40 protein-coding genes (1 of these 40 running past the window's edge) are annotated in these 57,671 nt (G+C 39.9%); 27 read left to right on the top strand and 13 right to left on the bottom strand.

The features are described 5' to 3' along the window. Positions 1-111: 111 nt before the first annotated feature. The gene (gene mdh, locus FDK13_RS03615; RefSeq protein ID WP_137338601.1) at positions 112-1,038 is read left to right on the top strand and encodes a malate dehydrogenase; all 927 of its coding nucleotides are present in this window, start codon (positions 112-114) and stop codon (positions 1,036-1,038) included. 64 nt (positions 1,039-1,102) lie between these two features. Here the strand turns inward: mdh and FDK13_RS03610 are convergent, their stop codons facing one another. Beyond that, positions 1,103-2,485, bottom strand: coding sequence for a hypothetical protein (locus FDK13_RS03610; RefSeq protein ID WP_229215882.1), 1,383 nt, complete (start codon positions 2,483-2,485; stop codon positions 1,103-1,105). Positions 2,486-2,577: 92 nt separating this feature from the next. On the opposite strand from FDK13_RS03610, the gene FDK13_RS03605 reads away from it, so the two are divergent. The 7 genes from FDK13_RS03605 to FDK13_RS03575 all read left to right on the top strand — a co-directional run bounded on the left by FDK13_RS03605 (position 2,578) and on the right by FDK13_RS03575 (position 15,852). Then, on the top strand, positions 2,578-5,424 hold the full coding sequence (locus tag FDK13_RS03605; protein WP_137338600.1) for a triple tyrosine motif-containing protein: 2,847 nt from the start codon (positions 2,578-2,580) through the stop codon (positions 5,422-5,424). A 168-nt stretch (positions 5,425-5,592) separates the two neighbouring features. Further along, on the top strand, positions 5,593-8,628 hold the full coding sequence (locus FDK13_RS03600) for a SusC/RagA family TonB-linked outer membrane protein (protein ID WP_137338599.1): 3,036 nt from the start codon (positions 5,593-5,595) through the stop codon (positions 8,626-8,628). A 12-nt stretch (positions 8,629-8,640) separates the two neighbouring features. Continuing rightward, positions 8,641-10,134 (top strand): RagB/SusD family nutrient uptake outer membrane protein, encoded by a 1,494-nt coding sequence (locus FDK13_RS03595; protein ID WP_137338598.1) that lies wholly within the window; start codon positions 8,641-8,643, stop codon positions 10,132-10,134. Positions 10,135-10,269: 135 nt separating this feature from the next. Continuing rightward, positions 10,270-11,622, top strand: a complete 1,353-nt coding sequence (locus FDK13_RS03590) for a glucoamylase family protein (RefSeq protein WP_137338597.1) — start codon at positions 10,270-10,272, stop codon at positions 11,620-11,622. A gap of 60 nt (positions 11,623-11,682) precedes the next feature. Then, positions 11,683-13,056, top strand: a complete 1,374-nt coding sequence (locus tag FDK13_RS03585) for a glucoamylase family protein (protein ID WP_137338596.1) — start codon at positions 11,683-11,685, stop codon at positions 13,054-13,056. A gap of 141 nt (positions 13,057-13,197) precedes the next feature. Further along, on the top strand, positions 13,198-14,178 hold the full coding sequence (locus FDK13_RS03580; protein ID WP_137338595.1) for a Kelch repeat-containing protein: 981 nt from the start codon (positions 13,198-13,200) through the stop codon (positions 14,176-14,178). Positions 14,179-14,220: 42 nt separating this feature from the next. Next, positions 14,221-15,852 (top strand): M1 family metallopeptidase, encoded by a 1,632-nt coding sequence (locus FDK13_RS03575; protein WP_137338594.1) that lies wholly within the window; start codon positions 14,221-14,223, stop codon positions 15,850-15,852. 3 nt (positions 15,853-15,855) lie between these two features. Here the strand turns inward: FDK13_RS03575 and FDK13_RS03570 are convergent, their stop codons facing one another. The 3 genes from FDK13_RS03570 to FDK13_RS03560 form a co-directional block, all read right to left on the bottom strand. Further along, positions 15,856-16,518: a thiamine diphosphokinase gene (locus FDK13_RS03570; RefSeq protein WP_137338593.1), complete on the bottom strand. Its 663-nt coding sequence runs from the start codon at positions 16,516-16,518 to the stop codon at positions 15,856-15,858. A 92-nt stretch (positions 16,519-16,610) separates the two neighbouring features. Beyond that, positions 16,611-17,219 (bottom strand): IMPACT family protein, encoded by a 609-nt coding sequence (locus FDK13_RS03565; protein ID WP_137338592.1) that lies wholly within the window; start codon positions 17,217-17,219, stop codon positions 16,611-16,613. Further along, a complete protein-coding gene (locus FDK13_RS03560; RefSeq protein WP_137338591.1) occupies positions 17,209-18,396 on the bottom strand; it encodes an MFS transporter in 1,188 nt (395 codons plus the stop codon). Before FDK13_RS03560 ends, FDK13_RS03565 begins: the two co-directional genes overlap by 11 nt. A gap of 67 nt (positions 18,397-18,463) precedes the next feature. On the opposite strand from FDK13_RS03560, the gene corA reads away from it, so the two are divergent. The 3 genes from corA (at position 18,464) to FDK13_RS03545 (ending at position 21,592) form a co-directional block, all read left to right on the top strand. Next, positions 18,464-19,408, top strand: a complete 945-nt coding sequence (gene corA / locus FDK13_RS03555) for a magnesium/cobalt transporter CorA (RefSeq protein WP_137338590.1) — start codon at positions 18,464-18,466, stop codon at positions 19,406-19,408. Positions 19,409-19,437: 29 nt separating this feature from the next. Next, positions 19,438-20,025 carry a GNAT family N-acetyltransferase gene (locus tag FDK13_RS03550; protein ID WP_137338589.1) on the top strand — a complete coding sequence of 196 codons (588 nt, stop codon included), beginning with the start codon at positions 19,438-19,440 and terminating at the stop codon, positions 20,023-20,025. A gap of 583 nt (positions 20,026-20,608) precedes the next feature. Beyond that, on the top strand, positions 20,609-21,592 hold the full coding sequence (locus tag FDK13_RS03545; protein ID WP_137338588.1) for a glycosyltransferase family 2 protein: 984 nt from the start codon (positions 20,609-20,611) through the stop codon (positions 21,590-21,592). An 88-nt stretch (positions 21,593-21,680) separates the two neighbouring features. Here the strand turns inward: FDK13_RS03545 and FDK13_RS03540 are convergent, their stop codons facing one another. Next, the gene (locus FDK13_RS03540) at positions 21,681-22,565 is read right to left on the bottom strand and encodes a glycosyltransferase family protein (protein WP_137338587.1); all 885 of its coding nucleotides are present in this window, start codon (positions 22,563-22,565) and stop codon (positions 21,681-21,683) included. A gap of 242 nt (positions 22,566-22,807) precedes the next feature. On the opposite strand from FDK13_RS03540, the gene FDK13_RS03535 reads away from it, so the two are divergent. Beyond that, positions 22,808-23,803 carry a ribonucleoside-diphosphate reductase small subunit gene (locus FDK13_RS03535; protein ID WP_137338586.1) on the top strand — a complete coding sequence of 332 codons (996 nt, stop codon included), beginning with the start codon at positions 22,808-22,810 and terminating at the stop codon, positions 23,801-23,803. Between the two features lie 89 nt (positions 23,804-23,892). Here the strand turns inward: FDK13_RS03535 and FDK13_RS03530 are convergent, their stop codons facing one another. Next, a complete protein-coding gene (locus tag FDK13_RS03530) occupies positions 23,893-24,933 on the bottom strand; it encodes a glycosyltransferase family 9 protein (protein ID WP_137338585.1) in 1,041 nt (346 codons plus the stop codon). Between the two features lie 138 nt (positions 24,934-25,071). Then, entirely contained in the window at positions 25,072-25,527 is a 456-nt protein-coding gene (locus FDK13_RS03525) for a regulatory protein RecX (RefSeq protein WP_137338584.1), read from the bottom strand. Between the two features lie 132 nt (positions 25,528-25,659). On the opposite strand from FDK13_RS03525, the gene FDK13_RS03520 reads away from it, so the two are divergent. The 3 genes from FDK13_RS03520 to FDK13_RS03510 all read left to right on the top strand — a co-directional run bounded on the left by FDK13_RS03520 (position 25,660) and on the right by FDK13_RS03510 (position 30,966). Continuing rightward, positions 25,660-26,475, top strand: coding sequence for a metallophosphoesterase family protein (locus FDK13_RS03520; RefSeq protein WP_137338583.1), 816 nt, complete (start codon positions 25,660-25,662; stop codon positions 26,473-26,475). Positions 26,476-26,581: 106 nt separating this feature from the next. Further along, entirely contained in the window at positions 26,582-29,959 is a 3,378-nt protein-coding gene (locus tag FDK13_RS03515; protein ID WP_137338582.1) for a PKD domain-containing protein, read from the top strand. Continuing rightward, a complete protein-coding gene (locus FDK13_RS03510) occupies positions 29,959-30,966 on the top strand; it encodes a PorP/SprF family type IX secretion system membrane protein (protein ID WP_137338581.1) in 1,008 nt (335 codons plus the stop codon). The genes FDK13_RS03515 and FDK13_RS03510 overlap by 1 nt, the downstream gene beginning before the upstream one ends. A 116-nt stretch (positions 30,967-31,082) precedes the next feature. Here FDK13_RS03510 and FDK13_RS03505 read toward each other — a convergent pair whose 3' ends face one another. Beyond that, complete coding sequence (locus FDK13_RS03505; RefSeq protein ID WP_137338580.1) at positions 31,083-31,559, bottom strand: hypothetical protein; 477 nt, start codon at positions 31,557-31,559, stop codon at positions 31,083-31,085. Positions 31,560-31,754: 195 nt separating this feature from the next. Beyond that, positions 31,755-33,056: a tyrosine--tRNA ligase gene (tyrS, locus tag FDK13_RS03500; RefSeq protein WP_137338579.1), complete on the bottom strand. Its 1,302-nt coding sequence runs from the start codon at positions 33,054-33,056 to the stop codon at positions 31,755-31,757. A gap of 189 nt (positions 33,057-33,245) precedes the next feature. On the opposite strand from tyrS, the gene FDK13_RS03495 reads away from it, so the two are divergent. Beyond that, positions 33,246-35,012 carry a discoidin domain-containing protein gene (locus FDK13_RS03495; RefSeq protein ID WP_137338578.1) on the top strand — a complete coding sequence of 589 codons (1,767 nt, stop codon included), beginning with the start codon at positions 33,246-33,248 and terminating at the stop codon, positions 35,010-35,012. 138 nt (positions 35,013-35,150) lie between these two features. Then, a complete protein-coding gene (locus FDK13_RS03490; protein ID WP_137338577.1) occupies positions 35,151-35,987 on the top strand; it encodes a BRO family protein in 837 nt (278 codons plus the stop codon). Here the strand turns inward: FDK13_RS03490 and FDK13_RS03485 are convergent. From FDK13_RS03485 to FDK13_RS03475, 3 genes are all read right to left on the bottom strand, one after another. Then, a complete protein-coding gene (locus FDK13_RS03485) occupies positions 35,984-36,586 on the bottom strand; it encodes a Uma2 family endonuclease (protein WP_137338576.1) in 603 nt (200 codons plus the stop codon). The two genes, FDK13_RS03490 and FDK13_RS03485, sit on opposite strands and share 4 nt — an antisense overlap. Positions 36,587-36,649: 63 nt before the next feature. Continuing rightward, positions 36,650-37,885 (bottom strand): S-adenosylmethionine:tRNA ribosyltransferase-isomerase, encoded by a 1,236-nt coding sequence (locus FDK13_RS03480; RefSeq protein WP_137338575.1) that lies wholly within the window; start codon positions 37,883-37,885, stop codon positions 36,650-36,652. A gap of 6 nt (positions 37,886-37,891) precedes the next feature. After that, positions 37,892-38,416: a hypothetical protein gene (locus tag FDK13_RS03475; RefSeq protein WP_137338574.1), complete on the bottom strand. Its 525-nt coding sequence runs from the start codon at positions 38,414-38,416 to the stop codon at positions 37,892-37,894. Positions 38,417-38,662: 246 nt separating this feature from the next. Between FDK13_RS03475 and FDK13_RS03470 the strand changes: the two genes are divergently transcribed. The 8 genes from FDK13_RS03470 to FDK13_RS03435 all read left to right on the top strand — a co-directional run bounded on the left by FDK13_RS03470 (position 38,663) and on the right by FDK13_RS03435 (position 51,446). After that, positions 38,663-39,223, top strand: a complete 561-nt coding sequence (locus FDK13_RS03470) for a cob(I)yrinic acid a,c-diamide adenosyltransferase (RefSeq protein ID WP_137338573.1) — start codon at positions 38,663-38,665, stop codon at positions 39,221-39,223. Between the two features lie 103 nt (positions 39,224-39,326). Continuing rightward, positions 39,327-40,394: a branched-chain amino acid aminotransferase gene (locus tag FDK13_RS03465; protein ID WP_137338572.1), complete on the top strand. Its 1,068-nt coding sequence runs from the start codon at positions 39,327-39,329 to the stop codon at positions 40,392-40,394. 582 nt (positions 40,395-40,976) lie between these two features. Continuing rightward, positions 40,977-44,027: a SusC/RagA family TonB-linked outer membrane protein gene (locus tag FDK13_RS03460; RefSeq protein WP_137338571.1), complete on the top strand. Its 3,051-nt coding sequence runs from the start codon at positions 40,977-40,979 to the stop codon at positions 44,025-44,027. Between the two features lie 72 nt (positions 44,028-44,099). Continuing rightward, positions 44,100-45,695, top strand: coding sequence for a RagB/SusD family nutrient uptake outer membrane protein (locus FDK13_RS03455; RefSeq protein WP_137338570.1), 1,596 nt, complete (start codon positions 44,100-44,102; stop codon positions 45,693-45,695). Positions 45,696-46,015: 320 nt separating this feature from the next. Continuing rightward, on the top strand, positions 46,016-47,164 hold the full coding sequence (locus FDK13_RS03450) for a glycoside hydrolase family 26 protein (protein ID WP_137338569.1): 1,149 nt from the start codon (positions 46,016-46,018) through the stop codon (positions 47,162-47,164). Positions 47,165-47,191: 27 nt separating this feature from the next. After that, the gene (locus FDK13_RS03445; protein WP_137338568.1) at positions 47,192-49,027 is read left to right on the top strand and encodes a sodium:solute symporter family protein; all 1,836 of its coding nucleotides are present in this window, start codon (positions 47,192-47,194) and stop codon (positions 49,025-49,027) included. A 41-nt stretch (positions 49,028-49,068) separates the two neighbouring features. Continuing rightward, the gene (locus FDK13_RS03440; protein WP_137338567.1) at positions 49,069-50,259 is read left to right on the top strand and encodes a glycoside hydrolase family 130 protein; all 1,191 of its coding nucleotides are present in this window, start codon (positions 49,069-49,071) and stop codon (positions 50,257-50,259) included. Beyond that, the gene (locus FDK13_RS03435; protein WP_137338566.1) at positions 50,259-51,446 is read left to right on the top strand and encodes an AGE family epimerase/isomerase; all 1,188 of its coding nucleotides are present in this window, start codon (positions 50,259-50,261) and stop codon (positions 51,444-51,446) included. The genes FDK13_RS03440 and FDK13_RS03435 overlap by 1 nt, the downstream gene beginning before the upstream one ends. A gap of 47 nt (positions 51,447-51,493) precedes the next feature. Here FDK13_RS03435 and FDK13_RS03430 read toward each other — a convergent pair whose 3' ends face one another. After that, positions 51,494-52,693: a porin family protein gene (locus FDK13_RS03430; RefSeq protein ID WP_137338565.1), complete on the bottom strand. Its 1,200-nt coding sequence runs from the start codon at positions 52,691-52,693 to the stop codon at positions 51,494-51,496. 855 nt (positions 52,694-53,548) lie between these two features. Between FDK13_RS03430 and FDK13_RS03425 the strand changes: the two genes are divergently transcribed. Together FDK13_RS03425 and FDK13_RS03420 are read left to right on the top strand one after the other, a co-directional pair. Next, positions 53,549-56,635 carry a SusC/RagA family TonB-linked outer membrane protein gene (locus FDK13_RS03425; protein WP_137338564.1) on the top strand — a complete coding sequence of 1,029 codons (3,087 nt, stop codon included), beginning with the start codon at positions 53,549-53,551 and terminating at the stop codon, positions 56,633-56,635. Positions 56,636-56,687: 52 nt separating this feature from the next. After that, on the top strand, positions 56,688-57,671 hold the 5' portion of the coding sequence (locus tag FDK13_RS03420; RefSeq protein WP_137338563.1) for a SusD/RagB family nutrient-binding outer membrane lipoprotein. The gene runs 555 nt beyond the window's last position; the window shows 984 of its 1,539 coding nt (coding positions 1-984); it begins with the start codon at positions 56,688-56,690; the stop codon falls past the right edge of the window.

The following is a 57,671-nucleotide window of genomic DNA, read 5'->3' as shown; positions in this document are numbered from 1 at the left end:
ACTACTTTTCTTACAAAAATCAAATCAGCTTGTGGTTTTAACAAATTAAGTACCCTATTTTTAGGTTATATTTCAAAACATTAATTTTTATACAATTAACTATATTTTTTTATGAAGATTACAGTCGTAGGCGCAGGTGCTGTGGGTGCAACCACAGCTGATAATATTATTCGTCGCGAATTGGCGGAAGAGTTGGTGCTGCTGGATATAAAAGAAGGTGTAAGTGAAGGAAAATCATTGGATATGTACCAAACCGCTGCATTGCTTGGTTTTAACACAAAGCCAATCGGTTCAACAAATGACTATGAAAAAACAAAAGGATCTGATGTAGTGGTGATCACTTCCGGTATTCCACGCAAACCCGGCATGACTCGTGAAGAGCTTATCGGTATTAATGCAGGCATCGTAAAATCAGTAACTGAAAATATTTTAAAATATTCTCCAAAGGCAATTATCATCGTTGTTTCCAATCCTATGGATACCATGACTTACCTTGCTTTAAAAGAATCAGGTATTCCTAAAAAACGTCTTATCGGAATGGGCGGCGCTTTGGACAGTGCCCGTTTTAAAACATATCTTGCACTTGCCATGGATGTTTCTCCAAGTGACATACATGCCATGGTAATTGGCGGACACGGCGATACAACCATGATACCCTTGACACGCCTGGCTACTTATAATGGTATTCCTGTGAGCCGTTTCCTTTCAGCTGAAAAACTGGAACAGGTTGCTGCTGATACCATGGTGGGCGGTGCAACACTTACGAAACTTATCGGAACTTCGGCCTGGTACGCGCCGGGTGCTGCTGCTGCGATGATGGTTGAAAGTATCGTTCGCAACCAGAAACGTATCGTTCCATGTGGTGTTTATTTGAATGGTGAATATGGCCAAAAGGATATTTGTATGGGTGTTCCCGTGGTTCTGGGCCGTAATGGCTGGGAGAAAATCATCAACCTTCGCCTGAGCGATGCAGAAAAAGCGGCATACGAAAAATCCGCAGAAGCAGTAAGAGCAATGAATGGTGCGCTTACTTTCTAAAAACAAAAAAAGAAGTCAACCTTTTAAAGGTTGGCTTCTTTAATTATTACGCTAATGTTATTTATCAGATAGAAACCTGATATTGCAGGATCCAGGATCCCTTCCTTAAATCTTTTTGAAGTTCATTTGCAATCGTACTGTTTTTATAAATCGGGCGGTTTTCATAGTTAAGCGTCAGCTTTCCATTATTCCCCTTCATCAGCCAGTTGACACCAACATTATAAAGAATCATCGGATCCCGTAATCGTTCATAATCCGACTTCTGTAAAGATGCGTACGGCATCAGTGTCCCATGACTTCGTAACAATCCATCTTTAAGTTTATAACCAAACTGTGAATAAATCACGTTACCGGTTCCAAACATCGGATACGCATTTCCCTGTGTTCCGCTAACACCTGTTATAGGCAACGTGGTTCCTGTTGCCGGGTTCATACTTCCGTTATAGCGCAGGTAACCCTTGCCATAACCCATATGAAAATAACCCAGATAAGCCGAAACAGCTGTTCCTTTATCTTTATTCAAAGGCATATCAAGGTAAGACGCCACGGACCAAAGATTCATGTTACTATATAATGTATCCACGCTTTCTTTTCGCCAGGTTGCATTTTTCTGCGCGATAAAACCTGCCTCAATGTTCCAGATTTTACGTTTACCAAAATAAGTTCCCGTCATATATCCCGGCGTGGTGTTGTCTTCGGTCTCAAAAATGTTGTAAATTAATAATCCGTCAAATTGCTTTTTATGTTTTTTCTGGGCGAAGACTGAATTGGCATTCAACGAAGGCGGAACCGCTCCGTTTGTTTCAATCGGGAAAGGATCTGCTACGCTGATGCGATAATTAATCTTACCGACTTGTCCGCGACTATAAATGGCAAGTTTACGGGCGAACTGGTCCGTTTGATCCACCGTAGCCTGTGCAAATATGGGAACATCCAGCGTCATGATCGTTGAAATACTGGGTTGCGAAAAACGGGAAAGTCCGTTTACAATTGTCAAACCACCTCCAAAACGAATGAAGTTATTCCCTTTTCTCTGTACTTCATATTCCCCGAGCGCATCATGAAAAAAAGCTCCAACTTTGCGGTTGCTCGGTGTCCCGACCGTATTATATCCAGGGAAACCATTTGTCTTGTTAAAGTTGTTCAACCCAAACTGCGTATAGAAAAATATTCGGTCGGTAATTTGACCAAACAGTTGTATTCGTGTACGGCGCAGACCTATATCAAAAGTCTGAGAGGCAGGATCAGTCAGAACAGTCGTTCCGGGATTATTATCATTAAGCCTGAACCAGGCCTGATTGATAAAAGTAAATTTAACATAATGAGAACCAGAAGGATTCAAACTGTATCTTATGTCACTTTTGTTATTATCGTCCGTCGGTTTGACTTGCGACATAACCGCAGAGGAAGTCAGTAAAATTAAACAAAGTACTTTTTTTATTACCATATACGTTGGTCTGTTTTAGAATTTACTAGTATTAGCACCCTATAATAAACAGGTAAAACGACATTAAAAACAAATTAAAAATGATTTTTTTAATGATAAAAGAGTGTTTTTTTGACATTTTGTTTTTCAATCAACCAGGTAAAAACAAACTGTTCGAGCGTTACACTTTACTTATCCTCTTTATATTTCCTTTCCTGGCGACCGCGCAGGAAACACCTCAGCTTATAAATTATCCTAATACCGTTTACAAAGCGCACAACCAAAACTGGGAAATAGCGCAAAGCAGAGACCACATTATTTATGTTGCCAATTCTGACGGTTTGCTGGAATATGACGGCGCAGTATGGAAATTATATCAGCTCCCGAACCGGCAAATAATCCGTACCGTTTTATGTGATACTACCGCAAACGGAGATTCCCGCGTTTATGTCGGAGGATTTTCGGAATTTGGTTACTGGCAAAAAACCGGAAAAGGACAGCTGATTTATCACTCACTCAGTCAAGGTACTAATTTCAAAAGTCTGAAAACGGAAGAAATCTGGCACATCACAAAAACCACCGATGCCATTTATTTTCAATCCTTCGCGAGGATATATAAATACGATGGCAAAAAGATAACAGAACTGAAATCGTCAGGAAATTTCATGTTCATACGCAACGTCCGGAACCGGTTGTTTTTTAATATGCTGACAAATGGTTTATATGAATTGAAGGATGATAAGTTTTTATCGCTTCCCGGCACTTCATCCCTCGCCAATGCAGTAGTTTCCAGCATTCTACCTTTTTCAAATAATCGACTTTTGATTACAACCACAAAACATGGTTTATTCATTTATGACTTTGAAAAACTGACCGAATGGAAAATTCCGATTGCGGAAGAATTAAAGAAGAATATTATTAATAAAGCTCTCATACTGAGTACGGATAGTAGTCTTGCCTTAGGGACAATATTAAAAGGACTTTATATTCTTGATAAAAACGGGAATCTGAAATATCACTTCAATAAAGAAAATGGTTTGCAGAATAATACAGTTTTAGCGCTCAGCGAAGATAGCAGAAAGCATATTTGGCTAGGTATGGATCAGGGAATTGACCTGATAAAGTTATCCTCTCCCATCATTTCCTACCAAAAAAATGATAATCCGCTTGGCTCTACATACGCGGCAGCTATCTGGAAGAATAAACTTTATGTTGGGTCCAATAATGGCGTTTTTGTAAAAAAATGGCCGTCGGCAGAATCTTTTCGCGCAATTCCAGGGCTGGAAGGACAAACCTGGAATCTTAAAGTAGTTGATGATCAGCTTCTCTGTGGGCATAATGACGCGACTTTTCGAATTGAAGAAAATGGCATTAAAAGAATTTCATCCGTAACAGGAGGCTGGGTCTTCCTTCCGGTTGAAACAAAGAAAGAGAAACTTTTATTGCAAGGATCATACACGGGCCTTCATGCTTACAGGAAAGATGACAATGGAAACTGGGTATATGCTTTTGAAATAAAAGGAATACCACCTATCCCTATCAAACAGATTGTCATGACAAAAGATGGCTCGCTTTGGCTCGCTCATGCTTATAAAGGACTATTCCGGACTATTTTGAATGAAAATATGGATTCTGTAAAAGTCTGGCAGGAATACAAATCTCCGGTTGATATCCCCAGCGAGTTTGCAGTCGAAATCACGCCATGGAAACAAAATCTTCTTGTTCGTTCAGGAAATGGCTTTTTTAAGCCAAACGATCAAAATAAATTGATGCCTTACATGGATTTGAACAGGAATGACAACGATGCTTTCAAAATTCGGTCAGGAATAGATGGAGACTGGTTTAAAGTTTATTTAAGCAAAATAATTTATACAAATAAAAGCGGTTCACGTTCACTGGATTTGTCTCTATTAAGAAATAATGAAACGATTATCCCTTTATCAAATCAATATTATTTTTTCGGATTAGATAATGGATATGCGCTGTATGACAGGACTATTGCTGAAAAACCGATAACAGCTGCAATGACTCCTATTATTCGTAAGGTTGTGAATTTGAGAAATCTTGCAGACATGTTTGAAACGAAAAGCAATACAGTTTTGCCAAAAAACGTCCGGTCTATCCGGATTATGTATGCTTTACCAGTTTTTGGACAAAATCTTCAATATAAATATCGTTTGAAAGGACTTTCGGAACAGTGGTCCGAATGGACGGATCAGAGTTATGTTGAATATACCAATCTGGAATCCAAAGAATACACTTTCGAAGTAAAAAGCAATTTGAATGAGCAAATTACCACGTACAGTTTCTCAGTAAATCCGTATTGGTATGAAACCGTTTGGGCGAAACTATTATTTGTATTGATAGCCGCCGCAGCGCTAACGGGAATTATTTTCTATCAGGAGAAAAGATTAATCTCTCATCGAAAAAAGCTATTGCAGGAGCAGGAAGAAAAACTACGGCAGCAAACATTGGTTAATGAAAGAAGAATCATCGAGATCAGAAATGAAAATCTTCAGAGCGAAATCAAAAACAAAAGCCAGCAGCTTAGTAATGTTGCGATCAATGTCGTTCGTAAGAATGAAATTTTACAGGAAATACGTGACGAACTTCAACAGGTAAAACAGGAATTAGGCCAGCAATTACCCAACATTCATTATCAAAAACTGCTTCATAGTATTGAAAGAAACGTCGCCGGGAAAGACGACTGGGTTTTGTTTGAAGAAAATTTCAATGAGGTCCATGATGAATTTTTCAAACGTTTGAAGAAAGCCTGTCCTGAAATCTCCCCGTCGGAACTTCGTTTGGCAGCTTGTCTAAGAATGAATCTTTCCAGCAAAGAGATGGCTCCCGTGTTGGGAATTTCTCTTCGTGGTATCGAAATCAAACGATACAGATTAAGAAAAAAACTTCAACTGGCTAATGATTTCAATCTCAATGAGTATATGATGGAGGTCTAAGTCATATAGACAAAACCAATATTTTCTTCTTTAAACACCAAAATTCATTGCATTATTCTTATTGATGTAGTGGTGATGTAGTGCTATTTTTGACAATGGCTATTATTCCTTCTTAGTTTTGAAGACAATTTAATCTTTGTAAAGTTCAAAATACCTAACTAGAAACCAATGAAAGCAAATGTACGATCACTGTACTTGTTGATCATTTTTGCGTGTATGACCACACTATCGTTCGCGCAGGGAGTTAACATAACAGGTAAGGTCACTTCATCAACAGATGGCTCCGCACTTCCTGGTGCGAGCGTTTTGATAAAAGGAAGCACAACAGGAGTGCCAACCGATATTGACGGAAATTTCACCATTAACGTTCCGTCTACTACATCAATCCTGGTCGTTTCCATGATCGGAATGACACCTCAGGAAATCACCGTAGGTTCCAATTCCGTAATTAACGTTTCGCTATTGGAAGATGCACGTGCATTGAATGAGGTTGTCATTGTAGGTTACGGAACACAAAAGAAACTTGACATAACAGGTTCTGTGGTTTCCATAAAAGGCAGTGAGATTTCAAAACAATCTTCGATTAACCCTGTCAGTGGTTTACAAGGAAAAGTAGCCGGTGTTCAAATCAACAATTCAGGAAAACCAGGTGAAGCACCTCAGATTCGTATCCGCGGTGTCGGCACTGCTTATGGTAGTCCTAACCCGCTTTATGTGGTCGACGGAGTTTGGTTTGACGATATCAGCTTTCTTAACTCCAATGATATTGAGAGCATGAACATCCTGAAAGATGCTTCAAGCCAGTCGATTTATGGTGTGCGTGCAGCAAATGGTGTTGTGTTGATTACTACTAAAAAAGGAAAATCAGGAAAAGCGATTGTTGATTACAATGGTTATGTGGGTGTTCAGAAAGTGACCAACCAGATTAAAATGGCTAATGCGAATCAGTATTCTACCATGATCAATGAGCTGAGCGCTATCAACGGAGGAAAACAACTTCTGGACCCATCCCAATATGGAGAAGGAACGGATTGGTACAAACAAATCCTTCGCGATGCATTCATTACAAACCATCAGATCTCTGTCAGCGGCGGTGGTGAAAAATCAACTTATGGTCTTTCTCTTGGTTTTCTGAAACAAGATGGTATTGTTGACAGAAATAATTTCAAACGTTACACTGCCCGTTTCCAAAACGATTTCCAGATATCTAAAAACCTGAAAGTCGGATATACTGCAACAGGTGCATTCAGTAAATCGAATGACGAAGCAGGCGGAATTTTCCGTCAATTGTACGCCGCAGCTCCGGTTGTCCCGGTTTATAATGCGGATGGCTCATACGGAGATCCTTCCAAATTATTTCTGGGAGACGCAGTTAGTTTTAACCCACAGGTAACGGTTGATGTTTTCAACCAGGTTACGAAGAAGACATTATTGACAGCGAATGCGTATGCCGAATTGTCGTTTTTGAAAGACTTCAAGTTCCGTACCAGTCTGGGTGGACGTTATGGACAAGATGAAACAAGAACTTACACACCAGTTTATGCGGCGACCTTAGCACAACGTAATACCAACAGTTTACTAAAATTTGTTCGCCCGCAAGCACGTTATTGGATTTTTGAAAATACACTGACTTATACCAAAGAAATCGGTAAACACAGTTTCACTGCACTTCTTGGTCAATCGGCTCAGCACGATCAGTCTTATCAGCTTACCGCTACTGCACGTGATGTTCCTTACAAAAGTGAAGGTGACTTGTATCTTGCTTTGGGAGATGCTGATACCAGAAGCGTAACAGATGAGGGTGATTTAGCAACCTATTCATCTTATTTTGGTCGTGTTAATTATTCGTTTTCTGACCGTTATCTGATCAATGCATCGTTAAGAGCAGATGGTTCATCCAAATTTTACCAAGGTGGAAATGGCTGGGGTTATTTCCCTTCTGTGGGTGCGGGCTGGGTTATCAGCAATGAGCCTTTCCTGAAAGACCAGAAAGTATTTGACAACCTAAAACTTCGCGGTAGCTGGGGTAAAATCGGAAATGCTTCCGTTCCTTCAAACCTATCCACTTTAACGGTTGCAACGGGTGGATCTCTTGCTGCAATTTATGGCGGTACTGTAAACACAGGTGCAAGTATCAACTCTATTATTCCGCCGGTTACTTACTGGGAACGCGGTGTAGGTACGGATATCGGTTTAGAAGCATCGATGATGAAAAATCGTCTTTCAATTGAACTGGACTACTATACCAAGAAAACAGAAAGAGCCATTTTTGATATTCCTGTTTTAGCTTCTATCGGAACTCAGTCCGGTAGTATCCTTGGAAACCAGGCTGATTTCCAAAATAAAGGATTTGAAGCGTCGATCAGCTGGAGAGACGAAATTGGCAAAGATTTGTCATACAGCATTGGGATTAATGGTAGTATGAATACCAATAAAGTTTTGTCGGTATCCACAGGTGCTAACCCGATTTACGCTGGTGGTGTAGGACTTACAGGTGGTGCATTGGCTACAAGAACCCGCGTTGGTGATCCTATCGGTTCATTCTACGGATATATTGTAGACGGTATTTTCCAAAACCAGGCAGAAATTGATAAATCAGCTCAGAAAACAGCTAAACCAGGTGATTTCAAATACCGCGATATCAGCGGAACTAATGGAACGCCTGACGGTACTATTACCGGCTTGGACAGACAGGTAATTGGTAACCCAAACCCAAAATACACTTACGGTATCAATACAACCTGGAACTATAAATGGCTTGATTTAACACTGGATTTCCAGGGTGTTGCTAAAATTGATATTTACAATGCAAATCTGGGCTGGCGTTATGGAAATGAAAATTTCACAAAAGATTTTTACGAAAACCGCTGGCACGGAGAAGGGACTTCAAATACGTACCCTTCTACAAATATCGGAGGCGGTAGCAATTATCTTCCCAACTCATTCTTTGTACAAAGCGGAAGTTATTTCCGGGTTAGAAATGCGCAGTTAGGATTTACCCTGCCGACAAAAATTACAGAACGTTTGAAGTTGAAAAAACTAAGAGTTTATGCAAACGCGCAGAATGCACTTAACTTTTTCAAATACAAAGGACTTTCGCCAGAAGTTAGAGCAACTGACAATAAACCAACAACGGCTGGAATTGATGCCAACGTTTATCCGTTGTCTGCAACTTACAATTTTGGAGTAAATATTACTTTCTAAGATTTCACGACTATGAACAATATAGATTTTAAAACAAATTTTAAACGGATTGGGCTTTACGCCGGACTTACTTCCATGTTGCTTTTTCCGGTAGCATGTCAGGACAGCTTCCTGGATACCGATCCGCAAGGCAAGCAGGCTGGTGATGTTTTCTGGGTAAATGAAAGCGATGCAACCAAGGCTGTTAATGCCATGTATGCAAATTTGCGCAGTTTCGACAACATCGCTTTTGGATCAGTTGCCGTTGAAAGCTTAGGTTCTGATGAAACAGAAAAAGGAAGCTCTGCGTCGGATGCAACTTTTTTGAATACCTATGACAACTTTTCAGTTGGTTCTACGGATGGACAGCTAGGTGCATTCTGGTCTGCTCAGTATAAAAATATTAACTATGCCAATCAGGTTTTAGATAATATCCCAGCGATCACGATGACTGCTGCGCTGAAAGACAGATATCTGGCGGAAGCAAAATTCATCCGTGCGTATTCTTATTTCAGATTGGTACGTGCTTTTGGTGACGTTCCTTTAAGACTGAAAGTGCCTGCCGGAACAGCAGAATACAACATTGCTAAAACTGCAAAAGCAGAAATTTATACAGCTATTGAAAAAGATTTAACAGAAGCAGAAGCTGTGTTACCAACGAGCTACGGAACTGCCGATTTAGGTCGTGTTACAAAAGGAGCCGCTTTGTCTTTACATGCAAAAGTATCGATGTATGAGAAAAAATGGCAGCAAGTGTATGACTTGACTACACAGGTTATTGGTTTAGGTCAATATAAACTGGTTGCCAATTATGAGCAGTTATTTAGAATTATCAACGAAAATTCCACGGAATCCGTTTTTGAAATACAAAATGCGCTTGTACTTGAAAATGCCGATGCGTCTAATTCTCAATATTCACAGGTTCAGGGTGTAAGAGGTGTTGTAGGCGGCGGCTGGGGTTTTAATGTTCCAACGCAGGCACTGGCCGATGCATACGAAACGGGAGATCCAAGGAGAGATGCAACGATTATTTTCCGTGGTGAAACAACGCCTGAAGGTGATTTCATTCCAACCGTTGGTGACAATCCCATGTACAATCAAAAATCTTACGTGCCTTTCAGCCTTTATGTCTCAGGATTTAATGAAGGTGCGCAGCAAAATGTACGTGTGATCCGTTATGCTGATGTTTTGCTGATGAACGCAGAAGCAGCTAATGAATTGGGAAAATCAACGGAAGCATTAGCTTCTTTGGAAATTGTTCGTGCAAGAGCAAGAGGCACAAGTGCTACGATCTTGCCAAAAGTTACCACAACGGAACAAGTTGCTTTGAGAACCGCTATCTGGCACGAACGTCAGGTTGAATTGGCTATGGAATTTGACCGTTATTTTGATGTGATCCGCCAGGGAAGAGGGACGACTGTTTTTGGACCAAAAGGATGGATTGCAGGTAAAAATGAAGTATGGCCAATTCCTCAAACTGAAATTGATTTGAGCGGTGGTGTATTGACACAAAATTCAGGATATTAACCCATAAGATTTCTAAAAAACACCGGTCTGAAAGTGCTAACAAATCAGGATTCTGATTATTAAAACTTCGGACCGGTGTTTTCTTTTTTCTTCCAAAGGGAAAATTTCTTCCTAATTCCTACTAACAGCCATACGGTGAAAAATTGTTTTCAAATAGTCCTTTTACTTCTTATTGTTTTTGCATTTGGGTGTAAAAGTGATGATGTAAAGCAACCGGAAATTATTACACCGGTAACTTTTCAGATTGACTCGACAAACAAATTCCCTATTATCTCAGATGATGCACTTTTGACATTGGTACAAAAGCAAACCTTCAAATATTTCTGGGATTTTGGACATCCGGTTAGCGGCTTGGCGAGAGAAAGAAATACATCTGGCGATGTCGTTACATCAGGCGGCAGCGGTTTTGGTATCATGACCATTCCGATTGCTATTGAAAGGGAATTTATAACCAGAGGCCAGGGATTGGAAAGAATGCAGAAAATTGTCGCATTTCTAAAAACCAATACACTAAAATTTCACGGCGCATTTCCACACTGGATTAATGGAGCAACCGGAGCGGCAGTTCCATTTAGCGCAAAAGATGACGGCGCGGATCTTGTTGAAACTTCTTATTTAATTCAGGGATTGTTAACGGCACGACAATATTTTAATGGAAACGACGCTATCGAAACCGCTTTAAGAAATGATATTAATACCATTTGGAATGGTGTAGAATGGGACTGGTTCAGGAAAAATAATGAAAACGTACTTTATTGGCATTGGAGCCCAAATTATAACTGGGATATGAATTTGCCAATTAAAGGCTGGAATGAATGTCTTATCACTTATGCACTGGCAGCATCTTCACCAACACATGCTATTCCAAATAGTGTTTATGAAAATGGCTGGACGGGAAACGGTTCGTTTAAAAATGGTAACAGTTATTATGGAATAACATTACCCTTGGGAAGTGCTTATGGCGGCCCATTATTTTTCTCTCAATATTCCTTTCTGGGTATTAATCCAACCAATCTTACGGACCAATACACAAATTATCTGACACAAAATCAGAATCACACATTAATCAATTACAATTACTGCAAGACCAATCCTCTAAAATATAACGGATATAGTGAACTCTGCTGGGGATTAACGGCCAGCGATATTCAGGATGGATACAATGCCAATTCTCCCACAAGCGACAAAGGCGTGATCGCCCCTACCGCGGCTTTATCGGCTTTTCCATACACGCCAATAGAATCGATGAAAGCTTTAAAATTTTTCTATTACAAACTGGGTAATAGGCTTTGGGGAGACTATGGATTTTACGATTCGTTTTCTTTACAGACAACTTGGTATGCGAATTCATACTTAGCCATTGACCAGGGACCGATCATCATTATGATTGAAAACCACCGTAGCGGCTTGCCATGGAAATTATTCATGAGCTCACCGGAAATAAAAACAGGAATGAAAAACCTGGGATTCCAGAGTCCGAATTTATAATCGACTAACGAAAAGTCGAGTTAGTAACTATTCACGTCCTCAACAAAAGAATTAATTAACATGAAATCATTACTCTTATCATTAAGTATTATATGCAGTCTGCTTGTATCCGAAAACAGTATTGCTCAAAAAAAGAAAACAGCAGCCGTTCCGACAGTTTTTAATCCTGCAAATCGTCCAAAAAATTTATCCGATACTGCTTTACTTGAATTGGTACAAAAACAAACTTTCCGCTATTTCTGGGAATTCGGTCACCCTGTAAGTGGTATGTCGCGAGAAAGAAGCAACGTTGCTTTCGATTATGGCGACGAAGTGGTTACCACAGGCGGTACCGGATTTGGTATTATGGCAATGATCGTAGCTGCGGAACGTGGCTGGGTGCCGAGAGATTCCGTTTCAAAAAGACTTTTGAAAATGGTCAAATTTCTTTCCAAAGCGGATCATTATCATGGAATTTTTCCACATTGGCTAAATGGCGGAACTGGTAAAATTATTCCATTTGGACGAAAAGATGACGGTGGGGATCTGGTAGAATCGTCATTTTTGTTTCAGGGATTAATTTGTGCAAAACAGTATTTCAAAGGAGAGAATGATACCGAAAGAGATTTAAGAAACCGCATTTCCGGAATTTGGGAAGAGGCAGAATGGGATTGGTACACAAGAGGAAACCCGGATCAGCTATTCTGGCATTGGAGCCCGAATAATGGCTGGGCCATGAATTTCGAATTGCGTGGATATAATGAAACGCTGATCACTTACATTATGGCAGCATCGTCGCCACGGTATCCAATTACAGCGCAGGTTTACAATAAATGTTGGGCGCAAAGTGACCATTTCAAAAATGGCAAAGAATTTTATGGTGTGAAACTGCCGTTGGGTTTTGATTTTGGTGGTCCGTTGTTTTTTGCACATTATTCATTCTTAGGATTGGACCCACGTAAACTAAAAGATCAGTATGCAGATTATTGGGAGCAAAATGTGAATCACACAATGATTAACTACAAACATTGCGTTGCCAATCCCGGTAAATTTAAAGGTTACGGTGAAAACAGCTGGGGATTAACCGCAAGTGATACCTATGATGGATACAATGCATTTTCACCAACAAATGATTTCGGAACCATCACACCTACCGCCGCATTATCTTCTTTCCCTTATGCGCCACAACAATCGATGAAAGCGTTGAGACACTTTTACGATGATTTGGGTGATAAGATTTGGAGTGAATATGGATTTACCGATGCCTTTAATGAATCACAAAACTGGTATGCAAAGTCACATCTGGCAATTGATCAGGGACCGATCATTGTCATGATTGAAAACTACCGGACAGGATTATTATGGAAATTATTCATGAGTAACCCGGATGTTCAGAACGGATTGAAAAAACTAAATTTTGAAAGTCCGGCTTTGAAAACAATCAGCGCAAATTAACCAGTCATTTGCCAAAATTCACAAGAATTATAAGCCACTGACGGCTTTTCGAAATAATAAAATAAATTGTACCTTGATGGCATTTAACAGCGTTCATGAAATTAAATTTCATGAACGCTTCCATACCAGATACAATTTATCATGAACATACTTCACAGAATTGTAATACTTTTTGCAGCCATTAATACATTGGCCCTCCCGGTTTCAGCACAAATGTGGAAGGCTGTCGAGCCGGAAAATCTTCCTGTCAAAAGACTGGAAAATGCTATGGCCGAAGCTAACGGAAAACTTTATCTGGTTGGCGGCCGCGAAATTAAATCCGTAGATGAATATGACCCGAAAAAAAATACCTGGGTTAGCCTAAGCCAGACTCCTATTGAAATGAGTCATTTTCAGGCAATTTCTTTTCATGGAGAAGTGTATGTTGTTGGGGCATTTACTGGCGGATATCCTCATGAAACTCCAATTCCTAATATTTATATTTTCAACCCCGTCAAAAATCAATGGCGCAAGGGTCCGGAAATCCCTGAAAACAGACGACGCGGCGCAGCTGGCGCTTTTGTTTTGAATGATAAGATCTATGTGATCTGTGGTATTCAGGACGGTCACTGGGACGGACAGGTTGCCTGGTTTGATGAATTTGATCCTGCGACAAATACATGGAAACAACTGGCCGAAGCGCCAAGAAAACGCGATCATATACAGGTCGCCGTTGTTGATAACAAACTTTATGTAGCAGGCGGACGACTTTCCACCGCAAGAATTAACCAGGTACTTAATACCACAATTGCCGAAGTGGATGTATATGATTTTAAAACCAGCAAATGGGAAACATTAGATCCCTCCAATAATATTCCAACCAAACGTGCCGGAAATACCACGGTAGTTTTGGGACACAAGGTTTTGTTTATCGGAGGAGAAAGTGATGCACATGTAGAAGCTCATAACGAAGTTGAAGCATTTAACACGCACACCCAAAAGTGGGAAAAATATCCTTCCCTGCTTCAAGGCAGACATGGGACTCAGGCCGTGTCCATGCATAAAAAAGTTTATATAGCAGCTGGTTCGGGAAATCGTGGCGGCGGTCCGGAATTAAACACGCTGGAAGTTTTAGAAAATTGATCAATAAAAGCTCCTACCTATTTCTTAAAATCATAAAAATTAATGTTAAAGAAACTCATTTCTTTCTGTCTGGTAGTCAGTCCGTTTTTTACTTTTGCCCAAAAACAAACCGTTTTTACCCACGCCGATACTTTGCGTGGCTCCATAACGCCTGAACGTGCGTGGTGGGATTTGACCTACTACCATTTGAATGTAAAACCAAATGCAAAAGACAGCACACTTACTGGCAGTACCGTTGTCAATTATAAAGTTTTGAAACCAAATCAGGTTATACAAATTGATTTGCAGGAACCATTGAAGATTGATAAAGTGGTACAGGATGGCCAGACATTAACCTACAAAAGAGATGGAAATGCATTTTTCATCACGTTGATAAAAAAACAGGAAAAAGGAAAATCTGAATCGATTGAGGTTTTCTATTCAGGAAAACCACGTTTGGCAAAACGTCCGCCATGGGACGGTGGCGTGCAATGGGTGCCTGATGGAAACGGGAATACGATTATTTCTACATCATGCCAGGGACTTGGTTCCAGTGTATGGTGGCCTTGCAAGGATCATATGTATGATGAGCCGGATAGCATGATGGTCAGCATTACGGTGCCAAAAGGTTTGACGGATGTTTCAAATGGAAAACTCCGCAGTGTGGTTGAAAATAATGATGAAACACATACGTTCAACTGGGCTGTTATCAATCCGATCAACAATTATGGCGTTAACATGAATGTAGCGAATTATGTAAGCTGGTCGGAGACATTCAAAGGTGAAAAAGGAGATTTGCCGTTAAGCTTTTATGTATTACCTCAAAATCTGGAAAAGGCAAAAATCCAGTTTAAGCAGGCAAATCAAATGTTAAAAGCCTTTGAGCACTGGTTTGGGCCGTATCCTTTTTATGAAGATGGATACAAATTAGTTGAAGTTCCGTATCTGGGTATGGAACATCAAAGTTCTGTAACCTACGGAAATGGATATAAAATGGGTTACCTGGGCCGCGATTTGTCAAAAACAGGCTGGGGTTTAAAATGGGATTTCATCATCATTCATGAAAGCGGTCACGAATGGTTTGCCAATAACATTACTTACAAAGACGCAGCTGATATGTGGGTTCATGAAGGATTTACAAATTACTCGGAAAATCTTTACACGGAATATTACTTCGGCAAAGAAGCCGGGGCTGATTATGTCATTGGAACTCGCGCTATTATTGCCAATGATATTCCAATTATCGGACCTTATGGTGTGAATGAATCAGGATCCCGTGATATGTATTACAAAGGCGGAAACTTGCTGCATACGATTCGTCAGGTTGTAAATGATGATGAAAAATGGAGACAGATTTTGCGCGGACTGAACAAAACATTTTACCATCAAACAGTCGAAACTGCACAGATTGAAGGCTATATCTCAAAACATGCCGGAAGAAATCTTAGCAAAGTTTTTGATCAGTATTTAAGAGATACAAAAATTCCCGTTTTGGAATATGCCTTTAAAGACAACAGCGTACAATATCGCTGGTCAAATGTTGTAAGTGGATTTGATATGCCGGTCAAAATAAAACTTGGCGATTCAAAAGAACAATTTGTTTACCCAACCGGCGAGTGGAAAACTTTAAAAACTAAGGGAGAGAAAACATTGGTTGTTGACCGCAATTTCTATGTAGAATCTAAAAGTATTTAAGCTTTAATCCCAACATTCCATAATTAACAAGTCACCTTTTGAGGCGGAAATCCGAACCATTCCATCGGCTTCCGCCTCATTGCTATTTCCGGTTCGATGGCCGAGCGTCAGCGTTTCATCATTAAGATTATACTTCAGTCCGGAGGTTTTGATTCCTTCCACCACACCAACCGGAATAAGAGAAACCGGAGTTTTGGCAACATACCATTTTTCAAAAACTCCCGACAAAGGAAAGATCTTCGAATAATCATCCAGCAAAACCAGACGGATTGTTTCTTTATACCGAACCAGATTTGTAATGTTTGTGATCGAATGATCCGCACGACGGCCGGTTGCCCAAATGATATTAGCCGCCGGAAAACCTTCACTTATTAAATAATCAATCGCTTTTTCAAGATCTGTTTTTTCCTGATCTGGTGTATGAACGATTTTCAAAGGATACTGACGCGCTCTTATTTCTTCAAAATCATGGTTATGATCAAAATCTCCAAGCCATACATCCACCTTTATACCTAATTCCAAAACTCTGTAAATGGCGTGATCCAGGACAACAACCAACGGACTCCATTCCAACAATTGCCCCAGTAATTCTTCGCTGCAAGCTTCTCCGTTGGCAATAATAAGTGCGGGTTCCTGTTTATCCCTGATAATATGGTGTGATGACATAAGCTTGGTATTTCCGATAATCCTCGATTCCAGCGAAGTTACGAAGTAATAAATAATTTGGGAGACTGAAATATCAGGAGAAAGTTTTCGGGTTATTCCACCGGCTTTATAACCAATCCTTCCACATTTTCGCAACGGCTAATAAATCGTTCAACGAGCGTGGTTCTGATTTCAACAATCATACGGCATTCCATTTCAAAGTTTTGTTCAAGTACCGGCAATTCCATTTCTTTAATGATCCGCATCACATCGTTCATCTGGATATACGAAAATTTGAGCTCGTAAATCACAATCAAATGTTTCACAACAATTTCAGCATTCTCCAATGCATCCTCCGTTGCAGATCGATATGCGTTTATAAGTCCCGGAATCCCTAATAACGTTCCGCCAAAATAACGCACAACGACAACCAGAATGTTGGTTATTTCTTTGGAATAAAGCGTATTCAGTATCGGTCTTCCCGAAGAACCTGACGGTTCCCCGTCATCACTCAAACGATAATGCATTCTATCCAGACCAAAGCGGTAAGCATACACATGATGATTGGCTTTAGGATGCAATTCTTTTAATTTTAGCAGATGAACTTTCGCTTCATTTTCTGATGTAACCGGAAAAACGAAAGAAATAAATTTGCTTCCCTTGTCCTTATAAAAACCTTCAACAGGTTCAGCAATTGTCTTGTAAGTATCTTCAAATAACACGGCTCGCTCTCCTTTTATATCTGTAAAGCAGAATGGTATAAATCAAAGCTGCCGCGGCAAAACCTGCCATTATCATAAAAACCAGTGGTAGGTTTTCTATTTTGTTTGCAAAAACAGCGGCTGAAAGAAAGGCGCCCAACCCTATCCCTGCTTCCAGGGAAATGTACATGGAAGCAATCGCCCGTCCCCTGTTATGGTCATTGCTCAAATCCACCGTCCAGGCAGAAAGCACCGGAGATAATATCCCCATCGAAATTCCGAAAAATGCTGCTCCTGTTACAAAAAGGAATACAGAATCTGCGTATCCGGTGATGATCATTGATATAATTAAAATGCTGCATCCGGCAATGGTTACCGGTATCCGGCCTTTCCGGTCAGAAAGTTTTCCGGCTACAAAACGGATTAATATGGAAAACAAAGTGAATACCATGAAATAAATCCCACGGTTTGTGAGCCCTAAATGTTCACTGAAATCAGGGCTAAGTGTCGCTACTGCACCAAAACCAAAATAAGCCAGAAAAGTTACAAAAGCAGGACTGAAAACATCGGGCTCGAATATATCCCGCCAGGTTATTTGAAATGCTTTTACAGAAAGTCGTTCTTTTACAACAAGGGTTTCTTTCATGTTGAAAAGTATCACGATGGACATCAACGCGAAAAGAGAGGATGTATAAAAAAGTGCATTTATTGAAAAAGACTGGCTGATCATACTTCCAATGGCCGGCCCGAAAGCAGAGCCTACACCCATGCACATGCCGTGAATTCCCATGGCTTCCCCTCTTCGATGTGCCGGAATAATGTCCGCGATATAGGCTGCGGTGCCTGTTGGTTTAAAACCTGTTGAGAAACCATGAACCAATCGTAATAATAAAAACGGCATTACGGTAGTGAAAACGGGATACAAAAATCCACAAATAAAACACACTAACGAGCCAAATGCCATTACCGGAACACGACCGACACGATCTGTTAATCTACCACTAAAAGGCCTTGATATTCCGGCTGTTAACGTAAATAATCCAATGATAAAACCCTTGTATTCCGCACCTCCCATGGCAGACAAATAACTGGGAAGCTCGGGGATAAGCATGTTGAAACTTGAAGAGAAAAGAAAGGAACTTGTACCAAGCAACCAAAATTGCAGTGTAAATATTCCGGGAGAAGCCGTATTTTGCATCCCGTAAATTTACAACTATCTTGGGGAAATTGTTGAAAATTTTCAACTCTCAACTTTCAACTGAAAAATGGTCAGAATATTTTATAAGGAGGGGCGGTTAATAAAGCGCGAAAACGATATTCGTGAACTTGGAAAGGTACAAAACCTTGTCTGGGTGGATTTGCAGTCCCCTTCGGCCGAAGAAGAAGAATGGGTTGAAAACAAATGTGATATCAGTTTTCAAACACCTCAGGAAATTGTAGAAATCGAAAGCAGTTCGCGGTTTTTTGAACAAAATGAAACGATCAATGCTAACTCGAACTTTTTAAGCATTGACAGGGACGGTTATAAAACTTATCCTGTTTCATTTATTCTCCATAAGAATATTCTTTTCACATACCGGCGCGGTGATTCCAAAACCTTTGCTGATACGGTTAAGAAAATGAAGGTAAGCCCGGATACGTTTCAGACGGGCGTTGACTTTATGCTGATGCTGCTTGAAACCAGGATCGAAGCCGATGCCGATTCACTTGAAGCAATATCCCGGGATATTTCACAGATCAGTAAGGATCTGGCGCACGAGCAAAAAGCGAGACAGGAAGTGCTGATCCGGATCAGTGCATTGCAGGAAACGACGATGATGCTTCGGGAAACCAGTATTGACAAACAGCGCGTACTTTCCGGAATTTTACGCAGTCAGTATTTCCCGGAAGACCGGAAAGAGCATTTGCGTATTATATTAAAAGATATCAGCTCACTGCTTGAATATACCACTTTCAACTTTGAGCGGCTGGAATATCTGCAAAATACTTTTATGGGTCTGATTAATCTTGAACAAAGTCAGGTAATCAAGATTTTCACCGTTGTGACTATCATTTTTATGCCTCCGACCCTGATCGCAGGGATTTTTGGTATGAATTATACCCACATTCCCTCCACCGAAGACCCCTGGGGTTTCTGGGTGTCTTTACTTTTGATGGTACTTTCCTCACTGGTTGTGCTTTGGTTTTTCAGAAGAAAAAGATGGATTTAATTTTTTGAGATTTCATTATTTATATTTTCATGACAAATAACACGTCTGCTTTCATTGAGCTAACCTTTGCAGAAACACAAAAAGATATTGAAGAAATTCTGTCCCTTCAGCAACTTAATTTAAAAACCAACGTCTCAGAAGAAGTAAAAAAGGAACAAGGTTTTGTAACTGTCTGCCACAGCAAGGAACAGCTCGAAATCATGGGCAGTTTAACACCGCAGATCATAGCAAAAGCGGACGGAAAAGTGATAGCGTTTGCCCTGGCCATGCTACCTTCTATGGCAAAACTGATTCCTGACCTCCAGCCTATGTTTGACATTGTGGACGATATTAACTGGAAAGGGAACATGATCCGGGATTATAAATACTACATGATGGGGCAAATATGTGTAGCGGCGGAATTTCGGGGACAGGGAATTTTCGAGAAATTATATCACACACATAAAAATTTTTATGAAAAAAAATTCGACTTATGTATCACAGAGATTTCTACATCCAATAAAAGATCGCAGCGGGCGCATGAACGGGTAGGTTTTGAAACAATTCATCTGCACAAAGATCATGTTGACGAATGGAATGTAGTGGCCTGGGAACTAAAACAGAACGCGATGCCTTAAACAGATAACAGGTTATAATACAATTAATAATAATTCTCTTTTTAGCCACCAGCAATTGTAATATTGTGGGTTACTATATCTTTCTTAACCCGGACTGAAATCTCAGAAAAAATAATTTTTATTTTTTTTCCACCTGTAATATTCAGTAAATCAATTACTCAGCCAATTAAAAAAGTACAATTAATGTTTAGAATATCAATGAAAAGTCATCCTAAATGTCATTTGTACACATTTCCTTCTTCCAACCCTTTTTCCTGAATCAGTGTCATAATTGTAATGGCATAAAACTTGCAACAGATTACGTTAATATCAGGTATAGTCTATTAAGGGAGACAAAAATTATTTACCTGACGCGAATCAAGGTTTATATGCGATGGGCAGTGGCAGTATCGAACAATACTCTGAATTAATATCGGGGCGAGTTTGAAAATGAACAATGAATCTTATAAAAAGGCGTTTCAATTCCAACTTGTGAGAATCATCTGCCATAGGCTGATTTAGTAAAACCGCTATACCGATCTTAGAATAATGTATTTTAAATGGTATTAGGTTATTCAATTCATTTAACTAAATAACCGACTGAATGAAAAGTATCTCAGTAATAATTCCTAATTATAATGGGAAACATTTATTTGAAAAGTATTTTGGACATAATTTCCATGTGCTGATGTCCATCAAAACAGAAGTTGAAATCATAGTTATTGACGATGCCTCAACCGACGACTCTGTGGAATATTTGCAACAGAATTATGGAGACACGATCACACTTCTGAAAAAAGAAACTAATTCCGGGTTTTCTGAAACATGTAATCTGGGAATTAAGCAGGCAAACAACGATTTAATTTTCTTACTCAATACTGATGTTACGCTGGAAGAAGGTTATCTAGAGAAACTCTACAAATATTTTGAGAAGAATGATACTTTCGGAGTTATGGGACGCATTATCGGAATGGATGATGACCTGATCCGTGAGGCAGCGAGAGAGCCTAGAATTATGGGTCGCAAAATAAAATCATCTGATTTATTTCATCTTAAAAATATTAATGCTTTAACCCCTACTTTTTACCTCTCCGGTGCCAATGCTTTGATGGATACAAAGAAATTGAAAACCATTAATGGTTTCAACGAAATGTTCAATCCATATTACGGAGAAGATCAGGAACTATCGATTCGCGCATGGAGAATGGGCTGGAAATGTTACTATGAACACAATGCGGTCTGTCGCCACGAAGTAATGGCAAGTACCAAAAACCACAATCCTAAAAAAGCGATCAAGAGAATCCATTTCAGAAATCGTTACTACGTACATTATCTGCATTTACAAGGTATTGACCTTACGCTTTGGCATATGCAAATCTTACTTTGTGATGTTCTATTAGGTATTTTGTCTTGTCAGTTTTACAAAGCAGAAGCTTACATGGATTTCCGGAGAAACCGTCAGGGACTTATCATTAAGAAAAGTGCTTTCACAAGGCAAATGAAGAGAAACCACTCCAATATTGGCATTATTGAAGTAATTGAGAATATTAAGATGATGCTAAAATATCAACACGTTATCAAGTTGTAATTATTTGATTAATACAGAAAAGCAGAAGTTAAAATCTTTTTAAGCTGGCTTTGAGCTTCCGTTTTTCTGTTAAGCAACAACAAGGATATTAAATCAAACGGTAATTTCTAAATTCAAAAAGACGCTTGCCCGTATTCTTTTCAATCCAATAAAGTAAAGCGTCTTTAAATTTAAATTTTTTCCGGGAAAGATCAAGTTCTATATTCCAGTCCTGGCGTTCAATCCGAACTTTCATCACAGATGGATGCGAATCATCAAAAGGTACCAGCGAATCAAAAGCGTTATAGTCAAAGAAATCTTCAGATTTCAATATTTTCTCCCATTCCTCATCTTCATTCCAAAAGCGGGTTACATTTTTCATTTTCTTTTTCATCTGAACAGGACTCTTTACCCAGCCATAGTGATAAATTGCCGCGCCACAATGCTTCACATTAAGCTTGGTAACGCCCTTTCTGAATCCCTGAGCATCACGATAAGCAAAAATGGCCGGATCAGATTTCATACTTTCATTTCTGATAATCCGTATCTCCCGACGATACCATTTCCGGCTGTCGCCAACGTAATTGTAAGTACCATAAAAGTGCAGATAATCAAACAACAGCCCCTCTACTTCCGGATTGTCCACATGCAACTCACACGCTTTGCGAATATTGTCGTGGTATTTTTCATGAACCACTTCGTCTCCTTGTATATAAAACGCCCAATCGCTATCCGGCGACAACTGGCGAAGCGCTTTATCCGTTTCAACCGCAAGTACTTTACCACCCTCACGCAAGGTCATATCCCATTCTGATTCTACGATCCGTATTTTATCTGATTGAATAGAACGGATAAGTTCAAGCGTATTATCTTCACTTTTACCTACACTAACCAGCATTTCGTCCACCACAGGCAGTATTGAAACGATAGCTTCAACAATGGGATAATCGTTTAAAATTGCGTCTTTAATGATGGTGAATCCTGAAATTTTCAAAGTCTGGCAGATTAATAATTTGGACAGAGAATAAAAATTATCTTTTAATTTGAATAAACTGACGTCTACAAAGTTAAAGAATTCTTTGACAGAATATTTCTAAATAAGACGTAATTTGATTCAATTCTCCTTGAAATTCCGGCTCAAAGCATGTAGATTTGTTTTCAGCAGCAATCAAACTAATGTAATGTCCGCCATGCTGCAATCGATGATCTGGTCCGTATAAATAATTTGAATTAACTATGTCACAAGAAGTTACAAAACAGGAACCCCTGTTGATAGAAGATCCATTGCGCTTTGTCTTATTTCCTATCAAACACATGGATATATGGGAAATGTACAAACGTCATGAAGCGTCGTTCTGGACTGCGGAAGAAATTGATTTATCGCAGGATCAAAAAGACTGGGAAAACCTGAATGACGGCGAGCGCCATTTCATATCTCACATTCTTGCATTTTTTGCAGCGTCCGACGGTATTGTTAATGAAAACCTTGCTGTAAACTTTCTTAGCGAAGTACAATATGCAGAGGCAAAATGTTTCTATGGTTTCCAGATCGCTATGGAAAATATCCATTCCGAAACATACTCTCTGCTGATTGATACCTATATTAAAGATCCGACTGAAAAAGATTATCTTCTTCGCGCGATCGATACTGTTCCCTGCGTTCAGAAAAAAGCAGAATGGGCATTGAAATGGATTAATAGTCCTGTATTTGCGGAAAGAATTATCGCTTTTGCAGCTGTTGAAGGTATATTCTTTTCAGGATCTTTCTGCTCTATTTTCTGGTTGAAAAAACGTGGATTAATGCCAGGTTTGTCATTCTCCAACGAACTGATTTCCAGAGACGAAGGACTTCATTGCGAATTTGCCTGTCTGTTATATACGCAGCATATCGTAAACCAGTTGCCTCAGGAAAGAGTAATTGAAATTATGATGGACGCAGTAAAAATAGAACAGGAATTTGTTACTTCGGCTCTGCCCGTTTCGCTGATTGGCATGAACGCAGATCTGATGAACCAGTATATCGAATATATTGCTGATTTCTGGCTTGAACGTTTGGGTTGCCCAAAACAATTCGGTTCTGCTAATCCGTTTGATTTCATGGAATTAATTTCTTTACCGGGAAAAACCAACTTTTTTGAAAAACGCGTTGGCGACTATCAAAAAGCGGGTGTTATGAGCGGTTTGCAAGATAAAGATTCGGGACACAAAATTTCCTTTGATTCAGATTTCTGATAAACCGACCTTATAATTATCTAAAATCAATTTTTTAGATAATTATAAGGTTTCCCCTTTTCTTGATTTCCAATTGGTTATTTTCAATCTCAGCCCGGTTTTCTCCACTTCCCTATCTCCGACGCAACTTCCACAGGAGAAATCTGTTTCATACATTCGCATTTTGAAACATCATTTTCACATTTGTTACAAGCAGAATGTGCAACCAAAAAAGAAGCCTTCGGCCCTATTGGCGCCCAGCGTCTGGGGAAAAGAGGACGCATCGGCGGATATAAGCCAAGGGCATTATTACCAAGCGCAGCAGCAATATGTAAAGGCCCCGTACTCGCAGCGATTAAACCGTTGGAATAATAAATAAAAGAAATAAATTCTCTCAGACTCATCATTCCCGTCATGTCCACCACATGTTCCGGCAGCTGAGCGAGCCAGCCGCGCATGGAAACGCCATCTGCCTTCGTTCCGGAAATAAAAATTTTATATTTATCCTTTGGTAAAAGATGAATCAGATCGGCAAAATTTTCCAGGCCCCATTCTCTCGCACTTTTGTTGGATTTTGGATGTAAAATAATATTCAGCCTGTCCTTTTGCAAATAAGCGAGTAACCGCTTTGGTAAAGGCGAAATATTAGTCATCCTGAAATGACGGAATATATCGTTCAACGGTACAGGCTCATCAAATTCAAGTGCTTTTAATAACTTAATATTTAATTGAGCTTCATGTAAATCTGATCCTTTGCGGCTTAGTTTGACCAGTTTATTGCATGTCATCCAGTGAAACCAGCGATTTGTGGTACCAATTCTAATCGGAATTTTGGCATCCTGTGCCAGTTTTGCTATTTTTTTATTTGGTAAAACATGAATAATGGCGTCATATTTCTCCTTTTTCAAAAATGCTATCTGATCGTTATAATCCAGTTTGTTTATTACATCAATATTCACAAACTTATCTATTGCAGTACAGGTTCTGACAACATCTTCTGTATAGGATTTCCCTAAAAAATGCACCTCAGAAATATCTCTATTTTCTTTTAAAATATCACAGACAGGAATTGTCAGAATCACATCTCCGATTGCATCCGTTCGGCTGACAAGAATTTTAAGCTTTTTTTTCAACATTTCTTCAATTATCATTGGCCACTCACTTCTTTGGCATTTTATTTTTCTTCTTAAATTATTGAGCCATTAACGTAATGAATATAGTAAAATTTACTGTTTTTGGTGCAATTCTCTACATAATATAGTTAAAATATCATAAAATCGGTGACTAGATCATAAAAGGTCTTCTATCGTTTTCCAAACCAGTTCGCTTTCATAACCTTTTCCCAACGCGAAGCGGGCCAATTTTTGTTTGAGCTTAAATTTATCAGTTTCCGTGCGAACCAAAAGTTCTCTTTTTTTGGTTAATAATTCCTTCAGGCCGGTTTGATAAGCTTGCTCCGGAATTTCTTTCATCCCCTGCTGAATACTATATTCAGTAAGTCCGCGGCGATGAAGTTCCTGTTTGATCTTCATTTTGCCCCAGTTTTTCATTCGGAATTTTCCTCCTGCATAGGTTTTAGCAAAACGCTCTTCACTCAAATAATTCATCGTGATTAATTCAGCAATGATTTCATCGGCTTCTTCACCCCAAACCTCCCATTTTTGTAACCGCTTTCTAACCTCATCCTGAGTTCGTTCCTGATAGGCGCAATAAGAGGCTGCTTTTTGAAGAATGAGACGATCCATGCCGAAATTATGGTGATTATATTTATTTCACATTGAGACGCAAGAATAAAGATAAAATATCAACTATGAATAACTATTTTTGATAAAACATCAATAAAAATATCCGCGAGGCGCCCTAAACGATTAACCTATATGATTTTTGAAAGACGTACCTTTTTAAAGTTTTTTCCTGCAATATCCGGACTGCCATTTCTGAATTTAGCTGAAAATGAGCCAAGTACAGCTAAGTTGGCTTTACGCTTTATAGTTGCCTCAGACGGACATTACGGTCAGCCCAATACAGATTTCAAAGCATTTCACAGCGACTTAATCGGCTGGATCAATCAGGAAAAAGTACAAAAAGGTGTAGACTTTACAGTGATCAACGGAGATTTAATTCACGATGACCCGACACTTTTATATGATGTTAAATCAACTTTGGAAAACCTACGCGTTCCGTATTATGTAACACGCGGGAATCACGATAAAGTAGGTGTTGATGTTTGGCAAAGCACTTGGGGATATTCTACCAATCACAGTTTTGCAAAGGGTGAATATGCTTTTATACTTGGTGACACTTCAAATGAAAAAGGAGAATACGTTTGCCCTGATATTCAATGGCTAAGATCTGAAATCACTAAATATTCCGCCGCAAAAGGGATCTACATTTTCCTGCACATTACACCAGAAAAATGGACTTCCGGTGGCGTTGATTGTAAAGAAGTGACAACATTATTTGAAAAAACGCCTAATGTTAAAGCAATTTTTCACGGCCACGATCACGATCAGGACAGCCAGAAAACATTGGGCGGAAAACCGTATTTCTTTGACGGACACTTCGGCGGAAACTGGGGAACCACTTATAAAGGATATCGGGTTGTGGAAATTTTCCAGGATGAAACCTGGCAGACCTATCAATATAATCCAACTGCGGCACCAATTCTTAATTCTTTTTCAGGGAAAAAATAAAAACTTTCGTATACAATTATGTAATTAATGGTTACAATGTTTTAAGAATTATATACCTTCCGTTCTGATTTAAAATTCAGACCACCTCTATAAAAATTCTTGAAATTTGAAATTATTCTTTACCTGTACTTTATTTTTAGTACTGTTAAGTTTTTTTGCGCACGCTCAAGAGCGTGTGGACATAACAACCTGCGATGGTACCGGAACAGGTATCGTATGTGTAGCTCCAAGCGATTCCCTTTACAGCCTTTGTGTAAAAATTACGCCTGGTCCTTGTGCCGACAAAAAATATAGTGTCGACTGGGGTGATGGAAAAATAGAAGCGGTAACGCTAAACGCTACCGTTACCCTGAATCATAATTATGATCTAAGAAGTTTTATACGAAATTGCTCCAACGGCGAATTTAAGGTGAGCATTTTTGTAGAAAATGCCACCTGTCCCAATGATAATAAAGGTTTTCGTGTCACATTCAACAAAAAACCGGAAGCCAGACCCTTTGTCCAGGCTGCTTGCGAAGGTTCCTATTTATCCATAAGCAACAATAGTTGTCCTGTTTCTTCTGATATTGCTTTTCTCTGGCAATTCAGCGATGGCCGTTCAAGTACCGAAACCTATCCGTCTATTCAATTTACAGACCCAAACCAGACCTACAAAGTCAAACTTACCGCCACTTCCAAAACCTGCGGTACCAGCAGCAACGAAATTGACTTTAAACTAAGCAAGAAACCCGTTGCCAATTTCAGCGCAACCGGCTTTTCTGTTGCTAACAAAGACACGGCGATATGTATTTCCAACGGCGCCACTTTGACGATGGACGGCTCCATTTCGACGGATGAAACCAATTATTATTGGGAAATTTCGGGAGGACAATACGATTTTCTGGATAAAACCACCAATTATTCAAGTCTTATCAAAGTTCAGTTTAAAGAAAAAAAGGAATATACGATCAGGCTCAGAGCCTCAAATAATTGCGGAGAATCTGTCGTTATCCGGAAGTATAAAGTTATTGATCCAGAAGCTCCAAAACTCGTTCCCCAACCCGATGTTTGCGAAGCGATTCAATATAAAATAAGCAGTCCGGTAACGGGTGCAGCCTATACTTTAAACGGGAAAACAATTGCACCGGATCAGGCAATTTCTTTGCCGTTATCTGCCGCACCATATATTGTTACCGCGAGCATGACAAATGCCTGCGGTGCCCAAATGGTTAGTGATACATTTTCCGTTTCGGAAGCCAAACCTGTCAATATTCTCACTTTTTCAAAAGACACCACGTTATGTGTTAGCACGATACCTATCACATTAAGTGCAGATCAGTCGGGTGGAGAATGGAGTACCAATGGGGTTGAAACGGTGAATGGTTTAAAAGTTTTTATACCAAAAACTGCCGGAAGCTATACCTTAACCTATACAAAAGGAACGGGAAAATGTCTGGTTTCTGACGTTGTGCAAATTAAAGCTGAAGGTGTCCAGGTAACCGTTTCTGACCAGACAATTTGCAGCGGAACTGATTTCCTAAAACTGCAAGGTGTCCCTTTGGGCGGAAAGTGGTCTACTTCTGATTGTAACAATTGTATCAAAAATGATACGTTGATTACGAAGAGCCTGACTGTTACCCAGATAAATCTAAATTATGAAGTGAGTAATCAAACCGGTTGCAAAGCTTCTGCAAATGTGAAAGTGACAGTTGGAAGCCCAAAGGCAGATTTTGTTCTAAATGCAGGTTGCAGCGGTACCAGTTTTTCTCCCAAAAATAATTCAACATCAGCAAATACTTATGTATGGTTTGTTAACGGGAAAAGTGCTTCTACTGACGTCAATCCGCAATTGACATTGACAACAGGTTTAAATAAAATCATACTTATTGCAAAAGCTGGAAATTGCGCGGATACGCTTCAAAAAGATATAACTGTTACCGCGCCTCCGGCAACCATTAGCTTCATCCCTTCGGAAACGCTTGGATGCTCTCCTTTAAATGTATCATTTAAGGTGACCGGAACCTCAAATCAGGCAGTTACCTATTCCTGGGATTTTGGTGATGGAAGCAGTTATACCGGTTTTCAGCCCGCTTCAAAAGTTTTCATCAATCAGTCTAAAAAAGACACCACTTTTTCAGTGATTGTGTCGGCGAATAACAGTTGTGGAAAGCAAACAGAAACAAAAAAGATAGTAGTACGTCCGCTGGCAAAAGCTGAGATTGGTGTTGATTCGACAACTTTGCGCTGCACACCAGCGCAATTGTTATTTTCAAACCGGTCTTCTGGCATTGACAAAAACCTTTCAAAATGGACTTTCGGTGATGGCATCACTCGTCAGACAGGGAGCGATACCGTTTATCATTCTTTTTCTGCGAAAGACAATGCCCGGACTTTCACAGTCAGACTGGAAGTAACCAGCGCATGTGGCCAGGATGCAGATGAAGTTAAAATCCAGGTTTACCCAACAACAGTTAAGGCCTTATACACCATTTCAAAATCGGAGGTTTGTCCTGGTGAAATGGTACAATTTACAGATGCTACCGTACCAAAACCAAATCGCTGGGTCTGGAAATTTGGCGATGGAACGATATCGACTTTACCCAATCCAACGCATGCATTTACACAAGCCAAAAGAGATTATAAGGTTACCCTGATCGCTTACACTGCTTGTGGTTACGATTCTACTCAGTTGACTATCAAAACCACAACTTCACCAGCGGGAGATTTTGTTGGAGCGCCGGTAGTTTGCGAGGGTGAAACGGTTCAGTTTACGAATAAATCAGATACGCAGCTTGATTTCATCTGGGACTTTGGAGACGGAACCGCACTGGATACTTTGAATTATTCTCCTACACATGCTTATGCGACGGAAGGAAATTTCACCGTAAAACTAACCGGATATCGTGGCTCGAAATCCTGCAAAGTTGATTTGAAAAAGATTACGGTTTCGGTTTTATCACCGGTCATTGCACAATTTAAAATGAACGGGGATTCGCTCATTTGCGCTCCCGGACCAGCCAGTTTAATCAGTCTTTCCAACAATGCGGATAGTTTCAAATGGTATTTCAGCGATGGAAAAACTTCTGATGCCAAAAATCCTGCTTTGCCTTTTGATAAAGGATTGTACGGAATAAAACTTGTAGTCGGAAAAGGCGGCGTCTGTCTTGATTCTATTGAAAAATCAGCAGCATTTGTAGTTGTCGATTGTCAGGTTGACATTCCGGAAGCATTCACTCCGAACGGCGACGGATTTGGTGACCGTTATACACTTTTTGGAAAAGGTATTCAGGAAATTATTTCGATGAAAATACGCAACCGTTGGGGAGAAATGGTATTTGAAATGAAAAAAGTGCCTCCTGGAAGTCAGCGACCCGATGAATCCTGGGATGGAACATTGAAAGGAAATCCCTTGCCTGCGGACTTGTATGTGTATGAAGCTGAAATTTTGTATATCGACAACCGGATTTCTGACAAGTTAAGAGGCAACCTTTATCTAATTCGTTAATGAAAAAACTTCTACTCTCTATCATTATATCAATTGCTTATTTGCGGGCATATGCTCAGGCACCGCAGTTTTCACAATTTTATTCAAATCCGCTTTATACCAATCCGGCCTATGCGGGCGATGCCGGAACTCCTCGATTTATTGCCAATTATAGAAATCAATGGGCTTCTATAGGAATTCCGTTTCAAACAGCAGCTTTTTCTTTTGATACATACGCAGAAGATGCAGCCGTTGGTTTAGGGTTTCAGGCCATGCATGACCAGCGTGGACCTGCCTTAAAAAGTGACCAGCTTTCGGCTCAAATTTCTAAAATGGTATTTCTTGATGGGCAAAAAGAGCTGAGATTAATTGGTGGTTTACAGGGAACATGGACGTCCAGCAGTTGGAATGGAAGTGATTTAACATACGTTTCTCACTTTTTGGGCAGCAATGATCCGATGGCAACGAATGGATTATCCAGTAATAAATTAACTTTATCGGCCGGCGTGGTTTTGGAATATGTACCAAAATATGAAGAAGATATTTCTGTCTGGCTCTCCGGTGCCTGGCACAATATCGGCATCAATGATAATGTAAGCATTGAACATCAACGTATCAATTTTCAGCTTGGCACTAAAATCCCGATTGAAATTCCTGCTTTTTTCGGCAACAATCTTGGTCGTGACATGAATAGGGAAAGTGCATTAAATATTGCGGTTCAGGTTCGAAAACAAGGTGTCAGCAGACAAATGGATGCCGGATTTAATATTCTGTACTCGCCTTTGCTGGTTGGATTATGGTACCGGGGAATGATTCTGGGAAATACCAGACGCGATGCTGCTATTGGAACAGTTGGCTGGGCAAGTGGTAATATGTTATTCCAGGCAAGTTATGATCTGCCGGTTTCTTCTTTGGGATTAGATACCGGAGCTTTTGAAATATCGATCTGGTATGGAATTGATGCACTTTTTCGCTTTTCAGGAAAAGGGTCTCAGGATCGAAGAGGACGAAAATGTCTTAGATATTAAAGAAAGGCGAAGTGATTAGCAGCCACCTCGCCTTTTCAATTTATATAACTTTGATCAAATGGTTTTTCTTCCCTTTTAAAATCAGTCATAAAACATTTATTAAATTAAGCTCTTACTTATTTACTTTTAATACTGTATAGAATTTTACACTCGTCAGCAATCTCCAGTAATTCCAGTGAATACCATTCTCTATTTTCCAATATAAAATTCCTTACAACAATAGAGCACTTAAACTCTGTATAAACAAAGCGCCTCCATACATCCCATTGTTTGGTTGGTAAATTATCCTTTTGTAAAATGATATGCTCCATAAAATTGGCCAGAGCTTCTGTTGCCAATAAAATAAAGACCCTGTCTGGCGAATTTTCATCTAATTCTTTTCCCTTATACAGATAATCATAGCAGTTAGGATTATCACTAAAAAATCTAAGTAATTCAAAACTTTGATCACAGAGTTTGCTATGCGTATTACTCCATGCGGTTTCCCTAATTTTCCGAATTTGGATGTATACGGCATAAAGTCCAATAACCGTAAAAATTAAAGTAACAATTGAAACAATAACGCTGAGTAAATTATACAATTCCTGTTCCATAAAAATTATGGTTATCAATTTAACAAACAATCCTCAGCTGAATTTAACATAATTTTCTTTTAGCTTGTCATGTTTGAATATAAGTGTTTTCTATATTCAAACATGACAAGCTTTTAACAAAGATGAAGACTCTTCGCCTAAATTCCATTTGACAGATTTGCTTATAAATAGAAAAGGCCTTTATCCCCTTTCAATTTATATAACTTTGATCAAATGATTTTTCTTCCCTTTTGACACGAGAATAAACCGGTCTTGCAATAACTGAAAATCCGCCAGAGATTGTTCCGGAGATGATACTTTTACTTTGTTAATACTCACCGCATTTTGTTGTAAAGCACGGCGGGCTTCTCCTTTTGACGGATATATTTCTGATTTCGTTACTGTCGAAATCAGATCAAGCAAATTTAGACAGGAATCCCAATCGGCACGGCTAATTTCTGTTTGCGGTACTCCGTTAAAAATCGTATCAAACTCATCAAGTGCTATACTCTGAAGCATTTCCAAAGTCGCTTTTCCAAACAAAACGTCCGAAGCTTTTAACACCATTTGATAATCACGTTCTGAATGGATACGGATAGTCAACTCTGCTGCTAACGCTTTTTGCATAATTCTCAAATGCGGTTCAGCGGCGTGACTGCTTTCCAAAGCTTCGATTTCTTCTTTTGATTTAAGAGAAAAAACACGCAAATATCTTGGAGAATCTTCGTCACTTTGATTTAGCCAAAATTGGTAAAATTCAAAAGGCGAAGTTCTTGCAGGATCCAGCCAGATATTTCCGCCTTCGCTTTTTCCAAATTTCGAACCATCCGATTTTGTCACAAGAGGCGTTGTTAAAGCGTAAGCTTTAAAATAACCTTCTTCGTCTCCTTCCTTCCGGCGAATGATTTCAGTCCCAGTCGTGATATTACCCCACTGATCCGAACCGCCCATTTGAAGACGGACATTTTTATGTTTGTATAAATGATAAAAGTCGTAACCCTGCAAAAGCTGGTATGAAAATTCAGTAAAGGAAATCCCCGTCTCCAGGCGTTTTTTTACAGAATCTTTGGACATCATATAGTTAACCGACAAATACTTACCTGCTTCGCGAAGAAATTGAAGAAATCCAATTTCTTTGAACCAGTCGTAATTGTTAACCATTTCAGCTGAATTTTCACCGCAGTCAAAATCAAGAAATTGCTCCAATTGTTTACGGATTCCTTCCTGGTTAATACGCAAAGTATCTTCATCCAAAAATGAACGTTCTGACGCTTTGAATGATGGATCTCCGATCATTCCTGTTGCCCCTCCTACCAGTGCGATTGGTTTATGACCCGCTTTTTGTAAATGAACCAGCAACATAATCGTCGCCAGGTTACCGATATGCAGGGAAGCAGCCGTAGGGTCAAAACCGATATAACCGGCGGTCATTTCTTTATTAAGTTGCTCGTCCGTCCCTGGCATCATGTCGTGCAACATGCCGCGCCAGCGCAATTCTTCAATGAAATCGGTTCTCATTTTTATACTATTTGGCAATTTTTAAAATCAAGGTGCAAAGATAGATTGATTTTGGCAAACGTCGCAGATTTAGAAAAGGTATCTGATTTTAAGATTGAAATTTAGAAACTCATTCCTTCGTTATTGTTGAATAAAGTTTTTATTTTAGAACTATAAAGAGAAATTATTTAACAAATATCACTCATACACATGCTCTCAAAATTGAACACTTCATCTTATCTGATTGCAATTCTTTGTATTATCTCTATCCCGGATTTTGCCCAGCAGCCAACAACGTATTGCAACCCAATGGACATTGATTACAAATACAATTTCGAACAATTGAATGAAAAGATCTCCTACCGCTCCGGCGCTGATCCGGTAATTGTAAATCACAAATCAGAATATTTTCTATTTGTAACCATTTCCGGCGGCTATTGGCATTCAAAAGATATGCTGAACTGGAAATATACAACTGCAAACCGCTGGCCTTTTGAAGATATGTGCGCGCCGGCAGCGGTTTCAGTAAACGATACATTATTTTTATTTCAATCGACTTTTGAGTCGCGTCCAATCCTTTATTCCGTAGCTCCCGAAAAAGGAATCTGGGAATTTTATAACCGCTGGACGCCACGGCTGCCCAAAGATATCGGTCCATGGGATCCTGCACTTTTTCACGATCCGGATACAAATCGCTGGTTTATGTATTGGGGCTCGTCTAATGTTTATCCGATTTTCGGTGCGGAACTGGATCATTCAAAAAAACTGGCTTTTAAAGATCAGTACAAATCCATGTTCTGGTTAAATCAATATGAACACGGTTGGGAAAGATTTGGCCCAAATCATTCTGATCCGTTCAAACCTTTTACCGAAGGTGCCTGGATGACAAAATATAACGGAAAATATTACCTGCAATACGGCGCTCCGGGAACAGAGTATAACGTTTATGCAAATGGAACTTATCTGGCTGATGATCCGCTTGGACCATTTACTTATGCTCCATACAATCCGGTTTCATACAAACCCGGAGGATTTGCAACCGGCGCAGGCCATGGAAATACTTTTCAGGATAATTATGGCAATTACTGGAATACCGGTACATCCTGGATAGGGTTAAACTGGGCCATGGAAAGACGAATTGTAATGCATCCGGCAGGGTTTGATAAAGACGGACAAATGTTTGCCAACACACGTTTTGGCGATTTTCCACATAAAATGACTACCAAAAAATGGAATGGAAAAGGCGATGAATTGTTTACGGGCTGGATGCTTTTGTCTTACAAAAAACCAGTTACAGCATCCTCAACATTGGACACTATGTCGGCTAGTAAAATCACCGATGAAAATCCAAGAACTTTTTGGGCCGCGAAACAAAATAAAGCCGGGGAAACATTAACCATTGATCTTCAAAAAGAACAGGAAATAAAGGCAATTCAGGTTAATTATACGGATTATAAATCTGATATTTTTGATAATAAGCCGGAACAGGTTTATACTGAATTTAAAATTCTGGTTTCCTCCGATGGTAAAAAATGGGAAGTTGTAAGTGATCTTACCCAAGAGCCAAAAAGGGATCGTCCGTGCGCGTACATCGAATTACCTAAACCTGTTAAGGCGCGTTATGTTCGCTATAAACATGGGCATGTTGCCTCGCCTAATCTTGCAATAAGTGAGCTCAGGATTTTCGGAAATGGTTTTGAAAAAGCACCAGCCACGCCAAAAAAGTTTACCGCTATTCGCCAGAAAGATCAGAGAAATGTAGATTTAAGCTGGGAAAAAGTACCGGGTGCTGTGGGTTATAATGTGCTGTGGGGAATTGCACCAGACAAATTGTATCAAACCTATCAGTTCTGGAACGACGAGCCAAATACCTTTGAACTTCGGGCGTTGAACGTTGGCGTGCCTTACTATTTTGCCATTGAAACTTTTGATGAAAATGGAGTTTCGGCGGTAAGTGAGGTTATTAACATAAAGTAATTTTCACATTTTATTCAAAGTTTGCTTATATCAACTTTCACCGCGGAGGTGCAAAAGCTAAATTGTATATTTGATTTATGTTAAAGCCAGCCCAATTTTTGGTGAGGCCTGTAAATCAAATGCATCAACACTACTGATATGAGTAATATTAAATTATTTGAAGAAAAGAAAGTTCGTAGCCATTGGGATGCAGAGAAAGAGGTTTGGTATTTTAGCATTACTGACGTGGTAGCTATTCTGACAGAAAGTATTGATCCGCTAGCATATTGGCGTAAGTTAAAAGAACGTCTTAAAAAGGAAGGAAATCAAACCGTGACAAACTGTCACGGTTTGAAAATGGTTGCAGCTGATGGTAAAATGCGTTTAACAGATGTTGCTGATACTGAACAACTTTTAAGAATCATTCAATCAGTACCCTCACCAAAAGCCGAACCCTTTAAACAATGGCTTGCAAAAGTTGGCTACGAGCGTATGCAGGAAATTGCGAATCCAGAACAAAGCCTTGACCGCGCCAGAGAGAATTGGCAAAAACTGGGCCGAAGTGAAAAATGGATTCAGCAAAGAATGACGGGCCAGGAAACCCGGAATAAATTAACCGATTATTGGAAAGACAGCGGCGTTGAGAAAAAAGATGAATTCGCTTTGTTAACAAACATCATCCACGAAGAATGGACCGGGTTAACAGTAAAAAAACATAAAGACCTGAAAGGTTTGAAAACGCAAAACCTTCGGGATCACATGAGCGAAGCGGAGCTAATCTTCACCGCCTTAGCAGAATTATCAACAAGACAAATTGCCGAAAGTGAAGAAGCAAAAGGCATGAATGAAAATGCAAAAGCGAGCAAAAAAGGTGGTGCGGTAGCTAAAAATGCTAGAAAAGAACTTGAAGGACAAACGGGAAAAAGTGTGATAACAGGCGAGAATTTTTTACCGCCCGGTGTTGGCCTAAAAGAAATCTCTCAGGGAAATGACTAAATCTCAAACTCCGGCTTTTCTTCTTCCAAAAATACAATTCCTTCATAAACTGATGAAACCGGCATTCTAAAATCTAAAAGATCAAAAGAAATAACTGCATCTGGTTTATCAAAAGATTGATAAGTCCAGACACCTACCTGATCTGTGCGTGTATAGAGTTCTACCAGACATTCAAATTGAGAAACCAGAACATAATATTGAAGAGACACTATTTCCTTGTATCTTCTCAATTTGAATCCCCGGTCGTAATTTGCAGATGATTTTGATAAAACCTCAACCAGAATACTCGGGTGTTTTACAATGTAGATTCCATTAACATCATCAGGAGCACAAGTAACAATTACGTCAGGATATGGGTAATAGAAGTTTTCTATCGCTTCAACTTTTATATTTTCAGCAAATACATCACATCCTTTTGGCAAAAAAACTCTTTCCAGAAATCCTCGAAGACGACTAACAATCCTGTTGTGGTTCATGGTAGTACCCGCCATAGCAAATATTTCCCCGTCATAATATTCATGACGGATTTCACTCTTTTCTTCCATTTCCAGAAATTCAGTGACGGTATATTTTTTTTCTAATGCTTGTGCTTGTCCCATGCTGTGTTTCAACAATTGATAAGACAAATTACATTAAAATTGATCCAATTGCAAGGTCTGGAATTAAACCTCACTTCTCCACAACAAAGAACTATCCCCATAACTCAAAAACCGGTACCCGTTATCCATCGCCACTTTATAAATCCGTTGCCAATCCTCTCCTACCAAAGCCGCTACTAATAAAATCAGCGTAGAACCTGGCTGATGATAATTGGTGATCAATCCTTTACATAAACGAAATTGATAGCCCGGAAAAATAAAAATCTCCGTTTCACCAACAATTTCATTCAGTTTTTGCGCATCCATATAATCAGCAATTGCTGTTAATGACTCGCTGGCCGAAGGAAGTTCGTCAGGAGAAAATGGATATGGATATAGCTTTTCAATATTAAAAACAGATGTTTCAGCACGAAACAATTTCACACCGTACCAATACAAACTTTCCAGAGAACGCAGAGAAGTAGTACCAACCGGAACAATAGTATCTGTATTTTTTAGCAACTCAGTAATTAACTGACGGGAATATACAACCTGCTCAGCATGCATTTTATGCTCAGTTACCGAGTTTGCTTTAATAGGTTGAAACGTTCCGGCACCTACATGCAGCGTAAGAAATGAACGACGAATACCTTTCTCATCCAGTTTTTCAAAAACATTTTCCGTGAAATGAAGTCCGGCTGTCGGCGCAGCAACGGCACCGTTCTGGCGTGCATACACGGTTTGATAGGTTTGTTTATCTCCTTCTTCAGTATCGCGTTTCAGATAAGGCGGCAAGGGAATTTCACCCAACGCTTGCACAATATCCAGAAATTCAATATCCTGGTCCCACCAAAATTTTACCTGATTTTTTTCATAATCAGCGTAAGCAACTTGAAGCTTCACAGCCTTTCCATTCACAATTAAGTTAGTAGAAAGGATATCTGTCAATTTAAACCGCTTTTTATTCCCGATCATACATTCCCAAACACAGAAATCACGAACCAGCATGGCATCATTAATGATTCTTGTCGGTAATTCAGGATGTAATAAAAGGATTTCAATCGTAGCGCCCGTCTCTTTTTGAAAGTAAGCGCGCGCCGGAATTACTTTGGTATCATTAAAAACCAAAAGTGTGTTTTCAGGCAGATTTTCGACTAAATCAGTAAATTTCTGATGCTGAATATTTCCCTGGCCATATACCAAAAGTTTCGAACCGTCACGTGGATCCAATGGATAACGTGCAATACGCTCGTCTGGCAAATCATAGTCAAATGATTCTATCCGAAGCGATTCAGCCCTTTCAAGCCAATTATTTTCCATCTGATCTTAGTAAGTATCTTCTTCTTCCGGCGTTGGTGTTTTTAACAAACGCAATGGAAAAAGAAAAATCAGCAACAACAGAGCAAGACCCAAATAGGAAACCCATACAAAGTCAAAAACGCTTAGCTTAAACTGATTGCTGTTAATCGTTGCCAATGCCAAAAGACTAAATCCTATGACTGTATTAATACCAGCCACAATACAGAAGATCCAGTTGATCAAATGTTCGTTCAGCTGATCACGGTACTGAGGCTGCGACCAGATTTTTCTGTTTGGAACTGGAAAATGCGAAGCATCAATTTTAGGAATCTGTTTTGCAAAAGCCGAAATGACCACATTATTCAGGATGAAAAAACCCATGATGATGTAGAACAAATGCTCCTTATTGACATAGATTTCTGCCAAACCCGAAGCTGCAAAATCCACCGCAACCTGTTCAGGAAAAACGGAATAAGTCCACATCAACGAGCCGATAACAAATAGCATTGAGAACCAACGCCATACTTTTATACTAAATGTTCCAATTTTCATGAAATAACAATCCTCCTTATCTTTTCTATTTTCGCCATAAATTCGGGTGCAAAATTAGGTTGGAGACTTTCCAAAACCTAATCAGATAAAGAGTATATAAATTTATTAATCTTACTGCATCAATATTTCATACTACATTCAGCAGAAAAGCCGCAGAGCGGCGTAATATTTGTAGCATTTTAAATAGCATTCTGATCCATATAAAGGTGCAGCGCGCCGAAATAATTTACAATAATCATCTTTTCAATGAAAATATATACCAAAACCGGCGACAAAGGAACAACTTCTCTTATCGGCGGGACAAGGCTCAGCAAGGCACATATCCGCATTGAAGCCTATGGAACTGTGGATGAATTAAACAGTTATATCGGATTGCTTCGTGACCAGCCTGTCAATGAAGATCGTCGTGATTTATTGAAGGAAATCCAGGACAGGTTGTTTACCATCGGTTCCCATTTGGCCTCAGAGCCGGAGCAAACCAGGAAAATCCTGCCTGACCTATCAGAAGAAGACATCAAACTTCTTGAAAATGAAATGGATAAAATTGATGTTGTCGTTCCGGCTTTAAGAGCGTTTGTACTTCCCGGCGGCCATCAGTCTGTATCATTCGGCCATGTAGCACGTACCGTTTGCCGTCGTGCTGAACGGGGTGTTATTCATTTGCAAACACAGGAAGAGGTGGAAGACAGCGTGGTAAAATACCTTAACCGACTCTCCGACTACCTTTTTATGCTATGCAGGGCCATGACTTTTGAGCTCGGGATTGAGGAAGTTACATGGAAACCGCGCGTTGCCCCAAAAAATTAATTGTTATACTAAATATCTTCCTTTTGTTAGTATAATTTCATTAAATTGCGAGACTAATACAAAACCTAGAAACTACTTAATTTTCAGCATAAATTTAGGGCTTATGACTGCCGACACATTGCAAATAGAGATTAAGCAAACGGACAAATCACGTTTGCAAGAGGTTGATTTTAACAATCTTGTTTTTGGCCGGAACATCGCCGACCATATGTTCATTGCCGATTACCGTGATGGTCAGTGGCAAAATTCACGCATCGTCCCTTACGGCGATCTTTCTCTCAGCCCTGCAACAGCTGCTTTACATTACGGACAGGCGATTTTTGAAGGTATGAAAGCCTACAAAAGCGAAGAAGGCGACACACTTCTTTTCCGGGCGATTGACAACTGGAAACGTTTCAACAAATCTGCGGAACGTCTGTGTATGCCATCAATTCCTGAGGAAGTTTTCATGGGTGGCTTAACAGAACTGTTGCGCCTGGATGCAGCATGGGTCCCTTCGCAGGAAGGCTGCTCACTGTATATTCGTCCATATATGTTTGCGACTGACGCCTATGTCGGTGTAAAACCATCTGATACTTATACATTCATCATCTTTACATGCCCGGTTGGGACGTATTATGCCAAGCCTCCGCGTGTTAAAGTTGAAACACATTTCATCCGTGCTGCCGAAGGTGGAGTTGGAGGAACAAAATGCGCTGGTAATTATGCCGGTTCACTTTATCCTGCAAAACTTGCACAGGAAGAAGGCTACGATCAGTTGATCTGGACGGATGCCCGTGAACATGCTTACATCGAAGAATCCGGGACGATGAATGTTATGTTTGTTATGGACGGAAAACTGGTTACACCTTTCGTATCGGACACAACGCTTGACGGAATTACCCGTAAAAGTATCGTAGCTATTGCGCATCACTGGGGAATCCCGGTTGAAGAACGCAGAATTTCAGTGAAGGAAATTATTGAAGCTTTGAAAGAAAACCGTTTGGAATCTGCATTTGGTGCGGGAACAGCCGTAGTGGTTTCTCCGTTTGCTACAATCGCTTACGAAGGTGTTGATTACGCCCTTCCTGAGTTGAAAGAAGATTCATTCGTAAACAAAGTGAAAGATTATCTTACTGAAATCCGTACAGGAAAAACGGAAGATATATTCGGCTGGACTTTGAAAGTTTAGTTCCGGTTAAAAAATAAATAAGTTAAAATGGATGGCAGCAATGTCATCCATTTTTTTTGTTCCTACAATAGATTTTCTCCTTCAAAATGCTTCATTAATTTACTAAGTCAATTACATTTTCTGATTAGGCAAAATTCGCTCAATCGGGAAATCAACTTTTCGCCTGGTCAAATTTTAGCCAAAACTTTTTTTCTTACCAATATTTACTGGCCTGCTACTGCCTTATCCACTCCATAAATACTTAGCAATCTGCAACATCTGTTAGCAAGACAATATCCTGACAAAAGTTAGATTATTAAATTATTACTATTAAATCAAAATTTATATATATCAATTTGACGTAATAGTATCATATCAAATATCATAATGGTTACTTTTGTTTTTACGACAAATTATCTCGATAAAGTTCCATTTAATTCATTAGAATAATACAATAACAATACAATGTGTAATTTTTATACAAAATTTACATACCTAAAAGTTTATACACTTCCATGAATGGATAAAATAGTACTATATTACAGATCAAAAAAGTCTAGTAATTTGTATTAAAAATTATAAACCAATTAACGAGTCATAAGCATGTTTAAAAGATTACTTATGATCGTCTCTTTGTTTTTGGGAAGTTGCCTGATGGCAATGGCCCAGAGCCAAAATATAAGCGGGACGGTCTCAGATGAAAAAGGAGAAGGATTACCCGGAGTGGGTGTGGTGGTGAAAGGTACGACAATTGGCACGACGACGGACGTGGATGGAAAATTCACATTAGGAATTCCAGCAGACGCAAAAACCCTGGTTTTAAGTTCAGTAGGAATGAAATCACTGGAAGTTGAAATCGCAGGCAAAACAAGTTTTGCTCTAAAAATGCTTTCAGATGAACGTGCGCTTGATGAAGTAGTTGTTGTAGGTTACGGTACTACCAAAAAAAGCGATATTACCGGTGCAGTAGCATCTGTAAAAGCAGAAGCGATTACTAAAATCGCTACTTCAAATCCTTTGCAGGCAATTCAGGGGCGTGTACCGGGAGTTAATATTGTTAGTCAGTCGGGAGAACCTGGCGCAGCGGTGCGTGTACGTATACGTGGTGTTGGTACGATCAACAACAGCGATCCTTTGTATGTTGTAGATGGTTTTCAAACAAGTGATATAAGCTTTTTGGCGCCTGGAGATATTGCATCCATGGAAATTTTGAAAGATGCTTCCGCAACTGCAATTTATGGTTCACGCGGATCCAATGGCGTTATCCTGATCACTACCCAAAGAGGAAAAAGCGGAGAACCTAAAATCTCCTTTTCAACCTATGCAGGTGTTCAGAAAGCCTGGAATAAAGTAGATGTACTGGATGCAAGTCAGTATGCAACTTTGCGTCTTGAATCGTATACCAATGACGGAACGGTTCTTCCAACAAATGAAAAACTTTATCAAACATTAAACGGATTCAAACAAGGAACAGATAAAGGAACAAACTGGCAGGATGAGGTTTTGCAAACAGGTGTCGTTCAAAATTACAGTCTGAACGTAATGGGTGGAAATGACAAACACCGTTACAGCGTTACAGGTACTTATTTCGGACAGGACGGAATTGTTAAAAACTCACCTCTCAAAAAATTCTTTTTACGGTTCAACAACGACTTTTATTTAACAAAATGGCTTGACGGCGGACTTTCCGCGGCTTATGCAAACACGGATAAAACGCAATACACCGGCAGCCAATATGGAGGCATTTTAACAAGTGCATTGACGGTTTCCCCGTTGGCAAAAGCATGGGATCCCGCTACAAACTTTTACGGAACACGCCCTGTACCGGAAGGTGGGGCTTATAATCCGCTACGGATTGTTGACGAAGCAAAAAACAATAAAGCTTACGAAACACTGGTTAACTCCAATTTCTTTTTGGATGCAAAAATTATCCCGGGCCTGACTTTCCGTACACAATTTGGTGTAAACTGGAAAACGACTCATGCAAAAAGATATTTGCCTCAATACTATCTTGCAAATGACGATCAACGTCAGCACAGCAGCTTGCGTGAAGGAAGAGGTGAGCAATTGGGATGGGTTTGGACAAATTATCTGACTTACGCTAAAACAATTGGCAAACACAGTTTCACCGCAATGGCGGGTTTCGAGCTTCAACGTACCACTTACAGCGATATGTTCCTGACAGTTCTTGATGTACCGAATGACAAATCGCAATGGTATTTATCCGCTACAAAGGGAACGGATTATTTAGTAGAAGCAACTCAGTCTGACGAATCCTTGCAATCTTATTTTGGTCGTTTGAATTATAACTTCGACGAGCGTTTTCTTTTAACGGCAACCCTTCGCCGTGACGGATCATCCCGTTTTTTACCGGACAATCGCTGGGGTACTTTTCCATCTTTTGCAGCTGGTTATAACTTAGCCGAAGAATCTTTTATCAAAAGCATCCCTGCTATCACGCAGCTGAAACTTCGTGCAGGTTGGGGACAAGTTGGCAACCAGAACAGTGCAGCTAACTACGGTTATGCAACAACTGTTACCGGTAACAATATGTATGTTTTCGGAGATAACGCAGTTCAGGGTTTTGCCCCGACAACGGCCAGCAATCCTCTTTTGAAATGGGAAACAACAACGAGTTCAAACTTTGGTTTAGATGCAGGTTTCTTCAACAACCGTTTGACTTTAACAGCTGATTATTTCATAAAAGACACCAAAAACATGATCGTTCGTGTACCAATTCCGGTTTTTGCAGGTGTTGGACCTCCGTATGTTAATGCCGGAAGTATGAACAATAAAGGTATCGAATTAGCGATTGGCTATAAAAACCAGATCAAGAGCTTCACCTACGATGTTGGCTTCAACGTGACAAAAATCATGAACAAAGTAACGAACCTTGGTGGTGGAGAACCAATCGCCGGTGGCGATATTACAGGTCTTGGACAAACAACACGTACGGAAGTTGGCCGTGAAATCGCCGTTTTCTACGGTCTTAAAACGGATGGAATTTTTAGAACTCAGGCAGATCTTGAAGCTTATTCGAAAAATGGCACTGCGATTCAACCAAATGCAAAACCGGGTGATGTTAAGTTTGTGGATACGAATAATGACGGTGTAATTGACAACAATGACCGTACTTATCTTGGAAGTGCGACGCCAAATCTGTCTTTCGGCTTTAACGCAAATTTTGGTTACAAAGGTTTTGATTTAAGTTTCTTCCTGCAAGGCGTAACGGGCGTACAATTGGTTAATGGTTTAGGTAACTGGATGAACAATGCAAACGGAATGTTCAATTCTGTTTCAAGCCGAATGGATCGCTGGACGCCGGAAAACACGCAAACGGATCAGCCTCGTATGACGCAGTTGAACCCAAACAACAACGACCAGTTCAGCGATCGTTTTGTGAGCAACGGGAATTATGTTCGTTTCCGTAACCTGACTCTTGGTTATACTTTACCAAAAGGAGTTCTGGACAAACTGCACATCAGCAATGTCAGAGTTTATGTAGCGGCTGATAACTTGTTGACTTTTACCAAATACAAAGGCATGGATCCTGAAATTGGAGAATTTAACAACAACCCGCTGAATTTCGGTGTTGACCTTGGCGCTTATCCCCAGCCACGTGTAGGAAGGATCGGACTTAATATCAATTTCTAAAAAACTGTAAAAAGCCATTCAGCATTTGGTTAAAGCCAACAGCTAATCGCTAAAAGCTAATTCCCATAAAACATGAAAAAATATAGTTTCCCCGCACTTTTGATAGCCGCTTTTACGCTGCTACAAGGTTGCAGTGACTTTTTGGATAAACAACCGCTAGGACGTGAAACAGATACCAACTATTTCTCCGATTCTACAAATTCAATTCTTGCGATCAATGCCGTTTATGACGTTTCATCTTATGATGAAGGAACGGATGGACTTGGCAATTACCTTCCGCACAATTACGAATGGATGTGGGGAGATGTAATGTCGGACGATGCTGAAAAAGGAAGTACGCCAAGTGACTTTTTGGATATTCAAAACCTGAAAGAATGGAGAGCACTTGCTACTAATACGCCGGTTTCAGGTGTTTGGGGTAACCTTTGGATTGGTATTTACCGTGCCAACTGGGTTTTGAAAAATATCGAAACAGCACCGATCAGCACTTCTTTGAAAAACAGAATTGCCGGTGAAGCACATTTCTTCCGCGCTTACTATTATTTCTATCTGGTAAGATTATTCGGTGGGATGCCCTTATTTTCTGAACCGGTAAAAACTTCGGAATATTCTACTACCAAGCGCTCAACCTTGCCCGAAACATATGCTTTCATTGAAGCAGATCTGAATCTGGCAATTACTTTACTTCCTGAGAAAAGTGCTTACGCAGCAGCAGATCTTGGTCGTGTTACAAAAGGTGCCGCCCGCGGTTACCTTGCCCGCGCGATCATGTACCAAATGGGAATGGACAATACCAATAACCACACATGGCAGCAGGTTTATGACTTGACAGATGCAGTTTCCACTTCTGGTCAATATGGTTTAACTGCAAATTTTGCTGCAATTTTTGACGAGGTAAGCGAAAATAATATCGAATCGGTTTTCGAAATTCAGGCGAAAGAATCCGGACAAACGTACGGGCCTATCAAAACCGGTGTTACCAATAATGTGATCCAGAACAACCGTGCAACATGGGGATGGGGTTTCAATAATCCAACAACCAATCTTGTGACAGCTTTTGAAGCAAACGACCCTCGTAAAGCCATGACTGTTTACGGAAACGGAGATGTTTTGTTTGGTGTAAGACAAACCGTTGCTTTCCCCGCCGAAAACATGACGGGCTATCTTAACCGAAAAGCAGCGATCGTACAACCGGCCCAGGCGTCTGCATCCGGCCAAAATATCCGCAGAATGCGTTATGCAGAGGTTTTGCTCATGAAAGCAGAAGCTGCTGCAAGAACAGGAAATGAAAGCGTTGCCCGTGCTGCAATCAATGAAATCCGTGCAAGAGCGCGTAAATCTACTTTGCCTTTGGGATCAACAGTTGGTGGTTCAAGTTATGACCCAACCAATATTCCCGCAACAGCTTTGCCTGACATTACAAGTGCCGTAACCGGATCAGCTTTAATTGATGCCATTTTGCATGAACGCCGCGTTGAATTAGGTATGGAATCACTTCGTTTGTGGGATCAGATCCGCACCGGAACCTATATCAATTCACTTACCGGCGACATCAAAACAAGAGCTCAGGCACATTCTATCGCAGGTAGTGTAAATCCGATTCCGGTTTTACCTCTTCCTTTGAATGAAGTACAAACCTGGGGATTGCAGCAAAACCCTGGTTATTAATCGTATTCATAATAATAAAATTTGCTCCGTAGGAGAATCCTGATTTATAGAAACGATAATTTCGCAATAAATACTGACTCCGTAGAAGTCGCCTGGTTTCAAGAAGAATACAGGCGACTACTACGGAGTCTTTAAAATAAATATTCCAGGATTTTTCTATAAACAGGATGCTCATAAGGAGCGAAACTCCTCAACATTGAAAACACAATTAATATCTTCAATTAATTTTAATATTTATAAGAATAAAAATGTTTTACATTCATCCTTATAAATTAAGATAACGCATCCTGCCCGAAGCACTACTAAAAACATAAAGTATCATGCCCTTAACTAAATCCTTACTTTCACTCTTTCTATCATTTGAAATTATCCTGTTGGCTTCCGGCTTTTCATTCGCGCAAATTGATAAAAATGCAACCCCGGCAACAAAAAATCTTTATTCAGGTCTTAAAAGAAGCGCAGCCAAGGGCGTAATTCTTGGCCAGCAGGATGCACTCGCTTATGGTTTGAATGCAGATAAAAGTCGCTGGATTGGCGATGAAGGACGATCTGATGTGAAAACAGTTTCAGGAGAACATCCGGCATTAATTGGTTATGATCTGGGACACATCGAACTGGATAGCGTCAACAATCTTGATGGTGTTCCTTTTGAAAGAATAAGAGAAGACATCAGAAAAAACTACGAACGCGGCGGAGTCAATACCATTAGCTGGCATCCAAACAATCCGCTTGACTTTTCAAAAACAGCCTGGGACAAAGAAGAATTTACGATCAGGAAAATTTTATCTGACCAAACAAACAAAAAGAATTTTGAGAAAACACTGGACAAACTGGCCACTTTCTTTCTAAATCTGAAAGATTCCAAAGGCGACGTAATTCCCGTAATTTTCCGTCCTTATCATGAACATACCGGAAGCTGGTTCTGGTGGGGCGCCGATCATTGCACACCGGAAGAATACAAACAATTCTGGAAGTTCACGATTGATTATCTTCAAAAAACAAAAAAAGTTCATAGTCTGCTGACCGCTTATTCCACTGATAATTTTAAAAATAAAGAACATTACCTCGAACGTTATCCGGGTGATAATTTTGTCGATATTTTAGGTTTTGATACCTACCACAGAAACCCTCCGGCGAGCGACTCTGCTTTTATTGCCAATGCCAAAAGAATGACGGGAACAATCCGCGATCTGGGCAAAACCAACGGAAAACCTTTCGCTATTACCGAAACCGGACTGGAACAATTAACCGAACCAACCTGGTGGACCCATATTCTTCAGCCAATTCTTGAAAACTCAGGATTGAGTTATGTACTCGTTTGGCGCAACGGCCGCCCGGATCATTACTACGCACCTTTTGAAGGAAATGACACGGCAGAAGATTTTAAAAAATTACAGCAATCGGGGAATATTCTACTGGAGAAAAAAGTCGCCAGTGAAAATCTATATGGCAAACCGGCCCGGAAATAATCAGCGCTTATTTTAACCCTTTCATAAATGAAAATTCAACTCGTCGATTTCCTGGTTATAATTGCCTATTTAGTGCTGGTAACCGTCATAGGGCTCGTACTCAAAAAACAAGCAGAGCGCAGTAAAAACGATTATTTGCTCGGGGGAAAATCAATGCCTTACTGGATGTTGGGCGTTTCCAATGCTTCTGGTATGTTTGATATTTCCGGAACGGCCTGGATGGTGGCGATCATGTTTGTTTATGGGGTAAAAAGTATCTGGCTTCCCTGGCTCTGGCCGGTTTTCAACCAGATTTTCCTGATGGTTTATCTGTCAGTCTGGCTTCGCAGATCCAATGTTTCTACAGGTGCAGAATGGATGCTGACACGATTTGGCAATAAAGCCGATGCACAGCTTTCTCACAAAATTATCATTGCTTTTGCCCTGTTGAGCTGCCTTGGCTTTATGGCTTACGGATTTATCGGCTTAGGTAAATTTATTGAAATTTTCATTCCCTGGCCGTTGGTTCAGCATTACGTACCGTTCACGCTGGCACCGGAATATGTAGCGCATACCTATGGCATTATTTTCACTTTATTCACTGTTTTTTATTCCCTTTTGGGTGGGATGAAAAGTATTGTCTGGGCCGATCTGATCCATTATGTGATCATGGTCTTCGTATCTTTCGCGATTGCTATTATTGCGATGAACGCTCTGGCTGCGCATGGAAGTTTGCCTGTTCCAAATGGCTGGACGGATCTGTTTTTCGGAAAAGATTTAAATCTGGATTGGACTGGTTATATTGATGAAGTAAATGATAAAATTTCGGCTGACGGTTTTTCTCCTTTTGGCTATTTCTTTGCTTTGATGACTGCCAAAGGAATTCTTTCAAGTCTGGCCGGCCCCGCGCCTAACTATGATATGCAGAAAATCCTTTCAACAAAATCACCCAGGGAGGCGGCACTGATGAGCATGATCGTGAACGTGGTTTTACTGCCAACACGTTATTTGCTCATTATAGGGATTGCAATTTTAGGTTTACTTTATTACAAAGACATTAATATCGCATCGCCCAACGGGCAGGATTTTGAGCGCATTCTACCCGCTGTATTAAATGCTTATATTCCTTCAGGACTTCTGGGTTTAGTTTTAGTTGGTTTGATGGGCGCATTTATGGGAACCTTCGCCGGAACTTTCAATGCTGCGCAGGCTTATATGGTGAATGATATTTATCTAAAATCCTTCAATCCCAATGCTACCAACAAGCAAATTACCAAAATGAATTATCTGACCGGGATCGTGGTCGTTGCCATTAGTATTTCCCTTGGGTTTTTCGCCAAAGACGTCAATAGTATTTTGCAATGGATCGTATCTGCTTTATACGGCGGATACATCGCAGCTAATGTTTTGAAATGGCATTGGTGGAGATTTAACAGCAACGGTTTTTTCTGGGGAATGTTCGCTGGAATATTATCTGCTATGATTTTACCCTACATTTTTACGGAAACCGTCCCGCTTTATTATTTCCCGATCATTCTGGTTTTATCAGCCCTGGGTTCTGTTGTTGGCTCACTGATGACACCGGCTACCGATACCGAAGTTTTGAAAAAGTTTTACAAAAATGTAACACCTTGGGGCTTTTGGGGGCCAATTCATGATGAAGTGATGAAGGATGATCCAGCTTTCAGCCCAAATAAAAATTTCAAAATGGATATGTTCAATGTCGTTATTGGCACTATCGGACAAACTTCCATAACGGCCCTGCCCGTTTTCGTAGTTTTGATGATGCCGCTCCAAACAGGAATTACGGCCGCAGTACTTGCAGTTTGCGTTGTAATATTATGGAAAACCTGGTATGAAAAGTTACCCACAGCAAACAATTAAGAAATAACAATTTGTTGATCAATATAAAATATTAGAAAATCATGTCAGTTTTTAAAACACGCCTAACACAATTACAGGAAGAACACATCGCATTGATTGAACGCAAAAATCAAGCTTCATGGCCTGGAAACGGAATTTACGATCGTTATACACATCCGGTTTTGACAGCCGCGCACGCTCCCATTTTCTGGGAATATGATTTAAATCCGGATACCAATCCGTTTCTGATGAAACGTTTTGAGATTAACGCAGCTTTTAATGCAGGCGCAATCAAACATGACGGAAAATATCTGGTCGTTGCAAGAGTTGAAGGCTCGGACCGGAAATCATTTTTCGCGGTTGCCGAAAGTCCAAATGGCGTGGACAATTTCAAATTCTGGGATCATCCGGTCGTGATGCCTGAAACAAATGAGCCAGATGGAAATGTCTATGACATGCGCCTTACCAAACATGAAGACGGATTTATCTACGGACTTTTTTGTACCGAACGTAAAGACCCAAACGCAAAACCGGGAGACGAATCATCGGCCATTGCCCAATGCGGAATTGCAAGAACAACGGATTTAAAAACCTGGATTCGTTTGTCCGACCTGGTAACACCTTCGCCACAACAGCGGAATGTGGTTTTACATCCGGAATTTGTAAACGGGAAATATGCTTTTTACACCCGTCCGCAGGATGGATTTATTGAAGCAGGTTCCGGAGGCGGAATTGGTTTTGGTTATTCTGAAACAATTGACAATGCTGTTGTTGAAAAAGAATATATTGTTGACCAGAAACATTATCACACGGTTTACGAAGTAAAAAACGGCCAGGGACCGGCGCCGATCAAAACCGAAAAAGGATGGTTACACCTTGCTCATGGTGTTAGAAATACCGCCGCTGGGTTACGTTATGTTCTTTATATGTTCCTTACCGATCTCCATGATCTGACCAAAGTAACCTACAAACCTGGTGGCTATTTCATCGCTCCTGAGGGCGAAGAAAGAATTGGCGACGTCTCCAATGTAACTTTTTCAAACGGCTGGATTCTGGATGATGACGGAACGGTTTTTATTTATTATGCCTCTTCGGATACGCGTTTGCATGTAGCAACTTCTTCCCTCGAAAAATTGCTGGATTATGTAACAAACACGCCGCCAGACGGATTCCGTTCGGCACTTTCGGTTGAAGTTTTAACAGGTTTGATCAATAAAAATCTAACTCACGCGGGTCACTCGGTTGAAATATAATGTTAGAAAAACTGACACAATTTAAATCTGAAATCGGAAGCGAACTGCACTCGATTCTGGATTTTTGGGTAAACAATTCCATCGACATTCAACAAGGCGGTTTTGTTGGAAAAATCGATAACGATGGAAATGTTCATCCCGATGCAGAAAAAGGCTGCGTACTGAATGCACGTATCCTCTGGACTTTTTCTGCGGCTTTCAACAAATTCCAAAATCCGGTTCATTATTCACTGGCAGAGCGCGCTTACAATTACATTCAAAACCACTTCCGCGATCGGGAAAATGGCGGTGTATACTGGTCGGTTGATGCGTCCGGGAAACCGCTTAATACCAGAAAACAGATCTACGGATTAGCTTTCACAATTTACGGGCTGAGTGAATTTTATCAAAATAATAAAAAACAGGAAGTCCTGGATTTTACGATTGAGCTTTTTGAATTAATTGAAAAACACAGTTATGATCATGAAAATGGCGGTTACCGGGAAGCTTTCAGAGCAGACTGGCAACCGATGGAAGATTTACGGTTAAGTGAAAAAGATCGTAACGATCCAAAAACGATGAACACGCATTTACATATTATTGAAGCATATGTAAATCTTTATCGCGTTTGGCCCGAAAAACGAGTGGCTGACCGGATAAAACATTTGCTCGAAATATTCGAAAAACACATCATTGATCCCGACAGTTTTCACTTGCAATTGTTTTTCAGTGATGCATGGAAAAGTCAGTCCAAAGCGATTTCCTACGGACATGATATCGAGGCAACCTGGCTTTTACAGGAAGCTGCCGAGATTCTGGATGACGAATTTTTGTTAGATAAATGGAAGGAAATTGCGATTAAAATGTCGGATGCCGCCGCAAAAGGCTTTATGCCTGACGGTAGTTTAATTCACGAATATGATCTTTCCACACATCATCCGGACACGCATCGTGAATGGTGGGTTTCAGCGGAAGGTATGGTTGGTTATTTGAATGCATACCAGATCAGTGACGACGAAAGTTACCTGAAAAAAGTATTTGACCTTTGGTCATTTATCCAAAAACACTTGCTCGACAAGAAAAACGGAGAATGGTTTTGGGGTGTTTACGACGATTATTCCAAAATGAATGAAGATAAAATTGGTTTCTGGAAATGCCCTTATCATAATGCAAGGGCATGTATGGAGATTTTGAGAAGGATTATTTAACGCCAACACCAATTGCAAATCGGTGTTGGCGTTACCAGCAACCCGAATTACTTCAATCTGTAAGCCACAATTAAGTAGTTTCTTTTTATAGTAGATTGAAAATTCTTGTAGACAGACATGCCGTTACTGTTTTCGTGACGAAGTTCAAAAGAAAATCTTTTGTAAGCCCCACCTATCCCGGCCAGTAATCCCTGTTCGTATTTTCGGGTATCTCCAATGAATGTTCTTTCCCTAATGGCGACGCCGTTTGATATCCCGATGTTGAAAAACAGAGAAAATTCACCAACAGGGATTTTATAGCGGAACATATTTTTCAAATTTACATAGCTGTAATCCAGTATAACATCTTGCGGATAGTAATTCTGCGCACTATGTACTTTCGCAGTGTAGGAATTGTAGATCAGTTCGTTGTAAATAGAAAATCTCTTCCTCGTTCTTGGTATCACAAAATTCAAAAATCCTCCGGCAGTCAGATTATTGGAAGCCGAATAATCAACATCCGTAATCCCACCCAAATAACCTTTAAAGTCAGGTTTTGTTCTTGTTAAGCCGACCAGCACACCGGCCTCAACAATGATTTTTTCCTGCACGTAGGAAATCTCAGACTCCTCCGATGAACATTTTGAATAATAGGTTTTAAACAAGGACTCTATGTCACTCGGCGAATATCGCAGGTTTGCGAAGGACTTGTTAAGCGAGGGACAATCCTGAAAAAAAGCTTTCAGCTGATTTTTATATCGATTCCTGCTGATAATACCGGATTTGCTTCCGTCTTCTACCCGGTAACGATAGTTATCCAGCAGTTCAAAATGATCAGGCCCGTTTCCTATATAAATCTGCTCCTTACTCTCCGCATCTTTAAGATAATAAAATCTCTTGGACCCAGAATATTCCACGAGTAAAAATGCTGTAATTTTCGTAATAACAGCTATATTGGAATAAGATAAACTTTCATCACCGCTCGGACTGGCATCTCTATCCACGGTCGCTTTGATATAATTCTCTCCATGCACCTGAAAGCCTGAAATGTCATCCGTTCCATAGGTTGTCACGACGTCAGCTTCTAAAATGGTCTTAAAATTAATCTTTTCGGGATTTTTTGACCAGTTTTTATAATCAATGAATCCTCTTAAAGTATCCCGTTGATTGATAATGACAAAACCCGATTCATAATTTTTCTGTGCAGACACACTTTGAAAAAGAGTTAAAAAAAGTAAAAAGGAGGTCGCAAAAATTTGACGATTCATTGATTTGAATAGAGGTTGGTTTGAGTAAACCGCTAAGATATCAATTTCCCGAAATATTGTAACCGTCGGTTGATTGTCGTTGACTCTATAAAGCTTAATTTTTTCAGCTCTTACTACGACAAAAATCTGATCTGGGCTAACAATTATGCTTTCTTCAAAATATCGTTTTTTTAATTGATCGGGGTTATTGCTTAACACTAAATTGCTACATTTTCTTGGCAAGACTAAGTCAAGCATTACAAACGCCGAACTATGCAACACCGATTGTTAATTGGTGTTAACGGATTTTTTTGTTGATGCAAGTTTAAGATTCCACTGTATTATTCCCTGATAGAGATAATTTTACATTCTAATCAAAAATATTCAACGTATAGCCTAAAAAGTAGCTAAAATCTATTTATATCACAATACTACAATTCCGGTTACAAATACCTGTCAGACACACCATTACAATGTCAGCAAATTGACTAAAATTTCATTTTCACGCTGAAATTTTCTTCCAGAACCCCAAAAACCTCATTATTTGTACCAGTTCCGGTTACAGCTCCTGATCTTCTTTTCAAACTGTCTCAAATTGCAGTTCAATTATTTGATAATCAAAATATTAGATGGGATAAAAATTGTAATTTGATTCTAAAAAATCAGCTTTTAATCAGCCCCATTTTCCTGATAAGTCAAAAAATGTGTTATTTTCTGATAAAATAAGATTATGCTTAGCCACTTTTAAAATAGTACATTTGAAATAATTATTTTGATTATACCCATAGAAAAATACAATTTTATTCCTATCTGTATAATTATTTTAATTTTTAGTAAAAAGTCCAGTTAACCTATTTTAAAACCTACAAAAGTGGTATGCGAAAAATTGTACTAATCCCAGTGTTATTCCTCCTCTCTTTACTAGTCACCGTGGGCTTTGCTCAGGAAATGACAGTAACAGGGAAAGTGAGCGAGGATGGAGGAAGTGAAATTGCAGGTGTCAACGTGGTCCTTAAAGGAACCAACCGCGGTACGACAACAAATGACAAAGGAGAATTCAGTATTTTGGCTGAAAAAGGAAAAGTTTTGACTTTTAGTTACATCGGTTACAACTCAAAGGATGTTACAGTTAATGCATCTGTTTTGAATGTTGCCCTGGTAGTGGAAGCAACGGCTTTGAACGAGGTAGTGGTAACAGCCCTTGGTATCAAAAAAGAGAAAAAAGCACTTGGATATTCTGTTTCCGAGATAAAAGGAGAAGAACTTCAGCAGGCTCGTTCAACCAACATCGCCAACTCACTTGTTGGTAAAGTTGCGGGTTTGAACATCACCAGTACTGCAACCGGCCCGGGCGGATCTACCCGTATCACATTGCGTGGTAACGGTTCGATTGACGGTAATAACCAGCCATTGATCATTATTGATGGCATTCCTATTGACAACAGCAACCTTGGTGCTGCCGGTATGTGGGGCGGTGGTGACCGTGGAGATGGTATTTCAAGTTTGAACCCATCGGAAATTGAAACAATGAGCGTTTTGAAAGGTGCTACTGCGGCAGCACTTTACGGTTCACGTGCTTCTAACGGTGCGATTCTGGTAACGACAAAAGGTGGAAAAATCGGAAAAGGATTGGGTGTTGAGATTAATTCCAACATCACAATGGATAACCTTTTGATCACAAAATGGAAAGATTTTCAATACGAATATGGTTTGGGAAAAAATGGAGTTGCACCGACAACACAAACAGAAGCTATGTCTTCATATAGCTTTGGTGCCAAACTTGACGGATCAAGTGTTATTCAGTACGATGGTGTTAAAAGACCCTATTCTGCTGTAAAAGATAACCTTACCAAGTTTTACAATACGGGTAGTACTTTCAACAATTCTGTGGCTTTGACTGGTGCAACAGAAAAAATGACCTATCGCTTGTCTTTGGCTAATATGAACAATAAAGGCCTTATCCCTGATAATACACTGGACAGACAAAATTATGCCTTAAACGTTAATGCTAACCTGAGCAAAAATTTCACAATTCTTGCCAACATTAAATACGTAAAAGAGAAAAACCATAACCGTCCGAAAGTATCTGATTCTCCGGGCAATGCAAACTATACTCTGATCAACATGCCGACTTCGTTGAGCGTGGCGACGATGAAACAAAGTATGCTTGACAGCAAAGGTTACGAGCAGGTTTGGGGTGATAATATTTATGTTGACAACGCTTATTACGCAGCAACACAATTTAAACAGGATGATAATAAGGATAGATTTATGGCTTCTTTCGAGCCGAGATATAACCTGACAGACTGGCTTTATGTAAAAGCGCGTGTAGGTTTTGACAAATATTTCTACAATTATACTGCAATTTCGCCAACAGGTGTTCCGTATCAGCTACTTGGAGGATATGACAAAAACATTCAGAATTTCTCAGAAGTTAACTCTGAATTATTACTGGGTTTGAACAGAAAACTGTCGAGTAACTTCAACCTGAATGCACTTGTAGCAGGTAACTTGATGAAACAAGTTCGGAGACAAGATTATATCAGCGGATCAAGTTTCAATATTCCGTTCTTTTACGATATAAAAAATATCAGCCCTGCCGCGAGAGACGCTACTTACAATTACCTCGAAAAAAGAATTAATTCGGTGTACGGTTCGGCTGAATTATCTTACAAAAACTATGCATACCTGACCGTAACTGGCCGTAATGACTGGTTTTCAACTTTGAACCCTCAAAACAACAGCTTATTCTACCCATCGGTAGCCGGTAGCTTTGTTTTGTCGGAAGCGATTAAAATGCCTTCGATTATCAACTTTGCAAAATTCAGAGGTTCATGGGCAAAAGCAGGTGGTGACACAGACCCATATCGCTTGTCTTTGTATTATTCACTTTCAGGTGCGCATATTGGGTTTCCAGGATCAGTTGGATCTCCTTTAGCGCAGATAAATGGAAGTGTGGTTCCTAATGCATTCCTGAAACCACTTACTACTAAAACGTATGAATTCGGTATTGAAACGCGGATGTTTAACAACAAACTGGGTGTTGATGCAACTTTTTATAACCGTCATACATACAATGATATCGTTTCGGCATCTATCTCAGGAACATCAGGCTTCACAGGAGCACTTTTGAACCTGGGTGAAATTTCCAATAAAGGTGTTGAATTATTGCTGAATTATGATCTGGTCAAAGGTTCCAAATTTACATGGGATGTGTCTTACAACTTAGGTTACAACAAAAGTTTGGTCGTTTATCTTGCTGACAATCTTCCAAATATTACGGTTGATAATCCTCGTTCTCAAACTGCTTACGTATTCCAGGAAGTGGGCAAGCCATTCAGTTTATTAAAGGCTAACTCATTTGTAAGAGATGGCAAAGGAAATGTTGTTTTCAATGATCAGGGATTACCTCAGACAGGCACCTTACAATCATATGGAACAGGTATTTCTCCACTGACTATGGGCATCACTAACTCGTTCAGATACAAAGGTGTTGGACTTTCTGTCTTGATCGATGGTAGATTCGGCGGCCACATATATTCTGGTACAAATGCATTGGCAACACGTTACGGACTTACAAAAGAAACTTTGGTAGGACGTGAATTACCGGGTGTTGTAGGAAAAGGCGTAAATAGCAAAGGTGAACCTAATACGGTACCCGTTCCTGCTACACAGTACTATGAGTACCTTTATACTTTCGGAGAACCTTTCATTTACAGTTCTAACTTTATCAAGCTTCGTCAGGTAATCATTGATTATTCAATCCCGGCAAGAGTATTTGGGAAATCTCCTTTCAAAGGAATTTCTATCTCGCTTGTAGGAAGAAACCTTGCGATTCTGATGAAGAAAACGCCGAATATCGATCCGGAATCTACTTACGGAAATGGTAACGCACAAGGTTATGAATTCGCTGGTGTACCTACTACCCGCAGTATTGGTGTCAACCTTAATTTGAAATTCTAATTTATCATACCTGACGGTAAATAAATTATCAAACATATTAATGAAACTTCTTATGATACGTAAAATAGCAGTTATGTTAGCCCTGACTTTTTCGATGGGCGCTTGTACCAAGGATTTTGAGAAAATCAACGTAAACCCAACCGCCCCATCTACTGTACCTTTGGATTACCTTTTTGGACAGGCACAATTACAGATTTCAGGTTCTGCTGGCGACCCCGGTTACAAAGTATGGAGAGCCAACTTTATTTATTCTGCAATGATGGTCCAACAAATGGCGTCGGTGGATGATTATTATGCGGGTGATAAGTATACTTATAACGCTGATAACAGCGGCGCATATTTTGCCGACTCTTATGTCAACTCTGTCAAAAATCTTGCAGATATTATTTCGCAAGCTTCCAAGGATCCTGCCAATGTAAATATTCTTTCAATGGCGAGAATATTACGTGTTGAGCAAATGCACATTATCACAGATCTATACGGTGACATTCCTTATTCCGAAGCTGGACAAGCATTTATCAGCCAGATTTACAAACCTAAATACGATACGCAACAAACAATTTATGCTGATATGGTTAAAGAGCTTTCAGAAGCAGGCCCAGCATTGAGTACTACGGCTTATATACCTACCGATGCTGATTTCGTTTATAATGGAAATATTGGACAATGGAAAAAGTTTGCTAACTCTCTAATGCTTCGTCTGGCAATGCGTATGCAAAAAGCAGATCCTGCCGCCGCTCAGACATATGCAAAAAAAGCTTTTGATGGAGGTTTAATGGCGTCAAATGATGATTCGTTTATGTTCCATCATTCAGGTGGATCAACTGCAAGCAGGAATCCTAATTCATACAACCTGGGTTTGGGGAGAGGGCTTGTTAAGGGAGATAACCTTCAATGGTCCAAAACACTTATTGATATGATGAAAGTAAGAAAAGACCCACGTCTTGGAATCATTTCTCAATTAGCAAGCGGCGACAGAGTTCCTGCGGATCAAAAAGGTCTTCCTAACGGATTGGACAAAAGTAGCGGACCGAAT

Origin of the sequence: Dyadobacter frigoris (genome assembly GCF_005280585.1) — a bacterium.
GTDB lineage: Bacteria > Bacteroidota > Bacteroidia > Cytophagales > Spirosomataceae > Dyadobacter > Dyadobacter frigoris.
This window is presented reverse-complemented; position numbering and strand designations above follow the sequence as displayed.

Excerpts from the sequence above, each read along its gene's own strand:
- FDK13_RS03445 (WP_137338568.1), top strand. The coding sequence starts at position 47,192 with ATGAAAATTCAACTCGTCGATTTCCTGGTTATAATTGCCTATTTAGTG.
- FDK13_RS03440 (WP_137338567.1), top strand. The coding sequence starts at position 49,069 with ATGTCAGTTTTTAAAACACGCCTAACACAATTACAGGAAGAACACATC.
- FDK13_RS03460 (WP_137338571.1), top strand. The coding sequence starts at position 40,977 with ATGTTTAAAAGATTACTTATGATCGTCTCTTTGTTTTTGGGAAGTTGC.
- FDK13_RS03600 (WP_137338599.1), top strand. The coding sequence starts at position 5,593 with ATGAAAGCAAATGTACGATCACTGTACTTGTTGATCATTTTTGCGTGT.
- FDK13_RS03520 (WP_137338583.1), top strand. The coding sequence starts at position 25,660 with ATGATTTTTGAAAGACGTACCTTTTTAAAGTTTTTTCCTGCAATATCC.
- FDK13_RS03585 (WP_137338596.1), top strand. The coding sequence starts at position 11,683 with ATGAAATCATTACTCTTATCATTAAGTATTATATGCAGTCTGCTTGTA.
- FDK13_RS03465 (WP_137338572.1), top strand. The coding sequence starts at position 39,327 with ATGACTGCCGACACATTGCAAATAGAGATTAAGCAAACGGACAAATCA.
- FDK13_RS03485 (WP_137338576.1), bottom strand. The coding sequence starts at position 36,586 with ATGGGACAAGCACAAGCATTAGAAAAAAAATATACCGTCACTGAATTT.
- FDK13_RS03470 (WP_137338573.1), top strand. The coding sequence starts at position 38,663 with ATGAAAATATATACCAAAACCGGCGACAAAGGAACAACTTCTCTTATC.
- FDK13_RS03580 (WP_137338595.1), top strand. The coding sequence starts at position 13,198 with ATGAACATACTTCACAGAATTGTAATACTTTTTGCAGCCATTAATACA.
- FDK13_RS03450 (WP_137338569.1), top strand. The coding sequence starts at position 46,016 with ATGCCCTTAACTAAATCCTTACTTTCACTCTTTCTATCATTTGAAATT.
- FDK13_RS03570 (WP_137338593.1), bottom strand. The coding sequence starts at position 16,518 with ATGTCATCACACCATATTATCAGGGATAAACAGGAACCCGCACTTATT.
- FDK13_RS03575 (WP_137338594.1), top strand. The coding sequence starts at position 14,221 with ATGTTAAAGAAACTCATTTCTTTCTGTCTGGTAGTCAGTCCGTTTTTT.
- FDK13_RS03430 (WP_137338565.1), bottom strand. The coding sequence starts at position 52,693 with ATGAATCGTCAAATTTTTGCGACCTCCTTTTTACTTTTTTTAACTCTT.
- FDK13_RS03610 (WP_229215882.1), bottom strand. The coding sequence starts at position 2,485 with ATGGTAATAAAAAAAGTACTTTGTTTAATTTTACTGACTTCCTCTGCG.
- FDK13_RS03550 (WP_137338589.1), top strand. The coding sequence starts at position 19,438 with ATGACAAATAACACGTCTGCTTTCATTGAGCTAACCTTTGCAGAAACA.
- FDK13_RS03425 (WP_137338564.1), top strand. The coding sequence starts at position 53,549 with ATGCGAAAAATTGTACTAATCCCAGTGTTATTCCTCCTCTCTTTACTA.
- FDK13_RS03480 (WP_137338575.1), bottom strand. The coding sequence starts at position 37,885 with ATGGAAAATAATTGGCTTGAAAGGGCTGAATCGCTTCGGATAGAATCA.
- FDK13_RS03490 (WP_137338577.1), top strand. The coding sequence starts at position 35,151 with ATGAGTAATATTAAATTATTTGAAGAAAAGAAAGTTCGTAGCCATTGG.
- FDK13_RS03510 (WP_137338581.1), top strand. The coding sequence starts at position 29,959 with ATGAAAAAACTTCTACTCTCTATCATTATATCAATTGCTTATTTGCGG.
- FDK13_RS03455 (WP_137338570.1), top strand. The coding sequence starts at position 44,100 with ATGAAAAAATATAGTTTCCCCGCACTTTTGATAGCCGCTTTTACGCTG.
- FDK13_RS03595 (WP_137338598.1), top strand. The coding sequence starts at position 8,641 with ATGAACAATATAGATTTTAAAACAAATTTTAAACGGATTGGGCTTTAC.
- FDK13_RS03475 (WP_137338574.1), bottom strand. The coding sequence starts at position 38,416 with ATGAAAATTGGAACATTTAGTATAAAAGTATGGCGTTGGTTCTCAATG.
- corA (WP_137338590.1), top strand. The coding sequence starts at position 18,464 with ATGGTCAGAATATTTTATAAGGAGGGGCGGTTAATAAAGCGCGAAAAC.
- FDK13_RS03525 (WP_137338584.1), bottom strand. The coding sequence starts at position 25,527 with ATGGATCGTCTCATTCTTCAAAAAGCAGCCTCTTATTGCGCCTATCAG.
- FDK13_RS03545 (WP_137338588.1), top strand. The coding sequence starts at position 20,609 with ATGAAAAGTATCTCAGTAATAATTCCTAATTATAATGGGAAACATTTA.
- FDK13_RS03495 (WP_137338578.1), top strand. The coding sequence starts at position 33,246 with ATGCTCTCAAAATTGAACACTTCATCTTATCTGATTGCAATTCTTTGT.
- FDK13_RS03505 (WP_137338580.1), bottom strand. The coding sequence starts at position 31,559 with ATGGAACAGGAATTGTATAATTTACTCAGCGTTATTGTTTCAATTGTT.
- FDK13_RS03435 (WP_137338566.1), top strand. The coding sequence starts at position 50,259 with ATGTTAGAAAAACTGACACAATTTAAATCTGAAATCGGAAGCGAACTG.
- FDK13_RS03535 (WP_137338586.1), top strand. The coding sequence starts at position 22,808 with ATGTCACAAGAAGTTACAAAACAGGAACCCCTGTTGATAGAAGATCCA.
- mdh (WP_137338601.1), top strand. The coding sequence starts at position 112 with ATGAAGATTACAGTCGTAGGCGCAGGTGCTGTGGGTGCAACCACAGCT.
- FDK13_RS03560 (WP_137338591.1), bottom strand. The coding sequence starts at position 18,396 with ATGCAAAATACGGCTTCTCCCGGAATATTTACACTGCAATTTTGGTTG.
- FDK13_RS03605 (WP_137338600.1), top strand. The coding sequence starts at position 2,578 with ATGATAAAAGAGTGTTTTTTTGACATTTTGTTTTTCAATCAACCAGGT.
- FDK13_RS03530 (WP_137338585.1), bottom strand. The coding sequence starts at position 24,933 with ATGATAATTGAAGAAATGTTGAAAAAAAAGCTTAAAATTCTTGTCAGC.
- tyrS (WP_137338579.1), bottom strand. The coding sequence starts at position 33,056 with ATGAGAACCGATTTCATTGAAGAATTGCGCTGGCGCGGCATGTTGCAC.